This window comes from Kribbella sp. NPDC051770 (assembly GCF_040681455.1).
Classification (GTDB): domain Bacteria; phylum Actinomycetota; class Actinomycetes; order Propionibacteriales; family Kribbellaceae; genus Kribbella.
The window spans coordinates 527,425-584,148 of the sequence record NZ_JBFAYT010000004.1 but is presented as its reverse complement, the minus strand read 5'-3'; the positions used below and the strand labels follow the sequence as shown (position 1 = coordinate 584,148).

51 protein-coding genes and 1 pseudogene (1 of these 52 only partly in view) are annotated in these 56,724 nt (G+C 70.1%); 27 read left to right on the top strand and 25 right to left on the bottom strand.

Annotated features, from left to right (window positions below; genetic code table 11):
- Both AB0M01_RS17625 and AB0M01_RS17620 read left to right on the top strand, forming a co-directional pair.
- Positions 1-511: the 3' portion of a hypothetical protein gene (locus AB0M01_RS17625; RefSeq protein WP_363670500.1), read on the top strand. Its footprint begins 80 nt before the window's first position; the window shows 511 of its 591 coding nt (coding positions 81-591); the start codon falls outside the window, past its left edge; its stop codon occupies positions 509-511.
- A complete protein-coding gene (locus AB0M01_RS17620) occupies positions 511-1,071 on the top strand; it encodes a hypothetical protein (protein WP_363670498.1) in 561 nt (186 codons plus the stop codon). Before AB0M01_RS17625 ends, AB0M01_RS17620 begins: the two co-directional genes overlap by 1 nt.
- Positions 1,072-1,077: 6 nt before the next feature.
- Here the strand turns inward: AB0M01_RS17620 and AB0M01_RS17615 are convergent, their stop codons facing one another.
- From AB0M01_RS17615 to dnaA, 6 genes are all read right to left on the bottom strand, one after another.
- Positions 1,078-2,391, bottom strand: coding sequence for a hypothetical protein (locus AB0M01_RS17615; RefSeq protein ID WP_363670496.1), 1,314 nt, complete (start codon positions 2,389-2,391; stop codon positions 1,078-1,080).
- An 81-nt stretch (positions 2,392-2,472) separates the two neighbouring features.
- The gene (locus AB0M01_RS17610) at positions 2,473-3,048 is read right to left on the bottom strand and encodes a DciA family protein (RefSeq protein WP_363670494.1); all 576 of its coding nucleotides are present in this window, start codon (positions 3,046-3,048) and stop codon (positions 2,473-2,475) included.
- On the bottom strand, positions 3,041-4,180 hold the full coding sequence (recF, locus tag AB0M01_RS17605; RefSeq protein ID WP_363670492.1) for a DNA replication/repair protein RecF: 1,140 nt from the start codon (positions 4,178-4,180) through the stop codon (positions 3,041-3,043). Before recF ends, AB0M01_RS17610 begins: the two co-directional genes overlap by 8 nt.
- Before the next feature lies 1 nt (position 4,181).
- A complete protein-coding gene (gene gnd / locus AB0M01_RS17600) occupies positions 4,182-5,099 on the bottom strand; it encodes a phosphogluconate dehydrogenase (NAD(+)-dependent, decarboxylating) (protein ID WP_363670490.1) in 918 nt (305 codons plus the stop codon).
- A 48-nt stretch (positions 5,100-5,147) separates the two neighbouring features.
- On the bottom strand, positions 5,148-6,293 hold the full coding sequence (gene dnaN, locus AB0M01_RS17595; RefSeq protein ID WP_363670488.1) for a DNA polymerase III subunit beta: 1,146 nt from the start codon (positions 6,291-6,293) through the stop codon (positions 5,148-5,150).
- 520 nt (positions 6,294-6,813) lie between these two features.
- Positions 6,814-8,814, bottom strand: a complete 2,001-nt coding sequence (gene dnaA, locus AB0M01_RS17590; RefSeq protein WP_363670486.1) for a chromosomal replication initiator protein DnaA — start codon at positions 8,812-8,814, stop codon at positions 6,814-6,816.
- Between the two features lie 689 nt (positions 8,815-9,503).
- Between dnaA and rpmH the strand changes: the two genes are divergently transcribed.
- From rpmH to AB0M01_RS17550, 8 genes and pseudogenes are all read left to right on the top strand, one after another.
- Positions 9,504-9,641, top strand: coding sequence for a 50S ribosomal protein L34 (gene rpmH / locus AB0M01_RS17585; RefSeq protein ID WP_012924626.1), 138 nt, complete (start codon positions 9,504-9,506; stop codon positions 9,639-9,641).
- A gap of 29 nt (positions 9,642-9,670) precedes the next feature.
- The gene (rnpA, locus tag AB0M01_RS17580; RefSeq protein ID WP_363670484.1) at positions 9,671-10,033 is read left to right on the top strand and encodes a ribonuclease P protein component; all 363 of its coding nucleotides are present in this window, start codon (positions 9,671-9,673) and stop codon (positions 10,031-10,033) included.
- Complete coding sequence (gene yidD / locus AB0M01_RS17575) at positions 10,030-10,341, top strand: membrane protein insertion efficiency factor YidD (RefSeq protein WP_363670482.1); 312 nt, start codon at positions 10,030-10,032, stop codon at positions 10,339-10,341. Before rnpA ends, yidD begins: the two co-directional genes overlap by 4 nt.
- A gap of 6 nt (positions 10,342-10,347) precedes the next feature.
- A pseudogene (gene yidC / locus AB0M01_RS17570) lies at positions 10,348-11,328 on the top strand (membrane protein insertase YidC); the annotation flags it as partial.
- Between the two features lie 327 nt (positions 11,329-11,655).
- Positions 11,656-12,153: a R3H domain-containing nucleic acid-binding protein gene (locus tag AB0M01_RS17565; protein WP_363670590.1), complete on the top strand. Its 498-nt coding sequence runs from the start codon at positions 11,656-11,658 to the stop codon at positions 12,151-12,153.
- Positions 12,154-12,205: 52 nt separating this feature from the next.
- Positions 12,206-12,841 carry a 16S rRNA (guanine(527)-N(7))-methyltransferase RsmG gene (gene rsmG / locus AB0M01_RS17560; protein WP_363670480.1) on the top strand — a complete coding sequence of 212 codons (636 nt, stop codon included), beginning with the start codon at positions 12,206-12,208 and terminating at the stop codon, positions 12,839-12,841.
- 644 nt (positions 12,842-13,485) lie between these two features.
- On the top strand, positions 13,486-14,421 hold the full coding sequence (locus AB0M01_RS17555) for an AAA family ATPase (RefSeq protein ID WP_363670478.1): 936 nt from the start codon (positions 13,486-13,488) through the stop codon (positions 14,419-14,421).
- Between the two features lie 3,222 nt (positions 14,422-17,643).
- On the top strand, positions 17,644-18,633 hold the full coding sequence (locus tag AB0M01_RS17550) for a ParB/RepB/Spo0J family partition protein (protein WP_363670588.1): 990 nt from the start codon (positions 17,644-17,646) through the stop codon (positions 18,631-18,633).
- A gap of 217 nt (positions 18,634-18,850) precedes the next feature.
- Here AB0M01_RS17550 and AB0M01_RS17545 read toward each other — a convergent pair whose 3' ends face one another.
- From AB0M01_RS17545 to AB0M01_RS17530, 4 genes are all read right to left on the bottom strand, one after another.
- Positions 18,851-19,204: a DUF3817 domain-containing protein gene (locus AB0M01_RS17545; protein ID WP_363670476.1), complete on the bottom strand. Its 354-nt coding sequence runs from the start codon at positions 19,202-19,204 to the stop codon at positions 18,851-18,853.
- Positions 19,201-20,073, bottom strand: a complete 873-nt coding sequence (locus tag AB0M01_RS17540) for an SURF1 family protein (RefSeq protein ID WP_363670474.1) — start codon at positions 20,071-20,073, stop codon at positions 19,201-19,203. Before AB0M01_RS17540 ends, AB0M01_RS17545 begins: the two co-directional genes overlap by 4 nt.
- Positions 20,074-20,110: 37 nt before the next feature.
- The gene (locus AB0M01_RS17535) at positions 20,111-21,058 is read right to left on the bottom strand and encodes a D-alanine--D-alanine ligase (protein WP_363670472.1); all 948 of its coding nucleotides are present in this window, start codon (positions 21,056-21,058) and stop codon (positions 20,111-20,113) included.
- A gap of 186 nt (positions 21,059-21,244) precedes the next feature.
- On the bottom strand, positions 21,245-22,555 hold the full coding sequence (locus AB0M01_RS17530; RefSeq protein WP_363670470.1) for a PLP-dependent aminotransferase family protein: 1,311 nt from the start codon (positions 22,553-22,555) through the stop codon (positions 21,245-21,247).
- Positions 22,556-22,753: 198 nt separating this feature from the next.
- Here AB0M01_RS17530 and AB0M01_RS17525 point away from each other — a divergent pair, with 198 nt between their 5' ends.
- From AB0M01_RS17525 to AB0M01_RS17510, 4 genes are read left to right on the top strand one after another with little or no spacing between them, the layout of a single operon-like run.
- Positions 22,754-22,930: a hypothetical protein gene (locus AB0M01_RS17525; protein ID WP_363670468.1), complete on the top strand. Its 177-nt coding sequence runs from the start codon at positions 22,754-22,756 to the stop codon at positions 22,928-22,930.
- 40 nt (positions 22,931-22,970) lie between these two features.
- On the top strand, positions 22,971-23,645 hold the full coding sequence (locus tag AB0M01_RS17520; RefSeq protein ID WP_363670465.1) for a GNAT family N-acetyltransferase: 675 nt from the start codon (positions 22,971-22,973) through the stop codon (positions 23,643-23,645).
- A gap of 18 nt (positions 23,646-23,663) precedes the next feature.
- Positions 23,664-24,059: a DUF2784 domain-containing protein gene (locus tag AB0M01_RS17515; protein ID WP_363670463.1), complete on the top strand. Its 396-nt coding sequence runs from the start codon at positions 23,664-23,666 to the stop codon at positions 24,057-24,059.
- A 30-nt stretch (positions 24,060-24,089) separates the two neighbouring features.
- A complete protein-coding gene (locus AB0M01_RS17510) occupies positions 24,090-24,734 on the top strand; it encodes a permease prefix domain 1-containing protein (RefSeq protein WP_363670461.1) in 645 nt (214 codons plus the stop codon).
- A gap of 2 nt (positions 24,735-24,736) precedes the next feature.
- Here the strand turns inward: AB0M01_RS17510 and AB0M01_RS17505 are convergent, their stop codons facing one another.
- Positions 24,737-25,063 carry a helix-turn-helix transcriptional regulator gene (locus AB0M01_RS17505; RefSeq protein WP_344177756.1) on the bottom strand — a complete coding sequence of 109 codons (327 nt, stop codon included), beginning with the start codon at positions 25,061-25,063 and terminating at the stop codon, positions 24,737-24,739.
- Positions 25,064-25,144: 81 nt separating this feature from the next.
- On the opposite strand from AB0M01_RS17505, the gene AB0M01_RS17500 reads away from it, so the two are divergent.
- Positions 25,145-27,349 carry an MMPL family transporter gene (locus AB0M01_RS17500; protein ID WP_363670458.1) on the top strand — a complete coding sequence of 735 codons (2,205 nt, stop codon included), beginning with the start codon at positions 25,145-25,147 and terminating at the stop codon, positions 27,347-27,349.
- Here the strand turns inward: AB0M01_RS17500 and AB0M01_RS17495 are convergent.
- The 9 genes from AB0M01_RS17495 to AB0M01_RS17455 form a co-directional block, all read right to left on the bottom strand.
- Positions 27,340-28,296: a DUF6528 family protein gene (locus AB0M01_RS17495; protein ID WP_363670456.1), complete on the bottom strand. Its 957-nt coding sequence runs from the start codon at positions 28,294-28,296 to the stop codon at positions 27,340-27,342. The genes AB0M01_RS17500 and AB0M01_RS17495 overlap by 10 nt on opposite strands.
- 107 nt (positions 28,297-28,403) lie before the next feature.
- Positions 28,404-29,537: an N-acetylmuramoyl-L-alanine amidase gene (locus AB0M01_RS17490; protein WP_363670454.1), complete on the bottom strand. Its 1,134-nt coding sequence runs from the start codon at positions 29,535-29,537 to the stop codon at positions 28,404-28,406.
- A gap of 57 nt (positions 29,538-29,594) precedes the next feature.
- A complete protein-coding gene (trxA, locus tag AB0M01_RS17485) occupies positions 29,595-29,912 on the bottom strand; it encodes a thioredoxin (RefSeq protein WP_363670586.1) in 318 nt (105 codons plus the stop codon).
- 46 nt (positions 29,913-29,958) lie between these two features.
- Entirely contained in the window at positions 29,959-30,957 is a 999-nt protein-coding gene (gene trxB / locus AB0M01_RS17480; RefSeq protein WP_363670452.1) for a thioredoxin-disulfide reductase, read from the bottom strand.
- A 118-nt stretch (positions 30,958-31,075) separates the two neighbouring features.
- Positions 31,076-31,831, bottom strand: coding sequence for a hypothetical protein (locus AB0M01_RS17475; RefSeq protein WP_363670450.1), 756 nt, complete (start codon positions 31,829-31,831; stop codon positions 31,076-31,078).
- Between the two features lie 112 nt (positions 31,832-31,943).
- A complete protein-coding gene (gene sigM / locus AB0M01_RS17470; protein WP_363670584.1) occupies positions 31,944-32,549 on the bottom strand; it encodes an RNA polymerase sigma factor SigM in 606 nt (201 codons plus the stop codon).
- Between the two features lie 74 nt (positions 32,550-32,623).
- Positions 32,624-34,255, bottom strand: a complete 1,632-nt coding sequence (locus tag AB0M01_RS17465) for a protein kinase family protein (RefSeq protein WP_363670448.1) — start codon at positions 34,253-34,255, stop codon at positions 32,624-32,626.
- Between the two features lie 158 nt (positions 34,256-34,413).
- Positions 34,414-36,069: a murein biosynthesis integral membrane protein MurJ gene (gene murJ, locus AB0M01_RS17460; protein WP_363670446.1), complete on the bottom strand. Its 1,656-nt coding sequence runs from the start codon at positions 36,067-36,069 to the stop codon at positions 34,414-34,416.
- Positions 36,062-38,425: a DUF6049 family protein gene (locus tag AB0M01_RS17455; RefSeq protein WP_363670444.1), complete on the bottom strand. Its 2,364-nt coding sequence runs from the start codon at positions 38,423-38,425 to the stop codon at positions 36,062-36,064. The genes murJ and AB0M01_RS17455 overlap by 8 nt, the downstream gene beginning before the upstream one ends.
- 63 nt (positions 38,426-38,488) lie before the next feature.
- Here AB0M01_RS17455 and AB0M01_RS17450 point away from each other — a divergent pair, with 63 nt between their 5' ends.
- The 5 genes from AB0M01_RS17450 (at position 38,489) to AB0M01_RS17430 (ending at position 44,232) form a co-directional block, all read left to right on the top strand.
- Positions 38,489-39,919, top strand: a complete 1,431-nt coding sequence (locus tag AB0M01_RS17450) for a CCA tRNA nucleotidyltransferase (RefSeq protein ID WP_363670582.1) — start codon at positions 38,489-38,491, stop codon at positions 39,917-39,919.
- Positions 39,920-39,991: 72 nt separating this feature from the next.
- On the top strand, positions 39,992-40,660 hold the full coding sequence (locus tag AB0M01_RS17445; protein ID WP_363670443.1) for a hypothetical protein: 669 nt from the start codon (positions 39,992-39,994) through the stop codon (positions 40,658-40,660).
- 61 nt (positions 40,661-40,721) lie between these two features.
- Positions 40,722-41,336 (top strand): hypothetical protein, encoded by a 615-nt coding sequence (locus AB0M01_RS17440; protein ID WP_363670441.1) that lies wholly within the window; start codon positions 40,722-40,724, stop codon positions 41,334-41,336.
- A gap of 81 nt (positions 41,337-41,417) precedes the next feature.
- Positions 41,418-42,968: an alkaline phosphatase D family protein gene (locus AB0M01_RS17435; protein ID WP_363670439.1), complete on the top strand. Its 1,551-nt coding sequence runs from the start codon at positions 41,418-41,420 to the stop codon at positions 42,966-42,968.
- A gap of 7 nt (positions 42,969-42,975) precedes the next feature.
- Complete coding sequence (locus AB0M01_RS17430) at positions 42,976-44,232, top strand: amidase (RefSeq protein ID WP_363670437.1); 1,257 nt, start codon at positions 42,976-42,978, stop codon at positions 44,230-44,232.
- A 30-nt stretch (positions 44,233-44,262) separates the two neighbouring features.
- On the opposite strand, the gene AB0M01_RS17425 is transcribed toward AB0M01_RS17430, so the two are convergent.
- The gene (locus AB0M01_RS17425; protein ID WP_363670435.1) at positions 44,263-46,167 is read right to left on the bottom strand and encodes a glycoside hydrolase family 30 beta sandwich domain-containing protein; all 1,905 of its coding nucleotides are present in this window, start codon (positions 46,165-46,167) and stop codon (positions 44,263-44,265) included.
- Between the two features lie 135 nt (positions 46,168-46,302).
- Here AB0M01_RS17425 and AB0M01_RS17420 point away from each other — a divergent pair, with 135 nt between their 5' ends.
- Positions 46,303-47,316, top strand: a complete 1,014-nt coding sequence (locus AB0M01_RS17420) for a LacI family DNA-binding transcriptional regulator (RefSeq protein ID WP_363670433.1) — start codon at positions 46,303-46,305, stop codon at positions 47,314-47,316.
- Between the two features lie 24 nt (positions 47,317-47,340).
- Here the strand turns inward: AB0M01_RS17420 and AB0M01_RS17415 are convergent, their stop codons facing one another.
- The gene (locus AB0M01_RS17415) at positions 47,341-47,946 is read right to left on the bottom strand and encodes a TetR/AcrR family transcriptional regulator (protein WP_363670431.1); all 606 of its coding nucleotides are present in this window, start codon (positions 47,944-47,946) and stop codon (positions 47,341-47,343) included.
- 70 nt (positions 47,947-48,016) lie between these two features.
- Here AB0M01_RS17415 and AB0M01_RS17410 point away from each other — a divergent pair, with 70 nt between their 5' ends.
- The 6 genes from AB0M01_RS17410 to AB0M01_RS17385 are packed head-to-tail and all read left to right on the top strand — an operon-like array spanning position 48,017 to position 53,492.
- Entirely contained in the window at positions 48,017-49,246 is a 1,230-nt protein-coding gene (locus AB0M01_RS17410) for an acyl-CoA dehydrogenase family protein (protein ID WP_363670429.1), read from the top strand.
- On the top strand, positions 49,243-50,040 hold the full coding sequence (locus tag AB0M01_RS17405) for an SDR family NAD(P)-dependent oxidoreductase (RefSeq protein ID WP_363670427.1): 798 nt from the start codon (positions 49,243-49,245) through the stop codon (positions 50,038-50,040). The genes AB0M01_RS17410 and AB0M01_RS17405 overlap by 4 nt, the downstream gene beginning before the upstream one ends.
- On the top strand, positions 50,040-51,095 hold the full coding sequence (locus tag AB0M01_RS17400; protein ID WP_363670425.1) for a phosphotransferase family protein: 1,056 nt from the start codon (positions 50,040-50,042) through the stop codon (positions 51,093-51,095). The genes AB0M01_RS17405 and AB0M01_RS17400 overlap by 1 nt, the downstream gene beginning before the upstream one ends.
- Before the next feature lie 3 nt (positions 51,096-51,098).
- A complete protein-coding gene (locus AB0M01_RS17395; protein ID WP_363670423.1) occupies positions 51,099-51,779 on the top strand; it encodes a histidine phosphatase family protein in 681 nt (226 codons plus the stop codon).
- A gap of 7 nt (positions 51,780-51,786) precedes the next feature.
- Positions 51,787-52,533 carry an SDR family oxidoreductase gene (locus AB0M01_RS17390; protein ID WP_363670421.1) on the top strand — a complete coding sequence of 249 codons (747 nt, stop codon included), beginning with the start codon at positions 51,787-51,789 and terminating at the stop codon, positions 52,531-52,533.
- Positions 52,533-53,492 (top strand): LLM class F420-dependent oxidoreductase, encoded by a 960-nt coding sequence (locus tag AB0M01_RS17385; protein ID WP_363670419.1) that lies wholly within the window; start codon positions 52,533-52,535, stop codon positions 53,490-53,492. The genes AB0M01_RS17390 and AB0M01_RS17385 overlap by 1 nt, the downstream gene beginning before the upstream one ends.
- On the opposite strand, the gene AB0M01_RS17380 is transcribed toward AB0M01_RS17385, so the two are convergent.
- Genes AB0M01_RS17380 through AB0M01_RS17370 form a run of 3 tightly spaced genes read right to left on the bottom strand, consistent with a single transcriptional unit; the run spans position 53,470 to position 56,694 of the window.
- The gene (locus tag AB0M01_RS17380; RefSeq protein WP_363670417.1) at positions 53,470-54,087 is read right to left on the bottom strand and encodes a hypothetical protein; all 618 of its coding nucleotides are present in this window, start codon (positions 54,085-54,087) and stop codon (positions 53,470-53,472) included. The two genes, AB0M01_RS17385 and AB0M01_RS17380, sit on opposite strands and share 23 nt — an antisense overlap.
- 41 nt (positions 54,088-54,128) lie before the next feature.
- Positions 54,129-55,991, bottom strand: coding sequence for a HAMP domain-containing sensor histidine kinase (locus tag AB0M01_RS17375; RefSeq protein ID WP_363670415.1), 1,863 nt, complete (start codon positions 55,989-55,991; stop codon positions 54,129-54,131).
- Positions 55,981-56,694, bottom strand: a complete 714-nt coding sequence (locus AB0M01_RS17370) for a response regulator transcription factor (RefSeq protein WP_363670413.1) — start codon at positions 56,692-56,694, stop codon at positions 55,981-55,983. The genes AB0M01_RS17375 and AB0M01_RS17370 overlap by 11 nt, the downstream gene beginning before the upstream one ends.
- Between the last annotated feature and the right edge of the window lie 30 nt (positions 56,695-56,724).

Below are 56,724 nucleotides of genomic sequence, written 5' to 3'. Positions count from 1 at the left end.
CAGCACCGTCTACGAGGACTCCACCCGGATCATCAACCAGGGTGCGATCGGCGAGGACGTGAAGTACTTCGACTCGACCGTGACGGTGACCCGGATGAGGTTCGCCAAGACGTTCGCGGAGGACAGCGGCGAGTCCAAGCAGGTCCGGACCGAAGGGATCTTCGTCGCGGTCGAGTACGACGCGGTCCGCGGAAAGACGGATCCGGGGACGAACAACGCGATGCTCGCCGCCGACGACGGCACCGTCTACCGGCCGGTGACCGAGGTGATCGAGCAGGGGATCAGCTTCACCGAGCCCGGGTTCGCCCGCAGCGGTGCGCTCGTCTTCGAGGTGAATCCCAGTGATGTCGTCGGCCTCACGCTCCAGGTTCACACCTTCGGCGCCTTCACCGTGCTGACCGAGGACCTGGCCATCGACCTCGGCGTACCGGACGAGGAGATCGCCGAGCGGTCGATCGAGCAGGCCGAGCCCCAGTACGTGATTCCCGACTCCGTGACCCGGGTGGCCTGATGAGCAGCTCCGACCGCGCGCTGCGGCTGACCGTACGGATCTCGCTCCTGATCGCGCTCGTTTCGCTCAGTGCCTTCCTGCTGCTGCGGACCTACCTCGGCAGTGCGGAGAAGAACTTCAAGAGCGGCTCCGCGTCCGAGGCGGTCGCCAAGGGGCCGGTGACGCTGGACCACGTTCGCTGGCAGGTCGACGGAATGCAGCCCTACACGCAGGTGCTCGGTGACGAGGGCCGCCGCGCCGGGCTGGAGAACAACGTGCCCGGTTCGGTCGTGGTCGCGGTGCGGGTCTCGATCACTGCGCTGGACGGCATCCGGCTGAACGACACCGGCTTCATCTGCGCGGCATCGCTGCTCGACGACCGCGGCAACGTGTGGAAGAACCAGGACGTGGCGACCACCCTCGGCCCCGCGTCCTGCTCCGACGACGACCACCCGATCACGGTCGGCAAACCGGCGAAGCGAGTCAAGCTGTTCGTCGTACCGGCTTCGGCCGTACCGCACCTGGTCGGCATCCAGGTCGCGTCCAACGAGGAGCTCCGCCGGGTCCTGATCACCTTCTGACCAGGGTCACACTCCTGCGGTCTCCTGCTCCGCCGCTGCGTTCGCCTCGGCGCGCCGCTCGGCGCTGACCGAGATGCACAGGTCGAACGCGGCAGCGAGCAACGCGATCCGGAGCGTCTCGAAGACGACGTCGCGGATCGAGCTGGCGATCTCGTGCACCATCAGGTCCCAGAGGCCGCCGTGGACTCCGATCGCCCGCTGGATCGCGATGAAGGTCCAATCGGACCCGAGCAGCCAGAGCGTGTAGACGAGGCAGACCACGCCCAGGAACACCGGTCCGACCCGGACCAGCAGACGGAACGCGTTCAGGGTCGGGTAGAACTTCTCGCGCAGTCCACCGAGCACGAGGTTCGGGGCCTGGTTGGTCAGCTTCACCAGCCGGCCCGGCTCCGGGGCCTCGACGGGCTCGCCGCCGAAGCGGCGTTCCACCCGGGTGCCGCGGAAGACACCACCGCTGGACAGCACCCGGTGGCCGAAGACGACCGTCGTGATCGCGAGCCAGGTCAGCGGCTCACCGACACCGTCCTTGAACAGCGGCCAGAGGGTGTCCCAGAAGGTTCCCCACAACCATTCCAGGCCGCCTGGGATCGGGATGTGGATCTTGTCGAAGAACTCCTTCACGCCGTCCCACCAGTCGACGGTGGCGAACCAGAACCGGCGCATCGACAGCCAGGACTTGAAGTCACCGACCGCGTGCGGGATCACCACCACGGTCAGCAGGACGAAGAACGCCTCAGCCCAGACCTGCAGGAACTTGGCCGGCCGGCTGGGCCAACGATCATCGATCGCCTCGACCACGCGGCGGATCACCAGCAGGATGACGATCGCCGGCAGATAGTCCTTCCAGCCGCCACCGACCAGCTGGAAGTACCCCGTCCCCGGTCCGGTCCCGAGCGCGACCAACGTGCTCGAGGAGAGCTCCTCGATCCGGTCGTCCAGGAATCCCCAGGCCGACCAGACCGCGACCAGCGGCAGCAGCGTGACGCTGAGCAGCTCCATCAGCCCCTGCTGCGTCGGGTCCGCGGTCTCCTCGGCCTTGTTGGCCGCCGCGTCCCGCCAGCGGTACAGCGAGTTGGCGCAGGTCCGGATCATGCCGACCGAGGCCGCGATCTGGATCAGCACGCCCAACGAGAAGATGCCGACGCCCAGACTCTTGTGCTGGTGCTGTCCGAGCCAGATCGCGGCGCTGATCGACGCCCGGAACCCGACGTACCCGGCCAGGAACCAGGTCACCAGGGGTAGCAGGTTGCGCCACCACAACCGGAAGGTGTCTCCGATCAGGTGGACCATCTCGCGGAAGCCGTCGACGATCGTGCGCATCGCGCCGATCCTAGGGGAGTCGCGGGTCCGGTCGGCAAGCCGGAACCCCGATATTCCTCTGGGAGCGGCTTTCTGCGGGCTCTACCCGTACGTGTCGCGCGGGCCGCGGCCGCCGCGGACCGTGCGGGGGCCCTTGCGCCAGCTCGGGGCGTGCGGGCCCTGGACGTTGACGTGGGTGACGGTGCCTTCGCCGAGCTCGGCGTTCAGGCGGCGGATCAGTTCGGGGGCGAGCATCTTCAGCTGGGTCGCCCAGGCGGTGGAGCTGGTACGGACGGTGAGCTGGGTGTCCTCGTAGCTCTCCGGCGTGCAGTGCTCGGCCATCTCGGGACCGACGATCGACGGCCAGCGGGCCATCACGCCGTGCACGGCGACGTCGACCTCCCAGCCCTGGTCGCGCATCAGGCGGCCGAGGGTGTTGGTGAGCTTCTGCGGGTCGCGGTCGTCGGGGCGGGCGCCGCTGACCTGGAAGCCGTCGGTGGTGGTTCGGCGCCGCCTGGTTCGGCGTACGGGCTGGATCGGGCCGGCGCCCTTGAGGCGGCCGGCCAGCGACTTGGCCAGGTCGAGGCCGTGCTTGTCGTGCTCCGGTTCCTCGTCGGGCAGCGTCGGGGCGTCGTCGCTCTCGTTGCCGCTCTCAGAGGAATTCCGGGGTTCAGGCACGGTTGACCGACCCGTCGCCGACCGCGAACCGGACACCCGACAGCTCACCCGGTACGTCGGCACCGACCGCCGCGGTGACCAGCACCTGCTTGGCCGGCGCGACCAGCTCGGCCAGCCGGTCGCGACGCTGGGAGTCGAGCTCGGCGAACACGTCGTCCAGGATCAGCACCGGCTCACCTCCGTCCGCCCGCAGCAGCTCGTACGACGCCAGTCGCAGCGCGAGCGCGAACGACCAGGACTCACCGTGACTCGCGTACCCCTTCGCGGGCAAGTCCCCGAGCCCGAGTAGCACGTCGTCGCGGTGCGGCCCGACCAGCGACGTCCCGCGGTCGAGCTCGTCCTGCCGCTTCTCCCGTACGGCGGCCAGCAGCGCCTCGGCGAGCTGCTCGCGCGAACGCATCCCGGGCTCGAGCGGGACCGACGACTTGTACTCCAGCCGGGCGTCACCCTTGCCGCGGGCAACGGCGTCGTACCCGCTGGAGACCAACGGACGCAGGGATTCCAGCAGCTCGAGCCGCGTCGCGAGCAGCTCGGAGCCGGTGCGGGCGAGGTTGGAGTCCCACACCTCGAGCGTGCGGAGCTGACCCTCGGCGGCCGACGAACGGTTCTGCCGGCGGGCCATCTGGGCGCTGCGGAGCAACGAGTTCCGCTGCTTGAGCACGCGGTCGTAGTCCTGGCGAACGCCCGCCATCCGCGGTGTCCGCAACGTGAGCAGCTCGTCCAGGAACCGGCGCCGCTCGGACGGGTCGCCCTTCACCAGCGCCAGATCCTCCGGCGCGAACAGCACCGTGCGGAGCAGGCCGAGCACTTCCCGGGGCCGGGGGACCGGCGACCGGTTGATCCGCGCCCGGTTTGCCTTCCCAGGATTGATTTCCAGCTCGATCACGACGTCGCGCTCGTACTCGCCGCGGACCTCGGTCCGCACGATCGCGCGGGACGCGCTGGCGCGGACCAGCGGTGCGTCGGTCGCGACCCGGTGCGAACCGAGCGTCGCGGTGTAGTGGATCGCCTCGACCAGGTTGGTCTTGCCGTGGCCGTTCGGACCGACGAAGGCCGTCACGCCCGGGGAGAGCTCGACCTCCGCCTGCTGGTACGACCGGAAGTCGAGCAGTCCCAGGGCGGTGACGTACACCTCAGTGCTTGATCGGCGGCGTCGCGTACGACGGGTCCTCGGCGCCCTTCACCGCGTGCCCGCCGAACTGGTTGCGCATCGCGGCGATCGCCTTCATCGCCGGGGAGTCGTCCTGCCGGGACGCGAACCGCGCGAACAGCGACGCGGCGATCGCCGGCACCGGGACGGCGTGGTCGATCGCGGCCTCGACGGTCCAGCGGCCCTCGCCGGAGTCGTCGGCGTAGCCGCGGATCTTGTCCAGATGGGTGTCTTCCTTGAGCGCGTTCACCATCAGGTCGAGCAGCCAGGACCGGATCACGGTGCCCTCGCGCCAGGAGTCGAACGCCTCCGGCACGCTCTCCACGATGTCCGCGGCCTCGAGCAGCTCGAAGCCCTCGGCGTACGCCTGCATGATCGCGTACTCGATGCCGTTGTGGACCATCTTGGTGAAGTGCCCGGCGCCGACCTTGCCGGCGTGCACGAAACCGAACTCGCCCTCGGGCTTGAGCGCCTCGAAGATCGGCATCAGCGTGGAGACCGTCTCGGACTCTCCGCCGACCATCAGGGCGTAGCCGTTCTCCAGGCCCCAGACACCGCCGGAGACGCCGCAGTCGACGAACTTGATGCCCTTCTCGGCCAGCTGCGCGGCCCGGCGGGTGTCGTCGGTCCAGCGGCTGTTGCCGCCGTCGATCACGATGTCACCCGGGGAGAGCAGGTCGGCGAGCTCGGTGATCACCGGGTCGATGGCCTGCACCGGCACCATCACCCAGACGACCTTCGGCTGACCGTCGGCGGTCAGCCTGCCGACCAGGTCGGCGGTGTCCTTGGCGTCGGAGATCTCCTGGTTGTGGTCCAGGCCGATCACCGTGTGACCCGCGTTGCGGATCCGCTGGCGCATGTTGCCGCCCATCTTGCCGAGACCGACAAGGCCGAGCTCCATCGTGAATCCCCTTGTTCTGTTGGCGTTTCCCGTTGGGTCTGTCGCCGGTCAGCTGTTCAGGCGGACCGGCATCAGCACGTACCGGAACTCGCTGATCGGGTCGTCGTCGAAGTCCTTGACCCCGGTCAGCTCGGCCGGCTTCGTCGCTTGGGTGAACGCCAGATGGGCCACCGGTGTTCCGATCGCGTTCAGGCCGTCCAGCAGGTACGTCGGGTTGAAGCCGACCGTGACCGGCTCGCCGACCACGCGGGCCTCGATCGACTCCGAGGCCTGCGCCTCGTCACCGCTGCCGGCGTCGAGGGTCACCGAGTCCTCGGAGAACGTCAGTCGGACCGGCGCGTTGCGCTCGGCGACCAGGGCGACCCGCTTGACCGCCTCGACCAAGGTCGCGGTGTCGAGCCGGACCCGGGTGGCGATCGCGGAGTCGGTCGGGATGATGCCGCGGACCTTCGGGAACTCGCCGTCGAGCAGCCGGGTGGTGGCCCGGCGGTTGCCGCCGGAGACCTCGCCCTCGAAGCCGACGATGCCGTCGCCGCTGCCGGGAGCCGCCAGCGACACGATGATGTCGGTGCCGGTCATCGCCTTCGCGGTCTCCGACAGCACCCGGGCCGGGATCAGCGCGGCGGCCGAGGCGTCGGGGGACTGCGGGTTCCACTCCAGCTCGCGGATCGCCAGCCGGTACCGGTCGGTGGCGAGCAGGGAGATCGTGGAGCCCTCGATCTCGACCCGGACGCCGGTCAGCACCGGGAGCGTGTCCTCACGCCCGGCCGCGGTGACCACCTGGGAGACCGCCTGGGCGAACACGTCGCTGCGGACGGTGCCGCTGGCGGCCGGGAGGTCGGGCAGAGCCGGATATTCCTCCGTGGGAAGCGTCTGGAGCGTGAACCGCGAGCTGCCACAGGTGACCTGGGCCTTCGCGCCGTCCACGGCGACGTCCACGGGCTGGTTCGGCAGGCTCTTGGAGATGTCCGCGACCAGCCGGCCGGAGATCAGGCACTTTCCGGTGTCGGCCACCTGGGCCGGCACGGTGACACGTACGGAGGTCTCGTAGTCGAAGCCGGACAGGGTGATCTGCCCTTCCTCGGCCTCGACGAGAAGCCCCGCCAGGATCGGGACGCTGGGACGACTGGGCAAGCTGCGAGCGGCCCAGGCCACCGACTCGGCCAGTACGTCGCGCTCGACGCGAAACTTCACCGCTGGGTGCCTCCTGATTCGGCTGTGTGCCAGGCAGATCCTGCCACGGACGGATGTGATGTGTGTCCACCGGGCTTGACGCGGCGGTTCGCCACATCTCGTACCGACAGCCTGACAGGTTCCACCGACACTGCCCAGCACCGGGAGGCGAGGGGTCGGTGAAGGGCCGAAAAACGGAGTTTTCCCCAGGTTGGGCCGCTCGAACCATTTTCGGACTTTGGAACCTCTGTAGATTCCATAAGGTTCTTCGCACGTGTGGAAAGTGTGGAAAAGCGGTGAAACCGCAGGTCAGACCACGAATTGGCCTGTGCGCGGGGTGTGGACGAAATCGGGCTTGGCTGGGGACGCCTGAGTACGACGAGATCTGTCCCCACAGGCCCTCCACAACGAAACGCCCTTCGTCCACCGGGATACCCACAGTTATCCACAGCTGTGTCCCCAACCTGTGGGGTGCTCGTGACCGGGTCGTGGCGCTCGGCGTACGGGGTTCGTACGGCGGCTGTCGACCCGGCCGGCGAGGTCATTGCTGCTTGGCCTGGTGCTTGATCCGGTTGGTCAGCTCGGTGACCTGGTTGAAGACGCTGCGCCGTTCCGACATCAGCTGGCGGATCTTCCGCTCGGCGTGCATCACGGTGGTGTGGTCGCGGCCGCCGAACTGCTGGCCGATCTTCGGCAGCGACAGGTCGGTCAGCTCGCGGCACAGGTACATCGCGATCTGGCGGGCCGTCACCAGCACCCGGCTCCGGCTCGATCCGCACAGGTCGTCGATCGACAGCCCGAAGTACGACGCGGTCTGGCCCATGATCATGCTCGCGGTCACCTCGGGCTTGCTGCCCTCGGGGATCAGGTCCTTCAGCACGATCTCGGCCAGGCTCAGGTCGACCGGCTGCCGGTTCAGGCTGGCGAACGCCGTCACCCGGATCAGGGCGCCCTCGAGCTCACGAATGTTGGTCTGCACCTTGCTGGCGATGAACTCCAGCACCTCCGGCGGCGCGGTCAGCCGCTCGGTGGCCGCCTTCTTGCGCAGGATCGCGATCCGGGTCTCCAGGTCGGGCGGCTGGATGTCGGTGATCAGGCCCCACTCGAACCGGTTCCGCAGCCGGTCCTCGAGCGCCTCCAGGCGCTTGGGCGCCCGGTCGGAGCTGATCACGATCTGCTTGTTCGCGTTGTGCAGGGTGTTGAAGGTGTGGAAGAACTCTTCCTGGGTCTGGATCTTGCCTTCCAGGAACTGGATGTCGTCGATCAGCAGCACGTCGACGTCGCGGTACCGGCGCTGGAACTGGGACGCCTTGTCGTCGCGGATCGCGTTGATGAAGTCGTTGGTGAACTCTTCGCTGGAGACGTACCGCACGCGGGCGCCGGTGTAGAGGCTGCGCACGTAGTGGCCGATGGCGTGCAGCAGGTGGGTCTTGCCCAGCCCGGAGTCGCCGTAGATCAGCTGCGGGTTGTACGCCTTGCCCGGCGCCTCGGCGACCGCGACGGCCGCGGCGTGGGCGAACCGGTTCGAGCTGCCGATGACGAAGGTCTCGAAGGTGTACTTCGGGTTCAGCCGCGCCTCGCCCTGGGCGTCGCTGGCCGGTGTCCCGATCGGGGCCGAGCCGTTCGGCGGCGGGGCGACCGAGCCGAGCGGCTGCTGGTGACCGATCCCGTAGCCGTTGCCCTGGGCGTACTGCTGGTTGTTGTGCTGCGGCTGTTGCTGCTGGGGCGCCGGCTGCTGGTGCTGCGGGGCTTGGTGCTGCGGAGCCTGGTGCTGTTGGGCCGGCGGCTGCTGCTCGTGGGACTGGTGGTTCTGCGGCTGCTGCTGCGAGTGCTGCTGCTGGGTGAGCGAGTCCGGCGCGGTCAGCTCTGAGTGGATCGTCGGCTGGTACGAGCCGTCGGTCTGCAGCGGCTGGCTCTGCTGCGGCGGCTGCTGGGTCTGCGGCTGCTGCTGCGGCGCTTGTTCGTGCTGCGGCTGGTGGGCCTGCAGAGACTGGTCGTGCTGCGGCTGCGGCTGGTGCTGCTGGCTCTGCTGCTGCGCGTCCGACTCGTCCTGCTGGAGCTGGCTCTGCTCGTACCGGTTCTGCCCCAGCGGGCTCGGCTGGAACTGCGCCGGCGGCTGCAGGTAGTCGCCACCGAGCTGGCCTTGCTGCTGCGGCTGCTGGTTCGGCTGCAGGTGGTTGGGCTGCTGGTGGTTCGGCTGGTGACCCGAGTGGTTCGGCGGCTGGTACTGCGGCACCGGCGGCTGGAACGGGTTCTGCTGGCGGACCGGCTCGGCCTGCGGCGCCGGCTCGCGGAGCTCCGGGTCAAGCGACGGATCGACAGTTACGGCGATCCGGATGTCCCGGCCGAAGCTCTCGCTGAGGATCCGCTCCAGGTCCGGGCGCAGCCGGGTCTCCAGCTGCCCACGGGTGAAGTCGTCCGGTACGGCGACGATCGCGGTGCTCTCGTGCAGGGTGACCGGGCGGCTGTTGGTCAGCCAGGCCCGCTGGTTCGGGGGCAGACCGGCGAGCACCCGTGTCCAGGCCTCGTCCAGGTCCTTCACTTCTGTCCTGCCGTCCGCACTTGCGGACTGGTCCTCGACCACGCGTTGCTCCCCGAATCCATCGCTGCGGTGGCCGGTCCGCCCGGGCTGTGCTGCCCCGGCCGGTGCGGCCTCGTCCCGATCACCGGCCACTGCTGGTGCGCCCGGTGGCCGCACGTCGCAATCGCTGGTCTCCTCAACCGGGTTTTCCTCATTGTCCACACGGTTGTCCACAGTTGTGAACGAAGCGCGGACCAGGTTGGTTACCGGGTGGGGAAAGTGGGACCTCTGGTGTGAAGGGCTGACGCTAACAAGTCCCGTCCCGCTGCTTCAAGCCGTCATCCACAGGCTATGCACGGCAAATTGGGGGCAACCTGCGGCGTGTCGGGTGGACGCCGGAGCGCAGTCGTGGTGGGCCTGTCGCTGTGGGTAGGCGGCCTGACCACGCTGTCACCGGCCCCTGACAGTGGGTTTCGTCCACAACCCTGTGGAAAACTATGGGGACGGCTGGTTTGACCTGTCCACAGGCCGCCACGTACCGTGGATCGGTCGGCGTTGAGCCGGCCGTTTCGTGCTGCGCTCCAGAGGGACCGTCTGTTTGTCGGCGTCATGTTGACTGGGTTCTGGGTCGGTGTGCAGGACCTGCACCATGGGGCAGATCTACCAGTGGATTTGTCGACAATCGTGATCGAGTAACCGGAGTCATTCCAGTGAGCAAGCGGACCTTCCAGCCGAACAACCGTCGTCGGCACAAGAAGCACGGCTTCCGTCTTCGGATGCGCACCCGCGCGGGCCGCGCCATCCTCGCCTCCCGTCGTGGCAAGGGCCGTCAGCGCCTCGCGGCCTGAGGTCCGCCGACCGACGCGGTGACCACCTCGTGCTGCCCCCGTCGCACCGGCTCCGCCGGTCCGACGACTTCCGCCGCGCCGTCCGATCGGGACGGCGGGCTGGTCGGCGTGCGGTGGTCGTTCACCTGCTGCCCGGATCCGGCGGCACCGCCGGGGCACCGGTCGACGCTGCTCGTGTCGGATTCGTGGTGAGCAAGGCGGTGGGCAACGCGGTTGTGCGTAACCGTGTCCACCGCCGGCTGCGTGCCGTCCTGGCCGCGCGGCTCCCCGACCTGCCGACCGGCAGCCTGACCGTCGTCCGGGCCCTGCCCGCGTCGGCCACGGCGTCGTACGCCGAGCTGGTGGCCGACGTCGACGGTGCGCTGCGGCGCGTCCTGGTGGACTCCCGATGACGTTCTCGCCCGTGAAGTACGGGCTGATCGGGTTCCTCAAGCTCTACCGGAAGGTCGTCAGCCCGATGTACGGGCAGGTCTGCCGGTTCTACCCCAGTTGTTCGGCGTACGCCCTGGAAGCGGTCGAGCGGCACGGCGCGGTGCGCGGTAGCTGGCTGGCGGCGAGGAGACTCGCCCGCTGCCACCCGTGGAACCCCGGCGGCTACGACCCCGTTCCCCCCACAGATGTCGACCAGCGCGGAGAGTCCCTCTCCGCCAACCAGCCCGGATCGTCGACCGACGCCGGGCCTGTGCAGCGAGGTGCCTGAGTGATCATTCCCCTGGCCATCCCCGAGCTCGCCTTGTGGGACGGGATCGTCGATCTCTTCAACACGGTCATGACTCCGCTCTACTGGGCTGTCTCGGCACTGCTGGTGGGGTGGCACTGGCTGCTCTCGCAGGTGCTGGACCCGAACGGCGGCTGGGCCTGGGCGCTGTCGATCGCCGGCCTGACGATCGTCATCCGGACGCTGCTGATCCCGCTGTTCGTGCGGCAGATCCGCTCCAGCCGGAACATGCAGCTGCTGCAGCCGAAGATGAAGGAGCTGCAGAAGAAGTACGGCCACGACCGGGAGAAGCTCGGTCAGGAAATGATGAAGCTGTACAAGGAGACGGGCACCAACCCGTTCTCCTCGTGCCTGCCGCTGCTGCTCCAGTCGCCGATCTTCCTGGCGCTGTTCCGGGTCCTCGACTACGCGTCGAAGGGCAAGACGCACGCGAGCATCATGGACCCGCACGTGCAGTCCCTGCAGCACGCGAAGATCTTCGGCGCGGAGATCTCCCAGACCTTCCTGAAGGCCAACGGCGACGGCGCGACCAACGTCAAGATCGTCGCGATCGTGCTGATCATCCTGATGACCAGCACCATGTTCATCACCCAGCTGCAGCTGATGCGCAAGAACATGCCGAAGGAGGCCCTCGAGGGCCAGGCGGCGCAGATGCAGAAGATCATGCTCTACGTCTTCCCGATCTTCTTCCTGATCGGTGGCTTCAACTTCCCGATCGGTGTGCTCATCTACTGGTTCGTCTCGAACGTGTGGACGATGGGCCAGCAGTTCTACGTGATCCGCCGCAACCCGGCCCCCGGCACCCCGGCGTACGACGCGATGGAAGCCCGCAAGCGCGAGCACAACCGGCGCGCGGGCAAGCCCGAGGACACCGGCCTGGCCGGCGCGCAGGCCGAGGGTGACACGCTGACCGACCGTCGGCCCGCCCAGCGGCAGCAGCCGAAGCGCCAGTCGCGGAGCGACCGGAAGAGCGGCCCGACGGCCGGGCCGGCCGGCGCGAGCGGCGTACAGGACGAGCCGAAGGCGTCGAGCAACGGCCAGCAGTCCTCGGCTCCTGCCCCGGCCAAGAAGGCGCCGGCGGCGAAGAAGGCTCCGGCCGGCGGCAAGCGTCAGCCGGCCGCCAAGTCCCGTGCGCAGCGGACCGCCCAGCAGAAGGCCGGGCAGAAGAAGTCCGGCGGCGGAACGCCCCGCAAGACCGACAGCTGAGCCACCGGCCGCTGTGATCCCTGCTTTTGTACGAACCGGGTCCCCGTGGGGCGGATCTCGAACCGTGAAGGAGTGGCCGTGAGCGACGGCATGCAGAACGAGTCGGCGGACAAGTCCACCGCTGACGAGCGTCTCAAGGCGCTGGAGGCCGAGAGCGACATCGCGGCCGACTACCTGGAGGAGCTGCTCGACATCGCCGACCTGGACGGCGACATCGACATGGACATCGACGGCGACCGCGCCGCGGTGTCGATCGTCGGCGCCGACCTGAGCAATCTGGTCGGCGAGAACGGCAAGGTCCTCGAGGCGCTGCAGGAGCTCACCCGGCTGGCCGTCTACCGGGAGACCGGTGAGCGGTCGCGGCTGATGCTCGACGTGTCGAACTACCGGGCCAACCGCAAGGCCGAGCTGGAGAAGGTCGGCAAGAAGGCCGTCGAGGACGTCCAGGCGACCGGCAAGCCGGTCCGGCTCGACCCGATGACGCCGTTCGAGCGCAAGGTCGTGCACGACGTCGTCGCCGCGGCGGGCCTGACCAGCGAGTCCGAAGGCGAGGAGCCGCGTCGCCGGGTCGTCGTCCAGCCGGCCTGATCGTCGTGCTCTGCTCGTGACAGATGACGTTTCACGTGAAACCCCGCCGCTCGTGGAGGAGCTCTTCCCCCGGGCGGCGGGCCGCCTTGCGGCGTACGCCGACCTGCTGGCGACCGAAGGTACCCTCCGCGGCCTGATCGGCCCGCGCGAGGTCCCACGGCTGTGGGACCGGCACCTGCTGAACTGCGCCGTGCTCGAGCGGCTGATCCCGGAGGAGTCCACGGTCGCCGACATCGGCACCGGGGCCGGCCTGCCGGGGATCGTGCTGGCGCTGGTCCGCCCCGACCTCCAGGTCGCGCTCGTCGAGCCGTTGCTCCGGCGTACGACGTTCCTGGAGGAGGCGGTCGACAAGCTCGGCCTGGACAACGCGTCGGTGGTGCGTGCCCGGGCCGAGGATCTGCGCGGTACGACGTACGACGTGGTGGCTTCGCGCGCGGTCGCACCGCTCGGCAAGCTCGCCGGCTGGTGCCTGCCGCTGCTCGACGAGGGCGGCCTGATGCTGGCCATGAAGGGTGCCTCCGCGGAGGACGAACTGGCCGGTGCGGAAGGGGAGTTGGAGGCCCTGGGCGCGGAAGTTTGGCACGTTCACCAACTCGGCGTCGAGGAACTGGCCCAGCCGACGACTGTCGTGAGTATTGTGGCCGGACGTGCTGCGCGGGGATCCCAGCACAGAAGACGCGGGAGGTGAACGGGTTGGTGAGTCGCGCCGTCGGATGGCCGGACAGGAGCACGGGGGAATCCCGTACGACCCAAGGAATCGGCTGGCCGGCAGACCCCGGCACGCCGGTCGTCCGCATCACCGAACGCCTCACCCCCGAACCCCCAGCGACGGCACCTACTGAGACGACCCCGCCCTCGACCCCAACGGGCGACGCTGTCCCGGTCCCCGCGTCGTCGCCGCCGGACGACACTGTCCCGGCGGCCACGTCGACCCCGCCGGCCGAGGCCACCTCGGCCTCAGCCGCCGAGACCACCTCAACCACCTCGGCTCTCTCGTCTTCTCTTTCCCCTGCTCCGATCGACCCCGCTCCGGCTCCGGCCGTCGAAGCGGCCGACCGGAACTCCATGCTCCAAGCCGCGGCCTCTCTCGACCTGGGAGCCGCCCCCGCGACCTCGGCGACCGAGCCCGTTTCACGTGAAACCGGCCCGCCGCCGACCCCTGACGAAGAGTTCCCCGAGTCTCCACCACCTGTGGATGACCACCCCCGGAACCCTCCCTCCTACGCGGGAATTCGTCCACAGCCCCCTGTGGACAAAGCTGGGGAGGGACCAGCTCCGTCCCCGACCGACATCCTCTTCGGGCCACGTCCCGTACCTCTTGGAATGGGCGCCATGACTGCCGCACAGATCGCCGCGCGGGCCACCTCGGACGAGCTTCAGCGACGACTCCTCGAAACTCCGATCGCCGCCGCCACCGAACGGACCCTGCTCGTGAACGAAGGACGCACGATGGGCCGCGAGTTCCCGCTGCCCGCCGAGACCCGGGTATTCGTCGTCGCCAACCAGAAGGGCGGCGTCGGCAAGACCACCACCACGGTCAACGTGGCGGCCGGCCTGGCCCTGTACGGCGCGCGCATCCTGGTCATCGACCTGGACCCCCAGGGCAACGCGTCCACCGCCCTGGGCATCGAGCACTCCGAAGGCACCCCCGGTGTCTACGAGGCGATCATCGAGAACGAGCCCCTGAGCAAACTTCTCCAGCCCTGCGAGGAGCACCCCGGCATCGTCGTCATCCCCGCCACCATCGACCTGGCCGGCGCGGAGATCGAACTCGTCAGCATCGTCGCCCGCGAGAGCCGCCTGAAGAAGGCCCTCGACGCCCACCTCGCCGAAACCGAGGCAGCCGGCGAAAAGTACGACTACGTCTTCATCGACTGCCCGCCCTCACTGGGCCTCCTGACGGTCAACGCCCTGACTGCAGCCCGCGAGGTCCTCGTCCCCATCCAGAGCGAGTACTACGCCCTCGAGGGCCTCTCCCAACTCCTCCGCCACATCGAGATGGTCAAGTCCCACCTGAACCCGACCCTCGACGTGTCGACGATCCTCCTGACGATGTACGACGCCCGCACCAAGCTCGCCGGCGAGGTAGCGGCCGAAGTCCGAGGCCACTTCCAGGAGGCCGTCCTCCGCACCGCCGTCCCCCGCTCGGTCCGAATCTCCGAGGCCCCGAGCCACGGCCAAACAGTCCTGGCCTACGACCCGGCGTCAGCGGGAGCCCTCTCCTACCTAGAGGCCTCCCGTGAGATCGCGATGCGCAACAACGCTTGACCCACGAAGCTCCAGAAGGCCCGGACCACGCGGTCCGGGCCTTCTGCGTTCCACGTGAAACCACCACTCCGCGTTCCACGTGAAACGCCTCCAGCGGCTCGCCTTCCAGACGTCGCCGATCCGGTCGCTGTTGCTCTTCGTCCCACGCGGGCCGGATCGCCCGACGACTCGTTCCCTCGGGCGACCGCGTGCTGTCCTGACCGACCGATCTCCCTCTATGTAGGAGACCCTTGTCCGGCGAATTCGCCGCGTGTCTCCTCCGGGACTACCACTGCCGGGCCCAGTGCGATCCTGTGTTTCACGTGAAACAGCGTCCGCGCATAGGTAGACGAGTCGACATGTAGCCGTAGCGCTCCGAGGGGCTGTCCTGCGCCTGGTTTTGGTGCTCACCGGCAACGCCTAGATCCCGTCCGTGGAGAGGCTGCGGACCAGCAGGTGCCGCGGCGTGGCAGCAGTAGCCTGGGCCTGCCGCTTGGCGGCCAGTGCGACAACTCGCGCACCAGGGAACAAGGTCGGTCCGAACTGTTCTCGGTGGGCACCTTCGCGAGCAATGCACCGAAGCGCTGGCCCAAGCCAGGAGCGGGACGACGCGGTAGCAACTCTGGGTCGACGCGCGGGGTCGGCCTCTTCAGGTGGGGGATGGCAGTCCCTCTGCCTCGCATGGCGGATGCTTGCCCGCAGTGCGAGGTCCAGCACGTTCCCGCCACTCGGCGGACCTTCGTAGATGTTCGAGTCGCTTGAAGGTCGATCAAAGCGAGCCCAGTCTGTGTCGGCACTTACAGGTCGGGCCGGCTGTCACCGCCGGTCGAACAGCTTGCAGACCGGCCCGCCGGCGAGCGCGATGCATGGTGCGGGTCGCGCGGGGCGGAGAGCACGGCGAGCGCGGGCAGCGCGGAGAGTGGGCAGCGCTGGAGCGGGGAGTATGGGGGGCGGGCGGCGAGTACGGGAGGCACGCGGAGCGCGGGCGGCGCGAAGAGTGGGCAGCGCTGGGTCGCGGTGTATGGGGGGCGCGCGGGGCGGGGAGCACGGGTTCGACGGGGCTCGACCGGTGCCGATGTCCACCGAGGGGGTGGCACGGTGCGTGCTTGGTTTCGATGACACCCATCCATGCCGGCTCAGGTCACGGCGCTCGGGCGACGCGTCGGCAGCAGTTGTGGCAGGGCGCAGACCGAGGGCTGCATCCTGCTCTGCGCCGACCGCTACCTGGCCGCGGTTGCGCTGACCGTGCCGAGGTCGCGCCGACGGTGCTGGGGTTGCGTCGACGGTGCCGTTCTGACATCGACCGTGCCAATGTCGCGATGACCGTGAACTGGTCATCGCTGTCGACCACCACGACCCAGCCGAGCGCCTCAGCCCACCACTGCCCGAGTGCCTTCGGGTCGGCCGCCGATATCGCGTCAGCGCGGCGGGTCAATCGGGGCAGTTGTGCTGGTTGAGAGGCGCGGTCGAGGAGCGGTACAACCTGTAGTTGGGACGGACCCGCCTCGGGGCGGTACGTCACGAGCTGATGGGTCGGATGAGACCTAGGCGTCCGCGCGGAGATCAGTGGGCGACGGCGGGTGGTGCACTCGATCAGTCTCGTGAGCAGCCATGGTGACGTCGGGCTGAGGCTCTCTTGTAGTGCGACGTGCTGAGAGTTCATTCCTTCGATGGTGCCGATCCCAGGGCTGCGCTGGGGGAAGACGGGCTGCAGAGAGGCGCGGGTGCGGAGTTGTGTTGGCGGGCTGAGCTGGGACAGACCTGCTGGTGGGCGACCGTGGTGACGTCGGCTCGACAAGGGCGAGGGTTGGGCAAGGGGTGGGCGCTGGGTAGACCGAGGTGGTCCTCTCGGATGGCCGCAGTCGAGAATCGGTTTGTGACGACGGCTGTCCCCGGGTCGGCGGCGATGGTCGTAGAGCGTCGGCCGGTGCGGTGAGGCTTGTGCGTGCAGTGAAACCTTTGCCGCGGCGAGACTGGGGAGGGCTCTGCTGCGGCGGGGCTGGGGCGGCCTCTGCGGTGGCGAGACTTGGGTCGGCCGCGCCGACTACCTCGACGGTGGGAAGTCGCGGTGAAAGCAGAGCGGGAACGGAGAAGCCGGGCGGACCTGGTGAGGGCGGGGCGGTGCTCACTCGGCGAGGGCGATCGTTGGGCTCGCACTGGATGCGCGGTCCGCGAACCGGCCGGTGGGCGGATCGTTCTCCGCGGCCTTGAGGTGACCTCGCGCAGGCCCGGGTGGTGGTGGCGGCCTGGGTGGTGCGGCCGTCAGGACGGGGACGGGGAGGGCGGTTGTTGACGCTTGAGGTGTTGCGCCTAACGGTTGGCGGGTGGGGATGCGGCTCTCGGGCGCATCGGTCGCGATGTTGCTGAGTCCTACTGAGGACAGCAGTGGGCCAGCCCGAGGGTTCTCGAGCCTGGTCGCTTATGGCGATGGGGCATGTGCGGGTGGGTGGCAGCAGTGGTGGGCTTCCGCCGGACCGTGCACCGTTGCGGGGTGCACGGATTCGCGGGAGCCAGCGAGCCGCCGGGGTCGCGAACGGTGCAGTTCCGGTGTGGCGTTGCGGATGCGGGCGGAGTTCGTTCGTAGGGCGGGTGTAGTCGGGGTCAGAGTCCATGGCTGGGTGGCGAGACTCGCAATCGGCGGGCATGTCCGGCTCGGGGGAGAGCCGAGATCGGCTAGCTGCTGGAGGTGCGGGCCGGCGGTGACGCGGGTCGGAGGGATGTGGTCAGAGCAGAGGGTCGAGCGATGGTGCGATCCGAGTGATCGGCGTCGGGCGGAGGTGTTCCACGTGAAACGTGGCGGGGCTTCCGGCGGTGGCGTCGAAGTGTTGGGTGCGGAGAGTGGATCGGGACAGGACGGCTGGGGTGGGTGGTTGAGGCATGCGGTGTCGGTTCACGTGGAACGGTGCGGGGGATGGCCCAAGCCCAGCTGTCCTGGCGCGGAGAACAAGCTGCCCGGTGAGATCTCCGGCGGGGCGCAGCTTGCTCAACCTGACCGCTGGCGCACAAGGGAGCCGGCCGCCCTGCCTGCGCGCTGTGAGCGTGGGGCGTTGTTTCACGTGGAACAGGCAGGGGCGGAGGCACAGGTCGGGATGTTTCACGTGGAACGGGCGGACCGAGTGTCGGGGCGACACGGGGTGGTGGGGGTGAAGGTGTTGATGGGGCAGGGACCGGTTACCGTTGCGGGGCCGGGGTGGGGGTTTGCTCGGGTGGTGGATTCTGTGGTGGCTGACCTTGAGGAGCGGTATGAACACCAGGCTTGGGCGTGGACTGGGTGCTTTGATTCCGAGCAACCCGGCTCCGGGGAGTGTGACTCTGGGGAGTAAGTCGAGCTCGATTCCGGGGGCGCCGCCTGTGCAGGGGGAAGGGGCAGCTGGGGTTACGGCGCCTGGTAGTGGTGCGAGTAGTGAGCTGGCCGCGGTGCCGGGGGCTGAGTTTGCTGAGATCGAGGTTGGGAAGATCACGCCCAATCCGAAGCAGCCTCGGAGTGTTTTCGATGAGGATGCGATGGCGGAGCTCGTGCACTCCGTCAAGGAGATCGGGTTGCTGCAGCCGATCGTGGTGCGGCGGCTCGAGGGGGACAAGTACGAGCTGGTCATGGGGGAGCGGCGGTGGCGGGCTACCCAGGAGGCTGGGTTGGAGACGATCCCGGCCATTGTGCGGAACACATCTGATGATGTGATGCTGCGGGATGCGTTGCTGGAGAACCTGCATCGGAGTCAGCTGAATCCGTTGGAGGAGGCGGCTGCTTACCAGCAGATGCTGGACGACTTCGGGTGTACGCAGGAGGATCTCGCGAGCCGGATCGGTCGGTCACGGCCGCAGATCTCCAACACGCTTCGGCTGTTGAAGTTGCCGGCCTCGGTCCAGCGGCGGGTGGCTGCGGGGGTGTTGTCCGCGGGGCATGCTCGGGCGTTGCTCGGGTTGCCGAGTGGGGATGCGATCGAGCGGCTGGCGCAGCGGATTGTTGCCGAGGGGCTTTCGGTGCGGACCGTTGAAGAGATCGTTGCCTTGGGCGACATGTCTGCCGACGACCCGACGCCGGCTCGGCGGCGGAACAAGCCGGTGGCGCCGCGGCTCGTGGACCTGGCGGATCGGCTGTCGGATCGGTTCGAAACTCGGGTGAAGGTCGACCTCGGGAAGACCAAGGGGAAGATCACCGTCGAGTTCGCTTCGATCGACGACCTGGAGCGGATTGTCACGTTGATGGATCCGAACAAGCAGGGCGAGCAGTAGGGATGGAAAAAGCCCCCACCGGTGCTCGGATGGGGGCTTCTGGAGGGGCTGCAGGAGCGATTCTGGTGGAGCCAGGTCGCTGAGCTCCGATCGCCAGATCGCTTAGGATCGCTCTCACAGAACTTTTCGGGGCATTCCCAGACCAATAATCGCGATATGTCGATAAATACATATGGCGGTTTACCGTCGCCGTTTCACGTGAAACGGCGATCGGCGCTCAATGCGCGAGGTCGTGGTGAACCTTGCGCTCGGCGTAGAACGACAGGAACGGGATCGTTCCGGCGAGGGCGACCAGGACCAGGCGGGTCAGCGGCCAGCGGACCCGGCGGGCCAGGTCGAACGAGGCGAGCAGGTAGACGACGTAGAGGAACCCGTGCATCGGGCCGACCACGTTCATCACTGCCGGGTTGTCGCCGAAGTACTTGAACGGCATCGCCACGAGGACGAGGACCAGGAGCATCACGCCGACCACGTACGCGATCACGCGGTAGCGGGTGAGGGCACCCCGAGTTGCCGCGGAGAGCTGCGGCTGGGTGGCGGCGGGCGTGGCGGGATCTGCGGGGGAGGTCACGCAGAAACGGTACCGCTTGCGTCCTCAGGAGCCGGGGGCTGGTGGTCGGGATCACCTGTGCGGTGCGCGTCCAGGACCATTCGGCCCCACATCCACAGGGTGAACGCGGCGAAGATCCACCACTGGAACGCGTACGCGACGTTGCGCAGACCGGCATGGTCGGTCGGCGGCGCCGGCGGTTCGACGAGCGCGAGGCCCGACGCCGAGGCGCCGGCCGCAGGGGTGCTCGGGTCCGCGGCGGTCTGGACGACGAAGGCGTCGTACACGCGGTAGTCGACCATGTGGACGATCGTGGGGATCCGCAGCGACTGCAGGATGCGGGTCTGGTTGACGTCACCGGAGGAGTCCTGGGCCTCGGAGGAGGCGATGCCGCCGGTGAGTGTGGCGGGGCCGGTCGGCGCCTTGGCCGCGGGGTCGTTCACTGACGGGACCCAGCCGCGGACGACCATGACGGCGCCCGGAGCCGATGTGCCGGGGGTCGAAGAGTCGGCAGACGCGGAGTCCCCGACGTCGTCGAGCAGCAGCGGGGTGACGACCCAGAAGCCGTTCTGGCCGTTGTGGGCGCGGTCGGAGATGTAGAGCTGGTCAGCGGGAGCGGCCCAGGTTCCGGTCACGGTGACGCGGCGGGCGACGGCTGAGGCGGGGAGGCCTGAGTCGATGGGGAAGAGGGACTGCAGGGGTACGGCGGGGATTGCTGCGCGGCCGGCTGTCGCTGCTGCGGTCTTCGAGCGGTAGACGTCGAGTTGCCAGACGCCAAGGACTGACATGACAGCAGCAATTGCCAACGCGAGCAGGAGCAGCGCCGACCACCGTGGTGTGAGTGCAGTACGCCAGAGTGGACGCCCTGCGGGCTGAGGAGGAGAAGACATCACGGGATCGGTCGGCGGGGCAACGGACATCAGCGGATCAACGCGCAGCGGCCGCGGCCAGCAGGTCGCGGCACAGCACGCCCAGCTCGATCCCAGCAGCCTCAGCAGCCAGCGGGACGAGCGACGTCTCGGTCATCCCCGGCGCCACGTTGACCTCCAGGAACCACGGCACACCATCAGCGTCGACAACCAGGTCCGACCGCGAGAGATCCCGCAGCCCGAGCGCCCGGTGCGCAGTGACAGCCGCCGCAGCGCAGGCCTCAGCCACCTCGGCATCCAACCGAGCCGGTACGACGAACTGCGTCGCCCCCGCCGTGTACCGCGCCTCGTAGTCGTAGAACCCCGAGTCCGGCCGGATCTCCACCGCCGGAAGCGCCCGCGGCCCGTCGCCGGTGTCGACCACGGTGACGGCGACCTCGGTCCCGTCGACGTACCGCTCGATCAGCGCGACCGGCCCGTAGGCGTAGCAGTTCACCATCGCCGAGGGCAGCTCATCCATCGTCCGCACGATCGAAGCGCCCAGCGCCGAACCACCGCGCGCAGGCTTGACCACCAGCGGCAGCCCGATCTGGCCGGCGACGGCCTCCATCAGCGCCGCGGCGCCGAGCTCGCGGAACGTGTCGTGGCCGAGCACCACCGACTCCGGCGACCGCAGCCCGGCCGAGCGCACCATCGTGCTCGCCACCGGCTTGTCGAACGCCGTCCGGCAGGCGGCCGCATCCGCGCCGACGTACGAGACGCCGTACAGGTCCAGGACCTGGCGCAGGGCGCCGTCCTCGCCGGTGACGCCGTGCAGGACCGGGAAGACCGCATCGGGTGGGTCGTTGCGGAGGCGTTCGACCAGGCTCGCGTCGACGTCGCGCTGCTCGACCTCGACGCCGACGCTGCGCAGGGCGTCCGCAACGCGCCGGCCGGAGCGCAGCGAGACGTCCCGCTCGTGCGACAGACCGCCCGCCAGTACCAGCACTCGACCCAGATCACTCATAGAACTTTCCCGATCACTCGTGGGCGATTCCGGCTCGGCGCCGGTCCCGAGGCCCATGGGAACGGTACCGCTACCCGGTCGCGGACCCACGGGCCGCCCGAACTTCCCAGCACGGATTTAGCACGGCCGCACGACCGCGCGGGCCGTCCGAAGCCGAGCCCCAGGCAACGACCCCGGGCCGCCGCATCAGCTCAGCTCCGGACCCGGAGCGTCGTAGTCGTGCCCCGCGCCCGGCGTCAGCGGCCCGAAGGTATGCCGCAGCTCGAGCTCCTCGTTGATCACCGCGGCCAGCCGCGCGACACCCTCGGTGATCCGCTCCGGCGTCGGGTGACAGTACGACAGGCGCATGCACTGGGAGCCGAAACCGTCGGAGAAGAAGGCTGTTCCGGGCACGTACGCGACCCGCGCGGTGACCGCGCGCGGCAGCATCGCCTTGGCGTCCAGCCCGTCCGGCAGCGTCAGCCAGACGTAGAACCCGCCGTCCGGCTTCGTCCAGGTGGTTGCCGCGGGCATCTTCTCGGTGAGCGCCGCGAGCATCGCGTCCCGGCGCTCGCGGTACATCTCGCGGAACTGCTTCACCTGCCCCATCCAGTCGTGCCGGGTCAGGTACGACGAGATCGCCAGCTGGCTGAACACCGGCGGGCAGAGCGTCGCCGACTCCTGGGCCAGCACCAGCTTCTCCCGTACGGCGTGCGGCGCCACCGCCCAGCCCACCCGGAACCCCGGCGCGAACGTCTTCGAGAACGACCCGAGGTAGATCACCCCTTCCCGGTCGTCCGCGCGCAGCGCCCGCCGCGGCTCGCCGTCGAAGCCGAGCAGACCGTACGGGTTGTCCTCGAGCACCAGCAGGTCGTTGCGCTGGCAGATCTCCAGCACCTGACCGCGGCGCGACGCCGACAGCGAGACACCGGCCGGGTTGTGGAAGTTCGGGATCGTGTAGAAGAACTTGATCATCTTGCCGGCCGCCCGGACCGCGGCGATCGCCTGCTCCAGCGCCTCCGGTACGACGCCGTCGTCGTCCATCGCGACGTGCACGACCTCGCACTGGTACGCGCGGAAGACGCCGAGCGCACCGACGTACGACGGTGCCTCGCAGATCACCACGTCACCCGGGTCGCAGAACACCCGGGTCACCAGGTCGACCGCCTGCTGGCTGCCGACCGTGACGACCACGTCGTCGGGGTGCGCGTCGATGCCCTCGAGCCGCATCACGTCGCAGATCTGGTCGCGCAGGGTCGGGTCGCCCTGGCCGGAGCCGTACTGCATCGCGGTGGCGCCGTGGTCGACGACCAGGTCGCGCACCGCGGAGCCGACCACGTCGAGCGGCAGGCCCGCGATGTTCGGCATCCCGCCGGCCAGCGAGACCACCTCGGGGCGGCTGGCCACCGAGAACAGAGCCCGGATCTCCGAGGCCGTCATGCCCTTGGTCCGTGCTGCGTACCGGTCGACGTAGTTGTCGAGACGGGTCTGCCGGACGTCGGGCAGGTCTGCACTCACGGAGCGGCTCCAGGGACTCGAGGGGGAAGTCTCAAGGCTACGCCGTGGTATCCGGGCGCGTGGATACCGATCGGCGCTTCCTCTCACTACCATGCCTTATAGGGGCAGGTTCGACCATGCCGCGGACTGGCAGCTGAGACGGCTGCCGGCCACACCTCACGCGGCGCGACCTGGCGGCACCGCGGAAGGCAGGACGGAATGAGCGTGGGCAAGGCGTTCGGTTTGGCACTCGGAGGGTTGGTTCTCGGCCTGCTGGCCGGGTTCGCCGGCGAGCTGTTCAGACGGCAGCCGGCGGCCAAGGTGCAGCAGCGGTACGTCGCACCGGAGGCGGCCGAGACCCCGGACGCCCGGACCCCGGCGCCGGCGGCGCGATGAGTCCCGGCGCTCCGAGTCCCGAGAGCACCAGGGCCCGCTGATGGCCCGCCGGCTGGAACCGTTGACGCTCGCCAACCTCGGCGAGCTCCCGGCGCCGTGCCGGGCCTGCGTGTTCTGGGAGCTCGACCCGGTGGCCGCGAAGACGGCGAGCCGGACCGGTGACTCCGAGCTGGAGAAGGAAGCCTGGCTGTCCCAGCTGCTGCTCGACTGGGGTTCGGCGGGCTTCCTGCTGTACGTCGACGAGCAGCCGGCCGGGTACGTGATCTACGGCCCGGCCGCGAACCTGCCGCGGATCCAGGCGTTCCCGACGGCGCCGGTCAGCCCGGACGCCGTCGTACTGGCGACCGGGCGGATCCTGCCGCGGTACCTCGGGACGGGGCTCGGCAAGCTGCTCGTCCAGGCGGTCGCCAAGGACGTGCTGAAGCGCGGCTTCCGGGCTGTCGAGGCGTTCGGCGACTCGCGCTGGGACGGTCCGGGCTGCGTCTGGCCGACGGACTTCCTGCGCGCGGTCGGCTTCGGCGTCGTCCGGGACCACCCACGCAACCCGCGTCTGCGGCTGGACCTGCGGTCGACCGTGACCTGGCGCAGTGAGATGGAGGCGGCCGTCGAGCGGGTCTGGGGCGTGATCCGCCCGGAGGCGCCCGCGCCGCGGCCGGTGACCGTTCGCGAGGTCAAGGAGCCGCAACGCCTCAAGCACGGCCCCGCCCCCGGCTGACCGACAGAAAGGCCCGCCATGATCTACCGGTTGCTCGCCGACGTGATGATGGTGCTGCACGGCGCCTTCCTGCTGTTCTTCGCGATCGGCGGCTTCCTGGCCTGGCGCTGGCCGAAGGTGATCTGGGCCCATCTCGCCGTCGGCGTCTACAACATCATCAACGTGACGCTCGACTTCGCCTGCCCGCTGACCGGCGTCGAGAAGCACTTCCGCCGCGAAGGCGGCGAGATCCCGTACGACGGCGGCTACATCGCCCACTACCTGGACGGCCGGATCTGGCCCGAGGGCGGCACCCCGGTCGCCGAGAAGGTCGGCTTCGCACTGCTGGTGATCTCGTACGTCGGCTTCTTCGTGCTCCGCAGCCGCCGCAAGCGCCGGGCAACCAGGGAAGGATCAGTGGTCACCCGGACGTGATCGGGGCCGGGAATCCCTAGGCTGGTCGCCGTGACCAGTCCTGTCGACGCCTACATGGCCGACCTCAGCCGCGCGCTCAGCGGTCCTCGCCGGCGCCGGGCCGACCTGATGGCCGAGGCCCGGGACAGCCTGGAGGACGCCACCGAGGCGTACGAGGCGGGCGGGCTGGAGCGTCTCGAGGCCGAGCAGCACGCGGTCGGCGACTTCGGTGCGCTGGCCGAGGTCGTGCCGGGCTACCGGGCCGAGCTGGGGATCGCGCAGAGCCGGCGTACGGCGCTGCTGCTGTTCCTGGTGATGATCGCCCAGCCGGTGGTCTGGCAGGAGGGCGCCTGGGCCTGGACGCAGCAGCCGGAGGGCACCACGCCGTTCCTGGAGCTGCTGAATCGGTCGGTGATGATCACCGGGTCGCTGTCGATCGTCGGAGCAGTGCTGGCGGTCGTCGGCACGGGTCTGGGCCTCCGCTACCCGTGGCTGCGGGACAGGGTCGCTAGGGCGACCGCTGTGTTCGCGCTGGTCAGCGCTGGGGCGGTAGGAACCATCGCTGTGCTGATGGGCTGGTTCAGCACCGAGCTGGAGGGCTCCAACCTGGCAGGGCTCAGTGTGGTCAGCGGCTTCGTGCTGCTGCCGTTGCTGCTGGTCTCGTACTCCGCGCAGCGCTGCCTACGGCTGGCCTGACCTCAGGTCGTCCGGGGGCGCAGCACGCCCTCGATGACGGTCCGGAACGTCTCCCACTCGCCCCGGCCGTCGACCAGCATCTTCTGCCCGGCGGACGTGAGCTGGTACGTACGGCGCTTGCGGCCGCTCACCGTGCTCCACTCGCTGGCCAGGTACCCAGCGCGCTCCAGGCGCCGCAGCGCTGGGTAGAGCGTGCCGGTCGGCAGGTCCACCGCGCCGCCGCTGCGCTCCTGCAACGCCTCCATGATCGCGTAGCCGTGCAGGGGCTCGTGCTCGACGACCGCCAGGATCATCGGGTCGAGGTGTCCACGCAGCGCATCCGCCTTCATGTAGCCAGTCTACCCATACAGCTGCTACGGTCGTCAGGAGATAAGTAGAACGGCTACATGTAGCGAAGCGAGGCGCAAGCGATGACCGTCGAAACTCCCGCCAGGCCGACCCAGGCGCCTGGACTGCTGCACCGGATCGCCGGGTGGGCGCAGCGGCACGCCGGACCGGCGATCGCGCTGTGGCTGGTCGCGCTGATCGCGGTCACCGCCGCGTCGCAGCTGGTCGGCAGCGCGTACGAGAACGACACGTCGCTGCCCGGCACCGAGTCCCAGCGGGTGATCGAGGTGCTCGAGCAGCACCAGCCGCGCGGGACCGCCGACGAACTACAGATCGTCCTGGCCGGCGACATGAACGCGCCCGCCACCAAGGCGCGCGTCGACGCGATGCTCGCCGAGGTCCGGGGGATGCCGCACATCGCCGAGGTCGCGGACCCGTACGCCGGGCAGGGCATGCTCGCGGAGGACGGCCGTACGGCGTACTCGACGGTGACGCTCGACGGGACCGGCACCGACCCGGAGGCGGTCCGGGCGATCATCGCCGAAGCTCAGAACGCCGCCCAGCAAGGGCTTCAGGTCGAGCTCGGCGGGGACGTCGTGCGTGAGGCCGCCGAGAGCGCCGGGGGAGCCGCCGAAGGTGCGGGCATTCTCGCCGCGCTGGTGATCCTCGTCTTCCTCTTCGGATCGTTGCTCGCGGCAACACTTCCGCTGCTGACCGCGGTCTTCGCCGTCGGCAGCACGCTCGGGCTGCTGGTCCTCGCGTCACACCTGTTCACCGTGCCCGACTACACCGCGCCGGTGATGATGCTGGTCGGTCTCGGGGTCGGCATCGACTATGCGCTGCTGATCTTCTCGCGCTACCGCAGCGAGCTTCGGAAGGGCGCCGAACGGCGGCGCGCGGCCGAGATCGCGCTCGACACGGCCGGGCGATCGGTGCTGTTCGCGGGGTGCACGGTCGTCATCGCGCTGCTCGGGCTGCTGGCGTTGGGCCTCGGAGCCCTGCAGGGCATGGCTCTCGGCGTCACGCTGACCGTGCTGATGACGATGCTCGCGGCGGTGACGCTGCTGCCGGCGCTGCTCACGCTGTTCGGCAAGCGGATCGAGCGCAGCGTACTCAAGCATGCCGCCAGAGCACGCCGTACGCCGGGAGACGGCTGGCGCAAGCTCGCGGGAGTCGTCCAGCGTCGCCCGTGGACCCCGCTGCTGCTCGGTCTCACGGCGCTCGTCGTGCTCTGCCTGCCTGTGCTTGATCTCCGCCTCGGCTTCGCTGACGCCGGGACCGACGACCAGGCGAAGACGACGCGTAGGGCGTACGACCTGCTGGCGGACGGGTTCGGGCCGGGCTTCAACGGGCCGCTGATCGTCGTCACGGAGGTCGTCCGTCCCGCGGACGTCGCGAGGGTTGCCGAGGCCGCACAGCGCACGCTGGCGGGCGAACCCGGCATCGCGGCGGTGACCCCACCGCAGCCGAGCCCGGACGGGCAGATCGCCACCATGGTCGTCTTCCCGACCTCGGCACCCCAGGACGAAGCAACCGTCCGGTTGGTTGGCAAGCTGCGCACGGAGACGCTCCCAGCGATCGCGGCACGGGCCGGCGGGACCGGGAGCGGCGAGGCCGGTGCGAGCGGGGAGACCGGGGCCGGGGTGAGCGGCGTCACGTACCTGGTCGGTGGCTCGACCGCCGCTGCGGAGGACTTCGCCGGAGCGGTCAGCAGCCGGTTGCCGATCTTCGTAGGCGTCGTCGTCGGGCTGTCCGCCCTGCTCCTGCTCGTGGTCTTCCGCTCGGTGCTCATCCCCCTCAAAGCCGCGGTGCTCAACCTGCTCAGCATCGGCGCGGCCCTCGGCGTCATCACCCTGGTCTTCCAGCACGGCTGGTTCGGCGCGCAGCCCGGCCCGATCGAGGCGTTCGTGCCGGTGATGATCTTCGCGATCGTCTTCGGCCTCTCGATGGACTACGAGGTCTTCCTGATCTCCCGGATCCACGAGGAGTGGCGCCGCAGCGGCGACCCCATCCAGGCCGTCCGCGAAGGACTGGCCAACACCGGCAGCGTGATCACCGCCGCGGCAGCGATCATGATCGTCGTGTTCGGGGCCTTCCTGCTCAGCCCGGACCGAATGCTGCAGCAGTTCGGCCTCGGCCTCGCGACCGCCGTACTGGTCGATGCCCTGCTGATCCGCTGCGTCGTCGTACCGTCCGTGCTGCGGCTGCTCGGGAACCGCGCGTGGTGGCTCCCGAGCAGGCTCGGCAGGCTGCTACCGACGATCGCGCTGGAGCGCGATCACTCGTAGGACGCGCTCCAGACGCGGGCCTTGTAGATCTGGGCCTCGGGCAGGGTCCGCGTCGCGGCCGGGTGCTCGAGGTTGACCGTGTCGGTGCACCAGCCGGTCAGGCAGTCAGGCTTCGGCGTGGTCCAGACCTGACGGCCGGCGCGGTTGGTGGTGACGCTCTTGATCCCGGCGCGGTCCTCGGTCGCCACGATCGCGGCCCTGGACTTGCTCACCCGGTAGACCTTCGAGCCCGTGGTCACCCAGAGCAGGTCGTGGTTGTCGAGCGCCGGCGCGAGGTCGTGGCCGCCGTCGGTCGGGAGGGTGACGAGCTCGGTCTCGGTCAGCTTCGGAGCGGCCGGCGGACCGGTCACCTTCAGCGCCGCCAGGCGGGTGCCGCCGAGGACCCAGAGGACCTGGTGGTCCGGGTCCCAGGTGACGCCGTGGGCGTCCGGCAGGCCGTACTCGGCGTACGTCGCGGAGGCGGCGCCCTGCGACGCGGTGTAGACCCGGACGAACCCGCCGGTGCTCGCCGCGACGGCGACGTTCCCGTTCGGCAGCAGCTCGATGCTGTGCGGGTTCGCCGGACCGCCGACGTTCGTGCCCCACACGCGCCGCCCGCTCGGGTAGCTCGCCACGGCGGCCAGGCCGCGGGAGTCGGTGACCAGCGCGACCTCCCGGCCGGACCGTGTCCGGCGCAGCTTCGCGTCGCTCGGCAGACCCCAGGCCGCGGTCAGGTCGGCGAACCCGTTCCGGGCCGTCGGGGACCAGGACCACTTCTCGGCGGCCGGCTTGCTCCAGTCGGCGACCTTCGGGTCCAGCACCCGGATCCGGGCCGCCGGTCCGTCCTCGGACTGCTGGTCGGTGATCGCCACCAGCCGGCCGTCGTCGGCGGGCCGGGACGCCGAGGCCACCGTGGGGTTGACCAGCGCGGCGCCCACCAGCACGGTTCCGATCAGTGCCTTGAACATCGTTCCACCACCTTGTGTAGTTGGTTGTTCACCAACAACACAAGGCATCGGTTAATGGGTGGCGACCGGCGGGGGTGATCAGAAAACTGATCGGGGAAACCGCGGGGTCAGACAGTCAACTGACCGAAGCGCAACATGCCGGTGGCGGCGTCCTGCTCCGGCGGCAGGTAGACGCGCTGGATCGCGACCACGATCGCCTCGGCGACCACGTCGCGGAACTGCGGGTCGGCCAGCCGGGACGCGTCGTGCGGGTTCGTCACGTAGCCGATCTCGAGCCGGACGGCGGGCATCCGCGTCCGCCGCAGCAGGTCCCAGGTCTTCTGGTGGGTGCGGCAGTTGAGCAGGTCGGTCCGGGCGACGATCTCGCGCTGGACCAGGCCGGCGAACTGCTCGCCGATGCTCGACGACGTCCCGTGCAGGTCGGCGCCGTAGTAGTACGTCGCGACGCCCTGGGCCTCGGGGTTCATCGAGCCGTCGGTGTGCAGCGAGACGCACAGGTTCGCGTCGGTCTCGTTGGCGAAGGCGGCCCGGGCCAGCTCGTCCGGACCCTGGTCGCGACCCCGCGACAGATAAGCCCGTACGCCGGTCGCGCCGAGCCGGCCCTCGATCCGGGCCGCCAGGTCGTACGCGACGTCGGACTCGCGCAGGCCGAAGCCTTCCCAGCCGTAATCGAAGCCGCCGTGGCCCGGGTCGATCACCACGGTCTTGCCGGACAGCCGCGGACCGGCCGCACGGACCGCCTCGGCCGAGCGCAGCGCGTCCGGACGGCCGCCGGTCGCCATCGGGCGGATCCGCTGCAGCGCCTTGAAGGTCGACGGGCCGCAGGTGCCGTCCCCCGGCAGGCCCATGTTGCGCTGGAACTCGGTCACCGCGCGCTGGGTGTCGGGCCCGAAGATCCCGTCCACCCGCGCCACGGCGAAGCCGAGCTCCTGCAGCTTGGCCTGGAGCGCGAGCACGTCGTCACCGGTGAGCGGGTGCGAGACGACGTACGTCAGCAGCCGGTCGCCCAGCCGCCAGCGCGCGTCGTCGATGGCCCGGTAGGTCTGCGGGCCGACGATGCCGTCGATCATCAGCCCGCGTTGCTGCTGGAAGCCCCGTACGGCGTGGGCGGTCGCCTCGTCGTAGACGAAGTGGTCGCCCGGTGCCAGCAGGCCGAGACGCTGCAGCTTGCCGATGATCTCGGCCACCGCCTCGCCGCTGTCACCGATCCGGTAGATCCGGGCGCCGTTGCTGGCTTCCATCAACACTCCTTGCCGTGCGGCGGACTGCGCCCCGTCAGCGGGGCGACGACTGCAGGATCAGCTGGTGAAGTCGGCCAGTTCCTTGAGCAGCGCCGCCTTGGGCTTGGCACCGACGATGGACTTGGCCAGCTCACCGTTCACGTAGACGTTGATGGTAGGGATACCGGTGACACGGTAGTTGCTCGGGGTGACCGGGTTCTCGTCCACGTTCATCTTCACGAACGTCATCTTGTCGCTGTGGTCCTGCGCCAGCTCCTCCAGGATCGGGGAGACCTGGCGGCACGGACCGCACCACTCGGCCCAGAAGTCCACCAGCACCGGCTTGTCGCTCTTCAGCACGGTCTGGTCGAACTCGGCATCGGTGACGGCGTTCATCTTCTCGCCCACGGCGAACTCCTTAGGGTTGTTTCTCGAGTGTGTGTCAGACGGAGACGGGCTCGGTGGCCGCGGCGCCCGCGGCGGAGTCGCTGTGGCTCTCGGCGAACTCCAGCGTGGCCAGGTACCGCTCGGCGTCCAGGGCCGCGGAACAACCCGTGCCGGCCGCGGTGATGGCCTGGCGGTAGGTGTGGTCGACCAGGTCGCCGGCCGCGAACACGCCCGGCAGGTTGGTGTTCGTCGTCCCGGCCTGGGTCAGCACGTAGCCGTCCTCGTCCAGGTGGATCTGGCCCTTGACCAGCTCCGAGCGCGGGTCGTGGCCGATCGCGATGAACAGGCCGGTGACCGGCAGGTCGCGCTTCTCGCCGGTGACGGTGTCGGTCAGCTGGACGCCGGTGAGCTTGCCGTCGCCCTGGATCTCCGACACCGCGGAGTTCCAGGCGAACTCGATCTTGTCGTTCGCGAAGGCGCGCTCGGCCATGATCTTGGACGCGCGCAGCTCGTCGCGGCGGTGCACGATCGTCACCTTGTCGGCGAACCGGGTCAGGAAGGTGGCCTCCTCGATGGCGGTGTCACCACCACCGACGACGGCGATCTCGTGCTGCTTGAAGAAGAAGCCGTCACAGGTCGCACACCAGGACACACCGCGCCCGGACAGGACCTCCTCGTTCGGCAGGCCCAGCTTGCGGTAGCCCGAGCCCATCGCGAGGATGACGGTCTTGGCCTGGTGCACGGTGCCGGCCGAGTCGGTGACCGACTTGATGTCACCGGTCAGGTCGACGCTGACGATGTCGTCGGGGACCAGCTCCGCGCCGAAGCGCTCCGCCTGGTCACGCATCTCCGACATCAGGTTCGGGCCCATGATGCCCTGCGAGAAACCGGGGTAGTTCTCCACCTCGGTGGTCGTCATCAACGCCCCGCCGGCGGTCACCGAGCCCTCGAACACCAGCGGCTCCAGCTGCGCCCGCGCGGCGTACACCGCAGCGGTGTAACCCGCGGGGCCCGAGCCGATGATGATCACGTTGCGAACGGCTGTGTCGCTCACGAATGGCCTTCCTAGCTTCCGAAGAGACTGGACGTCGTACTCAACGGATCCTAGAGGCCGACCATTCCCACGGTACCCACCGCGGCCGCCGGGCACGCCAGGGGCTCACCGAACGGAATCAGCGGTTGCGCAGCGTCACAGTCGTGTCGTAGAACGGCGTCGCGATCCCGCCGGAACCGCTACATCCGGTCACCACGAAGATCTTCACCTCGCGCGCCGACGCACCCGGTACGCCGATCACCGTCGCCCGCTTGCCGTCGACCGTGACCGGCTGCACGAGCCGGAGGTCGGACTCGGGCTGCGTGGCCGCGAACTGCTTCGCGCAGGCCTGCTCCTCGGCGTCACCGTGCAGGACCGGGCCGCTCGACCCGTCCAGCCAGCGCTGCGCGTCCGGGCCCACCTGGTCGGTGGAGATGCTCGGGACCGAGCTCGGGCTGCCGATCCCGGCCGCGCCGTCGGTGCTGTGGTCAGCCGTCGCCAGGACGACGCCGACGACGCCGGCGCCCGCGACGACAACCACCGCGGCCGCGGCGAGCAGCAGCTTCGGGAGGTGCCGGTGCGGCTCCTCGCGGAGCTGGACCAGCGAGTGCACGCCGACCGTCGAGGCGCGCAGCACGGACTCCGACGCGATCACGGCGTTGAGGTGCTCGGCGACGTCGGCCGGCATCGGGATGTCGGTGCGGCCCTCGTCGGCCAGGTCCTCGGTCAGCTGCAGCAGCGCGTCGTACGTCTGCTGGCAGTCCGGGCAGGCCTTCACGTGCTCGCGGGCGCTGTGCGCCTCGGGGGCGGGCAGCAGGTTCTCGATCAGGTCGGCGATGGTGTCGGTGTCGAGGTGCTCGAGGTGCTCACTGGTCGGCAGACCGGCGTCGGTCATCGGTGATCCGCCCCCTCGCGGGACGTGCCCAAAGTGGTCATCGGTGGAGTGCTCCGGTCGGGATGCGCGGACGAGTCGCGGGTAGGCGACTCTGCTCCGACGGCTGACCAGGTCATTCGGTTCCCGCCGTTCCGGAACTTGTTGCGGCCGGTACGTCGGCACTGCCGCCACGGGTCGTCTGCCAGTGCCGCAGCAGCGGCAGCAGCTTGGCCCGGCCGCGTGCGCAGCGGCTCTTCACCGTGCCCGGGGCGCATCCGAGGATGGCGGCCGCCTCCTCGATCGAGTACCCCTCCATGTCGACCAGGACCAGCGCGCTGCGCTGGTCCTCGTTGATCTGCTTGAGTGCGTTCAGCACGTCGAGCCGGCGCTCGCGGATCTCGGCCGGGTCGTCCTCGGCCGGTCCGGCCAGCTCGGCGGCGCGGTCCTCGTCCTCGGGCAGCGGGTCGGCGGCCCGGACCTGCCGGCGGCGGATCCGGTCCAGGCAGGCGTTGACCACGATCCGGTGCAGCCAGGTGGTCACCTTCGCGTCGCCGCGGAACGAGTCGGCCCGGCGGAACGCCGAGATGAACGCCTCCTGCAGCGCGTCGGCGGCCTCCTCGGGCTCGCCCAGGGTGCGGATCGCGACCGCCCACATCCGGTCCCGGTGCCGCTTGACCAGGTACCCGAACGTGTCCGGGTTCCCGGCCACGTGCAGCCGGAGCAGCTCGTGGTCGTCCATCGCCTCGTAGCCCTGGGGCGGCACAGGCGCCGCGCCCGGGCTGGGCGGCGGTCCGATCCGGGTGATGTCGGAGGTCATTTCTGGATCTTGACCTCCGAGATCTCGCCGCGGTACCCGCTGCCTTCCTTCGGCAGCTTCGTCAGCCAGACCAGAACGTACCGCGTCTGCTCCGGCGCGGCCGGCTTCAGCACCGCCGAGTCGTTCGCGTCCTTGGCGGTCGCGACCGACTTCCAGCCGTTGGCCGAGGTCGGCGAGACGCTCGGGTCGTCCTTGGGCACCATCAGCTCGAGGTCGGTGTCCTGACCGACCAGGTCGACGGTCACCTGCGAGACGTTGGTGGGCTCGCCGAGGTCGTAGACGATCCCGACGCCGTCCTTCTGCCCGCCGAGGTCGGCCCGCTTCTTGTACGACATCGTCGTCCAGGTGGTGTCGGCCTTGCCGTCGTAGGTGTTCTTGACGTCCTCGGGGTGCTCCTCGCCGTTGCCGTCCGGCGGCGGGTCGAAGTCCTTGGCCCCGGCGATCGTCGCGGCCTCGTTGGTGACGGGCGGCGGGCCCGAGCTCTGCGGCGCGTCGGGCGTGGTCTCGCTGCCGCTCTGCTCCTTGTTGATCGCACCCTTGACCAGGAACTGCGCCATCAGTACGACGGACAGCAGCGCCAGGACCGCCAGCAGGATCAGGATCCGGCCGCCCCAGCTGCCGCGGCGCCGCGGCTCCTCGACCGGCGGGCGACGGCGGCCGCCGCCGTTCTGCGCCGGCTGCTGCTGGCGGCGTACCGGGCGGGTCTCCTGGGTCTGGTTGTAGTGGCCGTTGCTCGCGGCGCGCGACGGCGTCGGGTCGAGCGCCGGCGGCGGGGCCGCGGGGACGACCTGGGTGGCGTCGTCGATGCTGCCGTTCTGCCGGGCGACCGCGACGGTCTCGTCCATCTGGTTCGGCGGCTCGTGCGAACTGCCGACGACGCCGGACAGCGCTGCGGACAATCCGGCGGCGCTGCTGATCGCGGCGGCGTGGTGCCGCGGCGGGTCTCCGAGCAGCCGGTCGGCGATGTCGTCCAGCGAGCGCGGTACGCCGGCGCGGACCTGGCGCGGGCTGAGCAGCCGGCCGTGCTCGACCGGAGCGGGCTGCAGCCCCCAGGCCGGAGCCGGGCCGGGCCAGCGGCCGGTCAGCGACGAGTAGAGCAGCTCACCGAGCGCGCGGACGTCCTGCTCCGGCGTACCGGGGCCGGTCGAGCGGAGGGCGGCCTCGGTGGCCAGGCCGACCACCTTGATCGCGCCCGCGTCGGTGACGACGACGGTGGCCGGGCTGATCGAGCCGTGCGAGTGGCCGGTGCGGTGCAGGTTCTCCAGCGCTTCGGAGACCTCGCGGGCCAGCCAGCCGGCCTGCTGGCCGGTCAGCGGACCGGCGCCGAGCATCCGCTCCAGCGGGCGGCCACCGGCCCACTCGCGCACGCAGTAGGTGACGCCTTCGAACACGTCGCAGTCGAGCACCCGCAGGAAGCGGGGGTCGTTCGCGGCCGCGGCCCGCCGGGCCGCGTCGAAGAGCACGTTGGTCCGCGGGTCCCCGACCGGGAGGACGTCCACGACGACCGCTCGGCTGAGCACCTCGTCCACTGCCCGCCACACCCGCGCACCGTCGATCTCCGCGAGCAGCTCGGCGATCCGGTAGCGGCCGGCGAGCAGGGCACCAGGACTGACGGTCTGGTTCGACACGGTGTCTCTCGCCCTCCTCGATGCACTGGTCGGCCTGCGTCTCCGCTCCGGATCCGGTCGCGAGGACCCGGTTGCGAGCGGATGGCGGCCGATCGCAGGCCCCATGCTAGTGCCCTGGACCACTCATCCGGCGGGCACGAGTGCACAAGCGGCCCGGATCAGGACCGGCGGGCCCTTCCGGGCAGCTTCGATGTGACCATGGACACCACGTCGGTGACCTCGTGGATCCGTAGTACCCGCGCCACCCCGACGTACACCGGCAGCATCACCACGGCGCCGATCCCGAGCTGCAGGATCGAGGCGACCGGGCCGCTCCACTCGACCTGCGCGTTCACCAGCGACAGCACCCCACGGCCGACCCCGGCGCCGACCACCGCGGCGATCACCATCGCGAGCATCGGCAGCCCGATCCCGGCGCCGTGCACCCGCGGCACCTTGCGGGACAGCACCCGGCGCGAGATCACCACCGCGACCAGGTACGACAGCGCGTACGCCGCCCCGAGCATCACGCCGCTGTAGCGCAGGTGCTCGGCGTCCAGGATCACCCGGACACCGACCAGCGCCGCGGTGATGTTGGTCGCGGCGATCGCGACCTGCAGGAAGAACGGCGTCCGGGTGTCCTCGAACGCGTAGAAGGTGCGCAGCTGGAAGTACTGGACCGTGTACGGCACCAGGCCGAGCGCCAGCGTCATCAGCGTGTACGCCATCAGCGTCAGGTTGTTCTTGCCCGACCCGTAGCCGGCGATCACCGACACGATCGGGTGCGCGAACGCGACCATCGCGGCCGCCGCCGGTACGACGATGGCGAGCGTCTGCCGGATCGACCGCGCCGACAGTCGGGCCACCTCGGTGACGTCGCCGTCCGCGGCCAGCGACGACATCTGCGGCATCGCGGCCGTCGCCAGCGACACCGTGACGATGCCGTGCGGCACCAGGATGATCAGCATCGCGGTGCTGTACGCGAACAGACCGGCCTTCGCGCCCGGGTCGTCGCTGGCGCTACCCGCGATCGCGAGCTGCGTCACCACGACCAGCGTCACCTGGTTCACGGCGACGAACAGCACTGTCCACAGCCCGAGCTTCGCGGTGTGGCCGAGGCCGGTGCCGCGCAGGCCGAACTTCGGCCGGTAGTGGTGACCGCTGGCCCGCAGGTACGGCAGCAGCACGAGCAGCTGGACCGCGATCCCGACCGTGTGGCCCAGACCGAGCAGCAGCTCCTCGTTCGTGCTGTACGTCGCCGGGTTGTCGCCGGTGCGGTAGACGAGCAGGAAGACCACGATCGAGGCGCAGGCGACGATGTTGTTCGCGATCGGCGCCCACATCATCGGGCCGAACCGGCGCCGCGCGTTCAGCACCTGGCCGACCAGCACGAACGCGCCGTAGAAGAAGATCTGCGGCAGGCAGAGCCGGACGAACATGATCATGTTCGCCTTCTCGGCCGCCCGGGACGGGTCGTGCAGCTCCTTGGGCAGGTACAGCTCGGCGATCGCCGGCGCCAGCAGCACGCAGCCGACGGTGACCACCGCCAGGACCACGAAGCCGAAGGTGAGCAGCCGGTTGGTGAAGTCCTGGCCGCCGTCGTCGTGGTTCTTGATCGCCCGCACCAGCTGCGGCACCAGCACGGTGTTGAAGACACCGCCGGCCAGCAGGATGTAGAGGCTGTTCGGAATCGTGTTCGCGGCGGTGAAGATGTCGCCGCGCAGCGCGGTGCCGATGGCGGCCGCGAGCAGGGCGATCCGGACGAATCCGAGCAGGCGGGACAGCACCGTCCCGGCTGCCATCACCGCCGCGGAACGCAGGGTGCGGTCAGCCATCCTTCGACCCGACTCCTTCTTTCAGACTCTCGGGGGTGACCCGCAGCGGCTCGACCGGGGCCAGCGGGTTCGGCTCGTCCGGGTGTGGATCGTCGGTCCCGACCCCGTTGCGCGGCTCCTCGAGAGCCAGCGCGGCCGGGTCGATCGGCGCCGGGTGCAGCGGGTCGGACCCGGGCTCAGGCGCCGGGTTGCGGCGCTCGGAGCGCACGCGGCGGTAGATCCGGACGGCCGACGTACCGAACAGCAGCGCGACCGCGGACCCGACCAGGATCCAGCCGACACTGCCGTACTGCGCAGCCTGGATGACCAGCTCGCGGGAGCTGCCGACCGGCAGCTCGTCGACGGTGACCACCTGCGCCTCGGCACGGATCAGGCCGTTCTGCTCGGCGCTCGCGTCGATCTGGTACGTCGCCTTCTGGCCCGGCGGCACGGTCTTGATCTGCACCGGGTCGATCCGCAGGTCGGTCCGGTTCACCGAGCGGACCACGACCCGGACCCGGACCGAGACGTTCAGCTCGTTGGCGATCGTCAGCGGGAAGGTGCCCTTGCTGCCGGACAGGTTCACCTTGAGCTCGCGGTGCGTCCCGGCGGCGCCGCCGGAGTTCGTCACCAGGTGGACCTTGCCGAGGTAGTAGTTCACCGAGCTCAGCTCGGAGGTGGTGAACCGCTGCGACTCGTCCGGGAAACCGCGCCAGCTGCTCGACGCGCTGCGCAGCAGTGCGCGGCGCAGGTTCTCGTCGGCGCGCTCGCGGTTGGTCAGCAGCGACACGTACGTCGAGGTCGCGGTCGCCAGCGACTTGATCTGCTGCAGCTGGTTCGCGGTCAGGCCGGGCGTGGAGCGCGGGACGTTCGGGCCCTTGGTCAGCACCGGCTTGGCCTGCGGGTGCTTCGGGTCGTTGCGGTAGAACACGTCCAGGCCGACCGGCGTCGTCCACGGCAGGGTCAGGCCGCCGGCCAGCGCCGCCGTTGCAGCGGCCGGGTCCTCCCAGCTGCGCGGCGGCAGGGCGACCACGGTGATCTGGCCCTTGCCGGTCGCGGCCAGCAACGCGGTCTCGGCGGCGAACCGCTGCCGGACCTGGATCGGGTCGCTCGCGGTCGACGGGTCCGGGCCGCCGGAGGTCAGCGCCGAGTCGGAGATGATCGTCCGGACGCTCTTCACCGGGCCTTCGGGCGTCAGTACGTCGTACATCGGGGTCGGTGCGAGCGCCGGGCGGGCGTCGGGCGTCCATGCGGAGCTGGGGACCAGGTTCACGTCGTCGGGCTTCGTCCCGGCGTACCCGGTGGTGGCGGCGGCCAGGTTGCGGCTGCTGGCCGCGCCGTTCTCGAGCCAGAGCCCGGACTGGAAGTACTGCGGGCCGCCGAGGTTGAACTGCTCGGTCGCGGTCCGGGCCTGGCCGACCAGGTCGCGCAGCGCGCCGCCGCCGTCGATCAGGCTGCCGACGTCCGGGTCGCCGTACGGGAGCATCACGACCGGGTTCCGGGCCAGGCTGGCGTTGAAGGCGCTGAACCAGGCGGCCGCGACCTTCTGGCCCTTGCCCGTGCGGGTCTGGCCGTTGTCGGTGACGCGGTAGCCGGCCACCATCCGCTTGACCTCGTCGATCATCGCGGGGTCGACCAGCCAGGTCACCTTCTGGGTCTTGCCGATCGCCAGCAGCTTGCCGAGCTCGCCGGCCGGAGCCAGGGCGTCGGCCAGCGACTCGTTCGCGAACCGGTCACCGGTCAGCAACGTCGGGCGGTGCCGCAGCGGGATGACCAGGGCGGTGGTCACCTTGCGCGGCAGCGGCGTCGCGGGGACGACCGGCATCAGCGTCCGGGCCAGCCCGGCGGAGATCCGGCCGAGCTCGTCGGTGTCCTCGTTGCGGTAGTCGCCGCGGAACCGGACGCCGACCGTGTACGCACCGGGGCGGTTGTCCTTCAGCCCCCAGTCCGACCAGCGGACCACGAGCCGGAACGGGACCGTCGCCTTCGGCGCCAGCGGAGCGTCGTACTCCTGGAAGGTCGCGGAGTCGGAGTTGTTCAGCCCGACGCAGTCGTTGCGGTCGTTCAGCGGCTGGTCGGCCTCGGTCGGGATTGCGGCCAGCTGCGCGCGGGTGGTGAGCCGGCGGTCGACGATGCAGACCTGGGCCTGCGAGTTGACCAGCGTGGCCTGGCTGGTGTTGGTGACCCGGCCGGTGATCACCACCTGGTCGCCGGGCTTGGGTGCGGTCGGCGTGAAGGAGTCGATGGTCACGTCGACCACCGGGTCCTCCGCCGAGGGGCTCGCGACCGCGTCCGGGGCCGGCTGGGCCGCCACCGACGCAGCGATCACCAGGCTCGCGCCCACGCTCGCGCAGAGCCTCAGTCGCCGTCTGAACACGCCGTCACCGTAACCTAGTTCCCCGTGTCTCCTACTCCCGACCAGTCGCGCTCCTCCGGATCGTTGTCCGCCATCCAGCGGCAAGGGGTCCAGGCGTTGCTGAAGATCGCCCCGGTGGTCGACGAGCTGGGTGCTCGCTTCGACGCGGCCGGCCACGAGCTCGCGCTGGTCGGAGGTCCTGTTCGCGACATTCTCCTCGATCGTGGGAGCAAGGATCTCGACTTCGCCACCTCGGCCCGGCCCGACGTCGTCCAGCGGCTGCTGACCGGCTGGGCCGACCACGTCTGGGACATCGGCAAGGCCTTCGGCACCATCGGCTGCCGCAAGGACGACTGGGTCCTGGAGATCACCACCTACCGTTCGGAGTCCTACGATCCCACCTCGCGCAAACCGGAGATCGAGTACGGCGAGACGCTCGAGGACGACCTGGCCCGGCGCGACTTCGCGATGAACGCGATGGCGGTCCGGCTGCCCTCGCACCAGTTCGTCGACCCGTACGGCGGCCTCGAGGACGTCGCGGCCAAGGTGATCCGGACCCCGGGTACTCCGGAGGACTCGTTCTCCGACGACCCGCTGCGGATGATGCGGGCGGCCCGGTTCGCCGCCCAGCTCGCGTTCACGCCGGACCCGGCGGTGGTGGCGGCGATGACCGCGATGGCCGACCGGATCACGATCGTGTCGGCCGAGCGCGTCCGCGACGAGCTGGTGAAGCTGGTCTGCGCGCCGTACCCGCGAGTGGGGCTGGACCTGCTGGTCTCGACCGGGCTGGCCGACCACGTGCTGCCCGAGCTGCCCGCGCTGCGGCTGGAGCTCGACGAGCACCACCGGCACAAGGACGTCTACCAGCACTCGCTGACCGTGCTGGACCAGGCGATCGACCTGGAGCCGCGGCTCGCCAAGGACGGGATCGAGGCGCCGGACTTCGTGGTCCGGTTCGCCGCGCTGATCCACGACATCGGCAAGCCGAAGACGCGGCGCTTCGAGGGCGACGGCAAGGTGACGTTCCACCACCACGACGTGGTCGGGGCGAAGCTGGCCAAGAAGCGGATGCAGGCGCTGCGGTTCAGCAACGACGAGATCCAGAAGGTCGGCAAGCTGGTCGAGCTGCACCTGCGCTTCCACGGGTACGGCAGCGGCGAGTGGACCGACTCCGCGGTTCGCCGGTACGTCCGCGACGCGGGCGAGCTGCTGAGCCGGCTGCACGTGCTGACCCGGGCCGACTCGACGACGCGGAACAAGCGCAAGGCCGACGCCCTGCGGTCGGCGTACGACGATCTGGAGGTGCGGATCGACCGGCTGCGCGAGCAGGAGGAGCTGGACGCGATCCGGCCCGACCTGGACGGCAACCAGATCATGGAGACGCTCGGGATCGGTTCGGGGCGCGAGGTCGGCGAGGCCTACAAGTTCCTGATGGAGCTGCGGATGGACCGGGGTGAGATCGGTCCGGACGCCGCGCGCGAGGCGCTGCTCGCCTGGTGGGCCGCCCGCGGCTGACCCGGTCAGGGTGACCTGATCGTGCCCTGTGAGTTGTACACAGGTCTGTCCACAGGAAGGTAACTTCTGTGGATGGAGTGGTTGCTGGCCGCCCTCGGCGGCGGTGGGGTGGCGCTGCTCGGCCGGTACCTGTGGGACCGCCGGAGTACCCGCAGAGCGGCCCGGCGGGCTGACGCGGAGGAGCTGGCCGAGATCCGTCGGCTGGCCGACGAGGACATCACCCTGCTCGGCGAGGAGCTGAGCCGGCTCGACCACCGGGTCACCGGCCGCACGCTGGACGCCGACGCGCGGATCGACTTCCAGGTCGCGCTGGACGCGTACGAGGCCGCGCAGCGCGCGGTGCAGGGGATCCGCTCGCCCGACGGGATCAGCGCGGTCACCGACGCCCTCGCGACCGGGCGCTACTCGATCGTCTGCGTGCAGGCACGGGTCGCGGGCGAGCCGGTGCCGGAGCGGCGGGTGCCGTGCTTCTTCAACCCGCAGCACGGTCCGTCGACCACCGACATCGTGTGGACGCAGCCGAAGTACGGGACCCGGACGGTGCCGGCCTGTGCGCAGGACGCGGCGCGGGTGAGCGCGGGCGAGGACCCGGAGGTCCGGTACGTGCGGATCGGGTTGCGCCGGGTGCCGTACTGGCAGGCGGGGGCGGCGGTCACGCCGTACGGGCAGGGGTACTTCGCGCTCGGGCCGTGGACCAGCTACGTGCCGCTGACCGGCTTCGACAAGAACGGCGAGACCTGACCGCGCCGTTCCACGTGGAACAAAAGCCAGTCCACAGGCCGGGCTGGTCTACTCTCCGGCCATGGACTTGTGGAGCATCATCGGCTGGGGCGGCTCGGCCCTGGTCGTCGTGTCGCTGCTGCAGACCCGGATCCTGCGCCTGCGGCTGCTGAACCTGGTCGGCTGCATCGTCCTGGTCGCCTTCAACCTGGTGATCGGCGTCTGGCCGATGGTCGGCATGAACGCCGTCCTCGCGGTGATCAACGTCGTCCAGCTCTACCGCCTGCTCCGGCACCGCCACGACACCTCCGAGTACGCCGTCCTGCAGGTCGGCTCCGGCGACGCGTACCTGAAGCACGTCCTCGACGCCCACGCGAAGGACATCACCCGCTTCAACCCCGACTTCACCGCCGCGACCGCGCCGTACGCCTTCCTGGTCCAGCGCGGCGAACGCACCGTCGGCGTCGTCCTCGCCCACGACGCCGGCGAAGGCCGCGCCCAGATCGACCTCGACTACGTCCTGCCCGAGTACCGCGACTTCACCCCCGGCGAGTTCGTCTACCGCCGCAGCGACGTCTTCACCGACCACGGCTTCCACCAGGTCGTAGCCCCCCGCCGCATGCGCGAGTCCGCCGGCTACCTCAACAAACTCGGCTTCCACCGCGAGGGCGCCGACCTGGTCCTCACTCTCACCTGAGGCGGGGGGGGGAACTCTCGGTCACTGACTGGTTGCTGTGAGGTCTTCCTCAATTCATCATTACCGTTCAGTATTTCCCGCATGGTGACGCGCAGAGCAGTCCTCGGTGGGGTAGTGGCGGCTGGTGTCGGAGCGGCTGGCGTCGGGCCGGCGTGGGGTGCGCCCACGCTGCGGACGGCGGCGGATGCTTCGGCGACGCTCGTCAGGGGAGCGACTTTCCCCGAGGGAGTGATGGCTGGGGTCCCGCGGACGGACGGCGCGACGTTGTGGACGCGGGTGCCGCGAGGGGTCTTCGAAGGGGATGCCGAGCTGGCGGTCGTGGTGTCGAAGCAGCGGGATCTGAGTCGGCCGGTGATCGTCGAGACCGTGATCGCGGAGAAGCAGTGGGACGGGTGCGTGCACTTTCAGGCTGTGGGGTTGGGTGCGGGCGAGGAGTACTTCTACCAGTTCCGCGGGAAGGACACGGTCTCTCCGGTCGGGCGGTTCCAGACGCTGCGGCCGGCTGACTCGAACCAGCCGGTGCGGATCGGGTTCTTCACCTGCCAGGGGTTCACCGAGGGGTACTACGCGACGCACCGGCACCTCGCGCAGGAGGATCTCGACCTCGTGGTCTGTCTCGGGGACTACGTGTACGAGGCGACCGTGCCCGGCGTCCGCGGGATCGATCTCAACCTCTATCCGCAGATCCTGCCGACGATGCGCGCGAAGTACACGCTCTACCGCAGCGACCCGGACCTGCGCGCGATGCACCAGCAGCACGCGTTCCTGCCGTTGTGGGACGACCACGAGTTCCGCAACAACTACAGCAAGGACAACTGGACGCTGCCCGAGCTGTTCTTCCAGGAGAAGAAGTCCGCGGCCTGGCACACCTGGTTCGAGCGGATGCCGGTTCCGCGGTACGCCGGCGACATGACCCGCACCTACCGCTCGCTGAAGCTCGGCCGGACCGTCGAGCTGTTCGCGATCGACAACCGGCAGTACAAGGGCGACCAGCCCTGCGACGACGGCGGCAGCATCCTCTGCGCGGCCGCGGACGCGCCCGGCCGCTCGATGCTCGGCGCACCGCAGAAGGCCTGGCTGGAGAACGGGCTGCGCTCGTCCGGCGCGCGCTGGAAGGTGCTCGCGAACCCGAACATGATGATGGGCATGGTCACCGGTGCCGCCGGTGAGCGCGCGTTCATGGACACGTGGGACGGGTACGGCGCTGAGCGCACCGAGCTGCTGTCGCTCGCGGCCGAGCGGGTTTCGGATCTGGTGGTCGTCACCGGCGACGACCACGACACCTTCTCCGGCGAGCTCTGGGACACCGGCTTCGCACCCGGCAGCCCGGGCAACCCTGGAGGGACCAAGCGCGCAGGCGTCGAGTTCGTCGTACCGTCGGTGTCGTCGACCAACACCGGCGACCTGAAGACCGCGGCCGCGACGAAGGCCGAGGAGCAGAAGCGCCTGCAGTACAACCCGCACCTGAAGCAGATCGACATGCGGCAGCACGGGTACGGCGTCCTCGAGGTCACCCAGGACGCCGCGACGCTGTCCTACCGCGCGGTCGACAAGCTGCACGCGAACGCCGGGGTCACGACCAGCTATCAGGTTCGGACGAGCAGGGGCAGTTCGACGCTCGACGTGCTCTGATAGCCCGATGCTTCAGGAGATCGCCGCCCAAGTCCGCTCCGGTGAGCTGGATCCGGTCGACCTGGTCGAGGAGGCGCTCGGCCGGGCGCGCGATGCCGCAACGCTGAACGCGGTCGTTCATCTCGACGAGGACGGCGCGCGCGCGGCCGCGGCCTGGCACGACCGGAAGGGGCCGCTGGCCGGGATCCCGGTGCTGGTGAAGGAGATCATCGAGGTCGAAGGTCTGCCCCACCGTTGCGGTTCGGCGGCGATGGACGGGATCGGAAAGACCGATGCCGACGTCGTACGCCGGTTGCGCGCGGCCGGTGCGATCGTGATCGGCCTCAGTCACTCCCACGAATTCGCCTACGGCTGCACCGGTACGTCGAACCGCGTCGGCCCGTGCCGCAACCCGCACGACCCCGACCGGATGACCGGCGGCTCGAGCTCGGGCGCGGGTGCCGCGGTCGCCGCCGGGATCGTGGCGCTGGCGATCGGTACCGACACGGCCGGCTCGGTGCGGATCCCGGCCGCGCTGTGTGGCGTGGTGGGCTTCAAACCGGCGTACGGGACGTTGCCGGCCGACGGGGTGTTCCCGCTGGCGCAGAGCCTGGACCATGTCGGGGTGCTGACCGCGACCGTCGCCGACGCGACGTACGCGCTGGCCGCGCTGACCGATTGGTTGCCCTCGGCACCTATGGCGACGGCGCCGAAGCTCGGGGTGGTGACGACGCCCGAGTGCGACGCCGAGGTGGCCGAGGCCTGGTCGGCGAGCCTGGCGCGGTTGCAGAGCGCCGGAGCGACCACGACGCCGGTCGAGCTGCCCGACGGCCTTCGGCAGACGGCGATCGATCTGCAGGGGCCGGAAGCTGTCGCGAACCACGCCGGGCGGGACACGAGCGCTTATCAGCCGGATGTGCAGCTGCGGTTGAAGGAGGCGGCGGAGATCCCGGCCGCGCGCTACGTTCAGGCGCAGCGGGACGCCGAGACGATTCGCGCGCAGGTGCTGACGGTGCTGGAGAAGTACGACGCTGTCGTGCTGCCGACCGTGCCGGTGGTCGCGCCGCTGATCTCGGCGGTCGCGGATCTGGAGGACTCGACGGCGGTGCGCGCGCAGTTGATGCGCAACACGCGCCTGGGGAATCTCACCGGCTTTCCGGCGATCAGCGTCCCGCTGCCCGTTCGTGGTCTGCCGGTAGGACTTCAAGTAGTTGCCCGCGACAACGCAACCGCGGCCGCCACCGCCGGCTGGATCGCCGGACGGCTGGCGGCCGCGGAGGTGTGAGACCGGCCCTCGGGCGGGAGGGCCGGCCGGCTAGCTGTAGACGCGCACGTCCGCGAGCGTCCACCAGTGGTCGCTCGCACCCGTCGACGTGATCTTCAGGTGCCGCGCCCGTGTCGGCGGCACGTCAACGGTCGTGAGCTGCCCGTCCGACGCACCGGACTTCAGCGGCCGCCACGTCGTACCGTCGTTGCTGTACGACAGCTGCCAGGTCCCCGGGTAGTCCCCGATGTTCCCGCCGCTGTCGAGCGCCACCCGGCGAACCGTCCGCGCCGTACCGAGGTCCACCGCGACGGACTGGCCGGAAGCGATCGCCTCCTTGCTCTGCCACAGCGTCGCCCCGTCGTCGTCGGCAGCGAACGCAGCCAGATCAGCACCGACCGAAGCGGTCGACGAGACGATCGGCAGCGCCTTGTCCTCCGACCGCAGCTCCCGCGCCCACACGAAGGTCGCGATCGAGCCACCGGGCAGCGTGTACTCGAACGACTTCCCACCGACCGCGACCGCGAACGACCGCGGCTCGTCGTTCTCGTTGTGGACGAGCAGCGCCGTCGACCCGTCCGGGTTGCGGAAGGCGGCCGACATCAGCTGCCCGTTCCACCCGGTCGTCCCGTACGACGTGGAGCCGATCCGCCGCGCGCCCGGCTTCACGAACTTCGACAGGTGACCGATCGTGTAGTACTCCGCGTCGGTGCTCACCGTCCCGTCGGCCTGCCGCGTGACCAGGCCGGTGCAGGTGTCGCAGCCGCCGTTGTGCGGACCGCCGTCGGCGTTCAGCGCGATGTTCCAGTTCACCACGGAGCGAGCCCAGTTCCGCGTGGTGCCGAGCATCAGCGTCCGCGCGTGCCAGGTGAGCGTGCCGCGGAAGATCTGCGGCGGGGTGTCGTTCGGCCCGTGCGAGCCGGAGCACTCGGTGAACCAGATGCCCTTCTCCGGGAACGCCTGCTGCAGCTTGCTCTGGTCGGAGGGGTTGCCGGAGTAGCAGTGGTACGCCGTACCGGCGATCCAGCGCGCGGCCTTGGAGCTGAGCAGCTGGTACGGGTAGTCGGTCTCCGGGTCCTCGCCGGGCGGGGTGTTGGCGACGTCGCCCGGGTGCGTGGTCCAGTTGTGGTCGTAGCCGAGGATCTTGGTCCGCGGGCTGACCGCCTTGAGCATCGGGCCGAGCTGCTCGATCACCGCGGCCGCCTGACGCACCGGCAGGTCGGTGCCCGGGTAGCCGCTGGGCGTCCGGTTCTGCGGCTCGTTCTGGATCGACAGGAAGTCCACCGGTACGCCGGCCGCCGTGTACGCCTGGACGAACTTCACCAGGTAGCGCGCGTAGGCGTTGTAGATCCGCGGGTCGTCCTTCAGCCGGCCGCCGACCAGCGAGTCGCCGGTCTTCATCCAGGCCGGCGGGCTCCACGGGGTGGCCATCACTTTGAGCGCCGGGTTCAGCTGCTTCGCGCGGCGCATCAGCGGCAGGATCTGCTTCTGCTCGTGCGCGATGCTGAAGTGCCGCAGCGGGAAGTCGGTCTGGCCCGCGGGGACGTCGTCGTAGGTGTAGTGCTCGGTCTGCGCGGTGAAGTCCGACGAGCCGACGACCTGGCGCAGGAAGCTGACGCCGATGCCCTGCTTGGGGTCGAAGAGCGAGCGCATCGTCTTCTCGCGGTCCGCGGCCGGGAGCTGGTAGAGCACCGCGGCCGAGGAGTCGGTGATCGAGGCACCGAAGCCGTCGACGGTCTGGTACGTCGTACCGGGGTCGACCGTGATGGTCGTCTGCCGGCTCGCGCCCTGGGCGAAGGCGACCGGTGCCCGCTCGTGCAGCAGCTCGGCGCGGTCGGGGGTGGTCACCCAGACGCGGGCCTGCTCGGTCGGTGGCCGGTGCGCCTGGGCGGCGGCCGGGCCGGTCAGTGAAGCGGTGGCTAGCGCCAGGGCGGCGGCGACTGCCGGTGTTCTCATCGCACTCCTCAGGTTCGTCCCCAGCTGAAACACGGCTGCAACAAATTGCCTCAGGAAACTCCGCTGGCTCGACCTCTGTCAAGGTGCTGAGGCGGCACGCTAGGGTGCTGAGCGTGAAACAAAGCGATGTAACAAATGCCTAGCGGACGCGCGACCGTGCGCGAGGTCGCGGCCGCCACCGGGGTGTCGATCGCGACCGTCTCCCGGGTGCTGAACCAGCAGGGCAGCGTCGCGCCGGAGACCCGCGCCCTGGTCGAGCGCGCGGTCGAGGAGCTCGGGCTGCGCGCGCCGAGCCCGCGCGGCGGTACGCCGAAGCCGGCCGCGGGCGCGGTCTACGTGCGCTGCCCGTACCTGCTGACCGACTACTTCGGCCTGATCGTCAGCTCGATCGCCGAGTCCCTGGACCGGCACGGCCGGCAACTGGTCCTGAATGCAGGGCAAGGAGTGGCTTCCACTCTGCGAGAGCAGTCAGGAATTGCTGGGGCTCTGTTGATCCTTCCACCGGAGTCTCCTGACGAGCTCCTCCAACTCCGCAACCGGCGTACGCCGTTCGTCGTAGTCGATCCCCGGACGCCGCTGCCGCGCGACATCGCCTCCGTCTCCGCCGCACACTTCTCCGGCGCCCGCCAGATCAGCGCGCACCTCACGAGCCTCGGCCACCGCCGGATCGGCGTCGTCGCCGGCCCGCGGGAGTGGCTCGCCAGCGATGCCCGGCTCGGCGGCCATGCGGCAGCTCTCGCCGACGCGGGCTCGCTGCCCGACCCGTCCCTCGTCCGGTACGTCGAACCGACCACCGAGGAGGGCCACCGCGCAGCCGGCGAGCTGCTCGACCTTCCCGACCGCCCGACCGCACTCGTCGCCTTCAACGACAAGGTCGCCGTCGGCGCGCTCCAAGCAGCTGCCGAGCGCGGGCTCCGCGTCCCGGAGGATCTCTCGGTCGCGGGCTTCGACGACATCGACGTCAGCCGCGCGACCTCGCCGATGCTCACCACCGTCCGCCAGCCGTTGCAGGAGATGGGCCGAATGGCCGTCAGCCTGCTGATCCGCTTGCTCGACCGCCACGAAGTCGAAGCCCTCCACGTCGAGCTGGCCACCGAGCTCGTCGTCCGAGGATCAACCGGCCCGGCACCCAACCGGTCGGTTGCTTAGTCGCGGCACCCAGGTCGACTCCGGCTAGCTGAGTGCCTTCAGCGCACTCAGCGCTCGGTCGACCAGGTGCTCGGCCGAATACGGGCGCTCAGACTCCGGCAGGCCCGACCACTCGATCGCCAGGTCCTCGACGTACGCCAGCCAGGCGTGGACGGTCAGCCTGAGTGGCGAGCCCGGGCGGTCCTCGCCGGGCTGGTCCAGCAAGGCGAGCACCCGCGCGGTGAGCGCCGCGCGCGTCTCGGCGTACACCTCGACGACGAACACATCGCCGCCGGCCGCTCCGCGGACGAACGAGATGTACGAGTCGCGCCGCCGCCCGACGAAGGCGACGAACGCGAGCAGCATCTGCTGGAGCTGGTCGGCCCGCGGCAGCGAGTCGTCCGGACGCGTGACCCGCAGCAGACGCCGCCCCGCTGCGCGCATCACCGCGATGTAGAAGTCGCGCTTGGTCGGGAAGTAGTGGAACAGCAGCCCCCGCGAGATGCCCGCCTCGGCGGCGACGGCGTCGATCGACAGGTCGTGGATCGGCTGGGTGCGCAGCATCATCAGGCCGATGCCGACCAGCTGCTTGCGGCGGTCGTCGGCGCTCAGCCGGCGCCGCGCAGGCGTCGCGGGCTCGTCCACACTCACGCTATTGAGCATTGCTTAGAACGTGCGCTACGGTCAAGAACGTCCGAGCTGTCCGTTCCGAGGAGTGCTGATGGGGTTCGCGCCGTCCGCGAGGGCGCAGGAGCTGATCCGGCAGGTCGACCACTTCCTGCGCACCGAGATCGAGCCGGTCGAGGCCGAGCTGCACGCCGCGACCGCGCACGCCGCCGACCCCTGGCAGCCGACACCCGCGTTCAAGGACCTGCAGGCCAAGGCCCGTGAGCAGGGGCTGTGGAACCTGTTCCTCCCGCCCGCCGAGCCCGGCAACGAGCAGTACGGCGAAGGCCTGTCCAACGTCGACTACGCCCCGATCGCCGAGCTGACCGGCCGCTCGTTCCTGGCGCCGTACGTCTTCAACTGCAACGCCCCGGACACCGGCAACATGGAGGTCCTGCTGCGCTACGGCACGGCCGATCAGAAGCAGCGCTGGCTCGAACCGCTGCTCGACGGCACGATCCGGTCCGCGTTCTGCATGACCGAGCCCGATGTCGCCTCCTCCGACGCCACCAACATGGCCGCGACCGCGGTCCTGGACGGCGACGAGGTCGTGATCAACGGCCGCAAGTGGTGGAGCACCGGTGTCGGCCACCCGAACTGCGAGCTGCTGATCTTCATGGGCCTGACCGACCCCGACGAGCACCGCTACGCGCGGCACACGATGGTCCTGGTCCCGCGCGACACCCCCGGGGTGAAGGTCGAGCGCCTGCTCCCCGCCATGCACCGGTACGACGAACCGCACGGCCACGGCGAGGTCTCGTTCACCAACGTCCGCGTCCCGGCGGCGAACATCCTGGTCGGCACCGGCCGCGCCTTCGAGATCGCCCAGGGCCGCCTCGGTCCCGGCCGCGTCCACCACTGCATGCGCCTGATCGGCCTCGCCGAGCACTCGCTCGAGCTCGCCGTACGCCGGGGCCTGAGCCGGACTGCGTTCGGTAAGCCGCTGGTCAACCTCGGCGGCAACCGCGAGCGGATTGCCGACGCCCGGATCGCGATCAACCAGGCCCGGCTGCTCGTCCTGCAGACCGCCCACCTGCTCGACACCGAAGGGCTGGCCGGCGCGCTCAGCGAGGTCAGCCAGATCAAGGTCGCCGTCCCGCGGATGGCGCAGGACGTGATCGACATGGCGATCCAGCTGCACGGCGGCGGTGGCCTGTCCGACGACTTCCCGCTGGCCGCGGCCTGGACCGGTGCCCGCGCGCTGCGACTGGCGGACGGGCCCGACGAGGTGCACCGTGGTGTGGTCGCACGGATCGAGCTGGCGAAGTACAAGGAGTCCGAATGAGCAGGGTGCTGGTCACCGGTGGCGCGAGCGGGCTCGGGCTCGCACTCGTCGAGCGGTTCGTTGCCGAGGGCCACCAGGTGCTGAGCACCGACGTGGCGGCCGGCCTGACGCCGCCGGCCGGTGCGACGTACCGGCAGCTGAACGTGCGCAGCGCGGAGGACTGGGACGCCGCGGTCGAGTGGGTCGAGCAGACCTGGGGCGGGCTGGACATCCTGGTGAACAACGCCGGGATCGCGACCGGCGGCCGGATCGACGTCGAGACGCTGGCCGAGTGGGACCGGGTCGTCGACATCAACCTGATGGGTGTGGTCCGCGGCTGCCGCGCGTTCACGCCGATGTTCAAGGCGCAGCGCTCCGGACAGATCGTGAACACCGCGTCCGCGGCCGGCCTCGTGCACCCGCCGATGATGAGCTCGTACAACACGGTCAAGGCCGCCGTGGTCGCGCTGTCCGAGACCCTCTCGCACGAGCTGCACCCGTACGACGTGAGCGTGTCGGTGGTCTGCCCGTCGTTCTTCAAGACCAACCTGGCCGACTCGATCCAGGGCGCGGACACCGCGATGGGCGAGTCCGCGCGCCGGCTGATCGAGAAGTCGCCGCGGACCGCGGACGACATCGCCGCGGTGGTGGTCGCGGGGGTGAAGAAGAAGCAGTTCCTGATCATCCCGGACCGGCCGGCGCTGCTGGCCTGGCGGACCAAGCGGTTCGCGCGCCCGCTGTACGACCGGCAGATGCGCAAGATCGCCGCCCGCGCCCGGCAGCGCGCGGAGGCGGCGACCGCAGGGGACAGGTGATGGAGACCGTCGAAGGCGCCCGCGCGGTGCGCGACGAGGACTCCTTCGACGTACCGGCCGTCGACCGCTGGCTGCGCACGCACACCGATCTCCCCGACGGCCCGCCCGAGGTCCGCCAGTTCTCCGGCGGCGCGTCCAACCTCACCTACCTGCTCCGGTACGCCGGCCGCGACCTGATCCTGCGCCGCCCACCGGCCGGCACGAAGGCCAAGAGCGCGCACGACATGGGCCGCGAGTACCGGATCCAGGCCGGGCTCGCGCCGGTCTTCCCGTACGTCCCGCGGATGGTTGCCCACTGCACCGACACCGGCCTGCTCGGCTCGGAGTTCTACGTGATGGAGCGGATCGCCGGGACGATCCCGCGCCGGTCGGAGCTGGGAGTCGAGCTCACGCCGGAGCAGACCCGGCAGCTCGGCTTCACGCTGATCGACACGCTCGTCGCGCTGCACCAGGTCGACCCGGCGCAGGCCGGGCTCGCCGATCTCAGCCGTGGCGACGGGTACGTCGAGCGCCAGGTGCACGGCTGGTCCGAGCGCTACCGCAAGGCGAAGACCTGGAACGTCGGCGGCGCCGAGAAGGTGATGACCTGGCTGGAGGCGAACCGCCCGGCCGATGTCGGCTCCCGGGTGATCCACAACGACTTCCGGCTCGACAACGTCGTGCTCGACCCGGCCGACCCGCTGAAGGTGGTCGGCGTCCTGGACTGGGAGCTGGCCACGATCGGCGACCCGTTGATGGATCTCGGCAGCGGCCTGGCGTACTGGGTGCAGGCCGACGACGACTGGGCCTTCCGCCGGTTCCGGCTGCAGCCGTCGGACGCGCCGGGGATGATCACTCGCGACGAGATCGTCGACTACTACTGCGAGCAGACCGGTGTCGAGCGCGGGAACTGGGCCTTCTACGAGGTGTTCGGCCTGTTCCGGCTGGCCGTGATCGCGCAGCAGATCTACTACCGCTACCACCACAAACAGACCCGGAACCCGCGTTTCAAGAACCTGTGGCTCCCGGTCAACCTGCTCGAACGCCGCTGCCGGCAGATCATCCGGCAGGCTTAGGGCATGGGCACCGTCTACCTGATCCGGCACGCACAGGCGTCGTTCGGCAAGAGCGACTACGACCGGCTGTCCCCCCTCGGTGAGCGGCAGGCGGTCCGGCTCGGCGAGACGCTGGCCGCGCGCGGGGTGAAACCCGATCTGGTCGTCACCGGTGCGATGCAGCGGCACGACCGGACGGCATCGCTCGCGCTGACCGCCGCCGGGCTGCCGACCGAGGTCGAGGTCGACGAGGGCTTCAACGAGTTCGACCACGACCAGGTGATCGTCGCGCACAAACCGGCGTACAAGCGCCGCGCGGTGCTGCTCGCCGACCTGGCCCGGACCGGGAACCCGGCGCGCGCGTTCCAGGAGATGTTCACCGCCGCGACCGAGCGCTGGACGCAGGGCGGCGACGGCTACACCGAGAGCTTCACCGACTTCTGCGACCGCTCCGAGTCCGCCGTACGACGAGTTGCCGCGCGGGCCGGCAAGGGGGAGACCGTGCTGGTCTTCACCTCGGGCGGGCCGATCGCGGCCGTGGTGGGCCGGCTCTGGTCCGGTGCCGACGACCTGTGGCTGCGGCTGAACCCGGTGACGATCAACACCGCGATCACGAAGGTGGTGTCCGGGCGCAGCGGGCTGACCGTGGTCAGCTACAACGAGCACGGGCACCTGGACGGTACCGACGAACTGACCTACAGATAGGGCCGCGATGCGACGCACGATCCTGATCACCGGCGCCAGCTCCGGCCTCGGCGCCGAGATGGCCCGGCAGTTCGCCGCGAAGGGCCGCGACCTGGCGCTGACCGCGCGCCGGGAGGACCGGCTGACCGCGCTGCGCGAGGAACTGCTCGCCGCGCACCCCGGCATCACCGTGCTGACCCGCAAGCTCGACGTCACCGACCACGCCCAGGTCTTCGAGGGGTTCCGCGCGCTCGACGACGAGCTCGGCGGCCTCGACCGGATCATCGTGAACGCCGGCATCGGCAAGGGCACCCCGGTCGGCACCGGCCGGTTCGACGCGAACCTCGAGACCACGATGACCAACTACGTCGCCGCGCTGGCCCAGGCCGAGGCCGCGATGGAGCTGTTCCGGGCGCGGAACGCCGGCCATCTGGTCTTCATCACGTCGGTCGCCGGGGTGCGCGGGCTGCCGCGCTCGCTGACGGCGTACGGCGCGACCAAGGCGGCGATCAGCTCGCTGGCCGAGGGGCTGCGGATGGAGCTGCTCGGCAAGCCGATCAAGGTCAGCGCGATCTGCCCGGGCTACATCAAGTCCGAGCTGAACGACCACGTGGCGAAGACACCGCTGATCGTCGAGACCGAGGTCGGGGTGCGCGCGATGGTGGCGGCGATCGAGGCCGAGAAGGGACGCGCCTACGTGCCGTCCTGGCCGTGGGAGCCGTTGGCCAGGTTCATGAAGATCGCGCCGCTGCCGGTGCTGAGGAGACTGATCTGATGCGTTGGGGACTGACCGTTCCGCTCACCGGCGTACCGCTGCGTGACCACAAGGCGCTGATCGGCGAGCTGGCCGAGCTGGGTTACACCGACCTGTGGTCCGCGGAGGTCGCGGGCGCCGATGCGTTCACGCCGCTGGTGCTGGCGTCGGAGTGGGACGACCGGCTGCGGCTCGGGACGGCCGTCGTACCGGTGCACACGCGCGGTCCGGCCGCGCTGGCGATGAGCGCGGCCGCGCTCGCCGACCTCGCGCCCGGGCGGTTCGTGCTCGGGATCGGGGCGTCGTCGGAGACCATCGTGACCGGGTGGAACGGGATCGCGTACGACCCGCCGCTGGCCCGGACGCGGGACGTGCTGCGGTTCCTGCGGCAGGCGTTCGCCGGGGAGAAGGTGGACGGCGAGTTCGAGAGCTTCACGATCCAGCGGTTCCGGCTGGAGAAGGCGCCCGGCGTACCGCCCGCGATCATGCTGGCGGCGCTGCGGCCGCAGATGCTGAAGCTGGCCAAGCGGGAGGCGGACGGCGCGATCACGAACTGGCTGTCCGCGGCCGACGTGAAGCAGGTCCGCGCCGAGCTCGGCGACGGCAAGGAGCTGGCGGCCAGGATCTTCGTCTGCGTCACCGAGGACGCCGAGATGGCGCGCAACATCGGGCGCTACCTGATCGCGACCTACCTGACCGTGCCCGGCTACTCGGCCTTCCACGACTGGCTCGGCCGCGCTGAGGCGCTCGGCCCGATGCGCGCCGCCTGGGCGGCCGGGGACCGGAACGCGGCGATGGCCGCCGTACCGGTGGACGTGATCGACGACCTGGTCGTGCACGGGTCGGCCGCCGACTGCCGGGCCAAGATCCAGGCCTACGTCGACAACGGGCTCGACACCCCGATCATCGCGACGCTGCCGACCGGCGCTGACCTGCTGGAGACCGCGCGGGCGCTCGCTAGCCCGACGTCCCCACGTTGAGCACCTGGATGCACGGCGCCGCGGTCATGTTGACGATCACGACTCCGAACGCCGTCTTGCCCTTGGTCGTCCCGCTGATCTGGTAGACGTACGACGGGTCGGAGCCGCTCAGCTCACCGACCACGAGCTTCGACGGCGGGCCGATCATCTGGCCGATCAGCTGCGGGACGAACTCCTTGGTCGCCCCGCAGGCCAGCGCGCCCGCGGCGTCGTTGCGGCCGGCGTTCAGGTGCGCGACGAAGGTCCGGGCGAGCAGCGCCGCGCGCTGCGGCTTCGACAGCGGCGGCTTGGGGCTGACCACCGGGGGCTTCACCGTGGGCTTGACGGTCGGCTTGGTGGCCGACGGTTTCACCACGGAGGGCTTGGGCGGCGACGGCTTGACCGGCGTCGGCTGCTCAGGCGTCGCGCCGACCGGTGCGTCGGTTGCCTTCGGCCCGTTCCCCCTGGCCAGGTCGTACGCGATGTACCCGGCCGCTCCCACGCACGCGACCACGACGCCGATCAGCAGCACGATGACCAGCCCGGCCCGGTTCTTCTTCGGCGGGCCGCCGTACGGTGCGTAGTTCAGCGGCGGCGGTGGCGGCGGATAGCTCACGGCTCAGTGTCGCAGTGCGTGACGGGTCAGCGGAAGATCCTTCAGCGGGCGGGCAGGCGAATCGTGAACGTCGAGCCGTGGCCGGGGCGGCTGGTCGCGCTGATCGTGCCCTGGTGGGCTTCGACCAGGTGCTTGGTGATCGCGAGGCCGAGGCCGCTGCCGCCGGTGGCGCGGGAGCGGGAGTGCTCGACGCGGTAGAAGCGGTCGAAGAGGTGCGGGAGGTGCTCGGCGGCGATCCCCGTTCCGGTGTCGGTCACGGTGAGCAGGTAGTCGTCACCGGAGCGTCGTACGCCGACGACGACGCGGCCGCCGTCGGGGGAGTAGCGGATCGCGTTGGAGACCAGGTTGCCGAGCGCCTGCCGGACGCGGGCCGAGTCGACGACCGCCGGCGCGGCTCCGTTGGTTGCCGCGGTCAACGTGATGCCCGCGGCCTCGGCCGCTGGGCGATGCGCCGCGACGACCTGCCCGGCCAGCTCGGCGAGGTCGCGCGGCGCCGGGTGCATCCGGAGCATCCCGGCGTCGGCCAGGGCGAGGTCCTGCAGGTCGGCGACCAGGTGCTCGAGCAGGCTCGTCTCCTCCAGCAGCGAGGACACCAGCTCCCGGTCGAGCGGTACGACGCCGTCCTCGGAGGCGACCAGGTAGCCCTTGATGTTGGCCAGCGGGGTGCATAGCTCGTGGGCGACGTCGCTGACCATCGCCTTGCGCTGGTGGTCGTGCCGCTGGATCGACGCGGCCATCGCGTTGAATGCGTGCCCGAGCCGGGCCACCTCGTCCTTGCCGGAGACCGGGACGCGGGCCGCGTGGTCGCCGTTCGTCATCCGCTGCGCGGCGCCGGTCAGCGCGAGGATCGGCCGGACCAGCCGGCGGCCGGTGAAGATCATCACCACGGCCGCGATCAGCAGCACGCCGAGCGCGGTGGCCGCGGTCCGGAGCAGGCCCTCGGTGGAGAACACGTTGAACGTGCTCTTCGACCCGAGGTAGAGCTTGGCCGTCGGGGCGACGTACGGCGCCAGCGCCTCCGACCGCGCGGTCGTCGTACAGTCGACGAACTGGGTGGTCAGCTGCTCGGTGCGGTCCGGCGGCAGCACAGCGCCGAGCCCGTTCTGCTGGCTCAGCTGGTAGGGCTCGCCCGCCGCCTTGAGGCAGCTCTCGGCCCGTTGCACCTCGTCCGCATTGACCTTGACCGCTTTCTCGCTCGGCGCGTACAGCCCGGGCGGCAGGCACCCGTCGGGCCGGACGGAATCGGCCGCGGTGAACGACATCACCGCGACCCCCTCCGGCGTCTTGCCGCTCTCGACCATCAGCTGCGGAGCCAGGTCGCCACCACCGGACACCGTCGCGTTCACCCCCTGCGCGCGGTAGCAGTCCGCCGCCTGCTGGGCGAGCTGCTCGCGGTCGCGCAGCTCCTGGTCGGTCAGCCCCCAGGACTTGTACGGTCCGGGCCCGGCCGCCACGGAGGCCAGCACCGGCTTCGTGACCGGAGCCATCGACCGGACCGTGACCCCGGCCACCGCCTGGGCCCGGAGCAGCCCGACGCCGCCCTGCTCGCGCGCGTCGATCGTTGCTGCCGGCACCGACGGCAGGTCCGGTGACGCCCCGAGCATCTTCGCCGAGTCGGCGATCGACGAGCCGTTCGCATCGGTCAGCGCGACCCGGCGGCCGGTCTCGTCGGCGAGCTGGTGCACGAGTTTGTCCACACCCTGCCAGGTCGCGTGGTCGGTCGCGTAGTCGCTGAGCTCGGCGTAGATCCGGGTGTCGACCTCCAGCTGCGAGAGGTTGGTGTCGATCTCGCCCTGCAACTGCTCGGACGTGCTGTACGTCGCGATCACCGCGGTGGCGATCACGGCGCCGAGCGCCACCGCCAGGGAGAGCCCGAGGAACCGGACCAGGACGCTACGACGCATCGGACGTCACCACCTTGTCGGCCAGCTTGTAGCCCACGCCGTACACGGTCTTCAGGTACTTCGGCGAGCCGGGCGCGGCCTCGATCTTCTTGCGCAGGTTCATCACGTGCACGTCGATGGTCCGGTCGAACACGTAGTGGTCGAAGCCGAACGCGTGCTCGAGCAGCTGCTGTCGCGAGAACGCCCTCCCGGGTGACGCCGCCAGGCAGGCCAGGATCTTGAACTCGGCCGGCGTGGCCTCGATCAGCTCACCGGCCAGGCGGACCTCGTGCCGGACCGGGTCGATCTCCAGCTCGCCGACCCGGTAGACCTCGCCCTCGGACCGGATCCGCGTTCGGCGCAGGACGGTCCGGACCCGGGCCACCAGCTCGCGCGGGTTGTACGGCTTGGTCAGGTAGTCGTCGGCGCCCAGATCGAGACCGAGCAGCAGGTCGTCCTCGGTCGAGCGTGCGGTGAGCATGATGATCGGGACGTCGGCGCCGTCGCCGGTGTCGGCCCGGAGGACGCGGCAGACGTCGAGGCCGTCGACCTTCGGCATCATCACGTCGAGCACGAGCAGGTCGGGCCGCCGCCGGCGCGCCTCGTCGATGGCCGCCCGCCCGTCGTGCACCACGACCGTCAGGTGACCCTCGCGCTCGAGGTAGCGCCGGATCAGCTCCGCCTGCTTCCGGTCGTCCTCGGCGACAAGAATCCGGGCTGGCATGTTCTCGACGATGACTGATCTTCATGAGAA

What these genes read in the sequence shown, in the direction of transcription:
- AB0M01_RS17620 (WP_363670498.1), top strand. Translation starts at nt 511, where the DNA reads ATGAGCAGCTCCGACCGCGCGCTGCGGCTGACCGTACGGATCTCGCTC.
- AB0M01_RS17615 (WP_363670496.1), bottom strand. Translation starts at nt 2,391, where the DNA reads ATGCGCACGATCGTCGACGGCTTCCGCGAGATGGTCCACCTGATCGGA.
- gnd (WP_363670490.1), bottom strand. Translation starts at nt 5,099, where the DNA reads ATGGAGCTCGGCCTTGTCGGTCTCGGCAAGATGGGCGGCAACATGCGC.
- yidD (WP_363670482.1), top strand. Translation starts at nt 10,030, where the DNA reads ATGACGTTCTCGCCCGTGAAGTACGGGCTGATCGGGTTCCTCAAGCTC.
- AB0M01_RS17565 (WP_363670590.1), top strand. Translation starts at nt 11,656, where the DNA reads ATGCAGAACGAGTCGGCGGACAAGTCCACCGCTGACGAGCGTCTCAAG.
- AB0M01_RS17555 (WP_363670478.1), top strand. Translation starts at nt 13,486, where the DNA reads ATGACTGCCGCACAGATCGCCGCGCGGGCCACCTCGGACGAGCTTCAG.
- AB0M01_RS17550 (WP_363670588.1), top strand. Translation starts at nt 17,644, where the DNA reads ATGAACACCAGGCTTGGGCGTGGACTGGGTGCTTTGATTCCGAGCAAC.
- AB0M01_RS17540 (WP_363670474.1), bottom strand. Translation starts at nt 20,073, where the DNA reads ATGTCTTCTCCTCCTCAGCCCGCAGGGCGTCCACTCTGGCGTACTGCA.
- AB0M01_RS17535 (WP_363670472.1), bottom strand. Translation starts at nt 21,058, where the DNA reads ATGAGTGATCTGGGTCGAGTGCTGGTACTGGCGGGCGGTCTGTCGCAC.
- AB0M01_RS17525 (WP_363670468.1), top strand. Translation starts at nt 22,754, where the DNA reads ATGAGCGTGGGCAAGGCGTTCGGTTTGGCACTCGGAGGGTTGGTTCTC.
- AB0M01_RS17520 (WP_363670465.1), top strand. Translation starts at nt 22,971, where the DNA reads ATGGCCCGCCGGCTGGAACCGTTGACGCTCGCCAACCTCGGCGAGCTC.
- AB0M01_RS17515 (WP_363670463.1), top strand. Translation starts at nt 23,664, where the DNA reads ATGATCTACCGGTTGCTCGCCGACGTGATGATGGTGCTGCACGGCGCC.
- AB0M01_RS17505 (WP_344177756.1), bottom strand. Translation starts at nt 25,063, where the DNA reads ATGAAGGCGGATGCGCTGCGTGGACACCTCGACCCGATGATCCTGGCG.
- AB0M01_RS17500 (WP_363670458.1), top strand. Translation starts at nt 25,145, where the DNA reads ATGACCGTCGAAACTCCCGCCAGGCCGACCCAGGCGCCTGGACTGCTG.
- AB0M01_RS17495 (WP_363670456.1), bottom strand. Translation starts at nt 28,296, where the DNA reads ATGTTCAAGGCACTGATCGGAACCGTGCTGGTGGGCGCCGCGCTGGTC.
- AB0M01_RS17490 (WP_363670454.1), bottom strand. Translation starts at nt 29,537, where the DNA reads ATGGAAGCCAGCAACGGCGCCCGGATCTACCGGATCGGTGACAGCGGC.
- trxA (WP_363670586.1), bottom strand. Translation starts at nt 29,912, where the DNA reads ATGAACGCCGTCACCGATGCCGAGTTCGACCAGACCGTGCTGAAGAGC.
- AB0M01_RS17475 (WP_363670450.1), bottom strand. Translation starts at nt 31,831, where the DNA reads ATGACCGACGCCGGTCTGCCGACCAGTGAGCACCTCGAGCACCTCGAC.
- sigM (WP_363670584.1), bottom strand. Translation starts at nt 32,549, where the DNA reads ATGGACGACCACGAGCTGCTCCGGCTGCACGTGGCCGGGAACCCGGAC.
- murJ (WP_363670446.1), bottom strand. Translation starts at nt 36,069, where the DNA reads ATGGCTGACCGCACCCTGCGTTCCGCGGCGGTGATGGCAGCCGGGACG.
- AB0M01_RS17445 (WP_363670443.1), top strand. Translation starts at nt 39,992, where the DNA reads ATGGAGTGGTTGCTGGCCGCCCTCGGCGGCGGTGGGGTGGCGCTGCTC.
- AB0M01_RS17440 (WP_363670441.1), top strand. Translation starts at nt 40,722, where the DNA reads ATGGACTTGTGGAGCATCATCGGCTGGGGCGGCTCGGCCCTGGTCGTC.
- AB0M01_RS17435 (WP_363670439.1), top strand. Translation starts at nt 41,418, where the DNA reads ATGGTGACGCGCAGAGCAGTCCTCGGTGGGGTAGTGGCGGCTGGTGTC.
- AB0M01_RS17430 (WP_363670437.1), top strand. Translation starts at nt 42,976, where the DNA reads ATGCTTCAGGAGATCGCCGCCCAAGTCCGCTCCGGTGAGCTGGATCCG.
- AB0M01_RS17425 (WP_363670435.1), bottom strand. Translation starts at nt 46,167, where the DNA reads ATGAGAACACCGGCAGTCGCCGCCGCCCTGGCGCTAGCCACCGCTTCA.
- AB0M01_RS17420 (WP_363670433.1), top strand. Translation starts at nt 46,303, where the DNA reads ATGCCTAGCGGACGCGCGACCGTGCGCGAGGTCGCGGCCGCCACCGGG.
- AB0M01_RS17410 (WP_363670429.1), top strand. Translation starts at nt 48,017, where the DNA reads ATGGGGTTCGCGCCGTCCGCGAGGGCGCAGGAGCTGATCCGGCAGGTC.
- AB0M01_RS17405 (WP_363670427.1), top strand. Translation starts at nt 49,243, where the DNA reads ATGAGCAGGGTGCTGGTCACCGGTGGCGCGAGCGGGCTCGGGCTCGCA.
- AB0M01_RS17400 (WP_363670425.1), top strand. Translation starts at nt 50,040, where the DNA reads ATGGAGACCGTCGAAGGCGCCCGCGCGGTGCGCGACGAGGACTCCTTC.
- AB0M01_RS17395 (WP_363670423.1), top strand. Translation starts at nt 51,099, where the DNA reads ATGGGCACCGTCTACCTGATCCGGCACGCACAGGCGTCGTTCGGCAAG.
- AB0M01_RS17390 (WP_363670421.1), top strand. Translation starts at nt 51,787, where the DNA reads ATGCGACGCACGATCCTGATCACCGGCGCCAGCTCCGGCCTCGGCGCC.
- AB0M01_RS17385 (WP_363670419.1), top strand. Translation starts at nt 52,533, where the DNA reads ATGCGTTGGGGACTGACCGTTCCGCTCACCGGCGTACCGCTGCGTGAC.
- AB0M01_RS17375 (WP_363670415.1), bottom strand. Translation starts at nt 55,991, where the DNA reads ATGCGTCGTAGCGTCCTGGTCCGGTTCCTCGGGCTCTCCCTGGCGGTG.
- AB0M01_RS17370 (WP_363670413.1), bottom strand. Translation starts at nt 56,694, where the DNA reads ATGCCAGCCCGGATTCTTGTCGCCGAGGACGACCGGAAGCAGGCGGAG.